This window comes from Bradyrhizobium sp. 62, from assembly GCF_023073035.1.
Taxonomy (GTDB): Bacteria; Pseudomonadota; Alphaproteobacteria; order Rhizobiales; family Xanthobacteraceae; genus Bradyrhizobium.
In genome coordinates this window covers 367513-422759 of record NZ_JADPIT010000015.1, presented here as the reverse complement: position 1 = coordinate 422759, position 55247 = coordinate 367513, and the positions used below count along the sequence as shown (strand labels likewise).

60 protein-coding genes (1 of these 60 running past the window's edge) are annotated in these 55247 nt (G+C 62.8%); 26 read left to right on the top strand and 34 right to left on the bottom strand.

Annotation, left to right across the window (positions count from 1 at the left end; all coding sequences use genetic code 11):
* The 7 genes in view from IVB47_RS12430 to IVB47_RS12400 are tightly spaced (at most 10 nt apart) and all read right to left on the bottom strand, a layout consistent with a single transcriptional unit that may run on beyond the window.
* Positions 1-1608: the 5' portion of a PglZ domain-containing protein gene (locus tag IVB47_RS12430; protein ID WP_247461865.1), read on the bottom strand. 957 nt of this gene lie to the left of the window's left edge; only the first 1608 of its 2565 coding nucleotides appear in the window; it begins with the start codon at positions 1606-1608; the stop codon falls past the left edge of the window.
* 2 nt (positions 1609-1610) lie between these two features.
* The gene (gene pglX / locus IVB47_RS12425; protein ID WP_247461863.1) at positions 1611-5771 is read right to left on the bottom strand and encodes a BREX-1 system adenine-specific DNA-methyltransferase PglX; all 4161 of its coding nucleotides are present in this window, start codon (positions 5769-5771) and stop codon (positions 1611-1613) included.
* Between the two features lie 10 nt (positions 5772-5781).
* On the bottom strand, positions 5782-9324 hold the full coding sequence (brxC, locus tag IVB47_RS12420) for a BREX system P-loop protein BrxC (protein ID WP_247461860.1): 3543 nt from the start codon (positions 9322-9324) through the stop codon (positions 5782-5784).
* 3 nt (positions 9325-9327) lie between these two features.
* On the bottom strand, positions 9328-9903 hold the full coding sequence (locus IVB47_RS12415) for a BREX protein BrxB domain-containing protein (RefSeq protein WP_247461857.1): 576 nt from the start codon (positions 9901-9903) through the stop codon (positions 9328-9330).
* Positions 9900-10670 (bottom strand): BrxA family protein, encoded by a 771-nt coding sequence (locus IVB47_RS12410; RefSeq protein ID WP_346730790.1) that lies wholly within the window; start codon positions 10668-10670, stop codon positions 9900-9902. The genes IVB47_RS12415 and IVB47_RS12410 overlap by 4 nt, the downstream gene beginning before the upstream one ends.
* Positions 10667-11245 (bottom strand): BrxE family protein, encoded by a 579-nt coding sequence (locus tag IVB47_RS12405; RefSeq protein WP_247461853.1) that lies wholly within the window; start codon positions 11243-11245, stop codon positions 10667-10669. The genes IVB47_RS12410 and IVB47_RS12405 overlap by 4 nt, the downstream gene beginning before the upstream one ends.
* An 8-nt stretch (positions 11246-11253) precedes the next feature.
* The gene (locus IVB47_RS12400; RefSeq protein ID WP_247461850.1) at positions 11254-11451 is read right to left on the bottom strand and encodes a hypothetical protein; all 198 of its coding nucleotides are present in this window, start codon (positions 11449-11451) and stop codon (positions 11254-11256) included.
* Between the two features lie 306 nt (positions 11452-11757).
* On the opposite strand from IVB47_RS12400, the gene IVB47_RS12395 reads away from it, so the two are divergent.
* The 12 genes from IVB47_RS12395 (at position 11758) to IVB47_RS12340 (ending at position 27381) form a co-directional block, all read left to right on the top strand.
* Positions 11758-12243, top strand: coding sequence for a hypothetical protein (locus IVB47_RS12395; protein WP_247461849.1), 486 nt, complete (start codon positions 11758-11760; stop codon positions 12241-12243).
* Between the two features lie 5 nt (positions 12244-12248).
* On the top strand, positions 12249-13064 hold the full coding sequence (locus tag IVB47_RS12390; RefSeq protein ID WP_247461847.1) for a metallophosphoesterase: 816 nt from the start codon (positions 12249-12251) through the stop codon (positions 13062-13064).
* Between the two features lie 89 nt (positions 13065-13153).
* Positions 13154-13744 carry a hypothetical protein gene (locus IVB47_RS12385; protein ID WP_247461845.1) on the top strand — a complete coding sequence of 197 codons (591 nt, stop codon included), beginning with the start codon at positions 13154-13156 and terminating at the stop codon, positions 13742-13744.
* Between the two features lie 95 nt (positions 13745-13839).
* A complete protein-coding gene (locus tag IVB47_RS12380; protein WP_247461843.1) occupies positions 13840-14106 on the top strand; it encodes a hypothetical protein in 267 nt (88 codons plus the stop codon).
* Positions 14107-14214: 108 nt separating this feature from the next.
* On the top strand, positions 14215-14406 hold the full coding sequence (locus IVB47_RS12375; protein ID WP_247461841.1) for a hypothetical protein: 192 nt from the start codon (positions 14215-14217) through the stop codon (positions 14404-14406).
* Positions 14407-14735: 329 nt separating this feature from the next.
* Positions 14736-15458 (top strand): hypothetical protein, encoded by a 723-nt coding sequence (locus IVB47_RS12370; protein ID WP_247461839.1) that lies wholly within the window; start codon positions 14736-14738, stop codon positions 15456-15458.
* A 7-nt stretch (positions 15459-15465) separates the two neighbouring features.
* Positions 15466-17826: a hypothetical protein gene (locus IVB47_RS12365; protein WP_247461836.1), complete on the top strand. Its 2361-nt coding sequence runs from the start codon at positions 15466-15468 to the stop codon at positions 17824-17826.
* 3 nt (positions 17827-17829) lie between these two features.
* The gene (locus IVB47_RS12360) at positions 17830-18972 is read left to right on the top strand and encodes an AAA family ATPase (RefSeq protein WP_247461834.1); all 1143 of its coding nucleotides are present in this window, start codon (positions 17830-17832) and stop codon (positions 18970-18972) included.
* Positions 18972-20804, top strand: coding sequence for a TniQ family protein (locus tag IVB47_RS12355; protein ID WP_247461832.1), 1833 nt, complete (start codon positions 18972-18974; stop codon positions 20802-20804). The genes IVB47_RS12360 and IVB47_RS12355 overlap by 1 nt, the downstream gene beginning before the upstream one ends.
* Before the next feature lie 160 nt (positions 20805-20964).
* Entirely contained in the window at positions 20965-24324 is a 3360-nt protein-coding gene (locus tag IVB47_RS12350; protein ID WP_247461830.1) for a DEAD/DEAH box helicase family protein, read from the top strand.
* 1267 nt (positions 24325-25591) lie between these two features.
* The gene (locus IVB47_RS12345) at positions 25592-26671 is read left to right on the top strand and encodes a DUF2971 domain-containing protein (RefSeq protein ID WP_247461828.1); all 1080 of its coding nucleotides are present in this window, start codon (positions 25592-25594) and stop codon (positions 26669-26671) included.
* 194 nt (positions 26672-26865) lie between these two features.
* Complete coding sequence (locus tag IVB47_RS12340; RefSeq protein WP_247461826.1) at positions 26866-27381, top strand: ParB N-terminal domain-containing protein; 516 nt, start codon at positions 26866-26868, stop codon at positions 27379-27381.
* A 191-nt stretch (positions 27382-27572) separates the two neighbouring features.
* On the opposite strand, the gene IVB47_RS12335 is transcribed toward IVB47_RS12340, so the two are convergent.
* Together IVB47_RS12335 and IVB47_RS12330 are read right to left on the bottom strand one after the other, a co-directional pair.
* Positions 27573-28136 carry a type 1 glutamine amidotransferase domain-containing protein gene (locus IVB47_RS12335; RefSeq protein WP_247461824.1) on the bottom strand — a complete coding sequence of 188 codons (564 nt, stop codon included), beginning with the start codon at positions 28134-28136 and terminating at the stop codon, positions 27573-27575.
* 107 nt (positions 28137-28243) lie between these two features.
* Positions 28244-28540 carry an HdeA/HdeB family chaperone gene (locus tag IVB47_RS12330; protein ID WP_247461822.1) on the bottom strand — a complete coding sequence of 99 codons (297 nt, stop codon included), beginning with the start codon at positions 28538-28540 and terminating at the stop codon, positions 28244-28246.
* Positions 28541-28760: 220 nt separating this feature from the next.
* Between IVB47_RS12330 and IVB47_RS12325 the strand changes: the two genes are divergently transcribed.
* Positions 28761-29840 carry a hypothetical protein gene (locus IVB47_RS12325; RefSeq protein ID WP_247461820.1) on the top strand — a complete coding sequence of 360 codons (1080 nt, stop codon included), beginning with the start codon at positions 28761-28763 and terminating at the stop codon, positions 29838-29840.
* A gap of 440 nt (positions 29841-30280) precedes the next feature.
* On the opposite strand, the gene IVB47_RS12320 is transcribed toward IVB47_RS12325, so the two are convergent.
* From IVB47_RS12320 to IVB47_RS12310, 3 genes are all read right to left on the bottom strand, one after another.
* Positions 30281-30499 (bottom strand): hypothetical protein, encoded by a 219-nt coding sequence (locus IVB47_RS12320; protein ID WP_247286259.1) that lies wholly within the window; start codon positions 30497-30499, stop codon positions 30281-30283.
* Positions 30493-30711 (bottom strand): hypothetical protein, encoded by a 219-nt coding sequence (locus tag IVB47_RS12315; protein WP_247286260.1) that lies wholly within the window; start codon positions 30709-30711, stop codon positions 30493-30495. The genes IVB47_RS12320 and IVB47_RS12315 overlap by 7 nt, the downstream gene beginning before the upstream one ends.
* A 314-nt stretch (positions 30712-31025) precedes the next feature.
* Positions 31026-32033, bottom strand: a complete 1008-nt coding sequence (locus IVB47_RS12310) for an acyl-CoA desaturase (RefSeq protein ID WP_247461818.1) — start codon at positions 32031-32033, stop codon at positions 31026-31028.
* Positions 32034-32299: 266 nt separating this feature from the next.
* On the opposite strand from IVB47_RS12310, the gene IVB47_RS12305 reads away from it, so the two are divergent.
* Complete coding sequence (locus tag IVB47_RS12305) at positions 32300-33034, top strand: transglycosylase SLT domain-containing protein (RefSeq protein WP_247461817.1); 735 nt, start codon at positions 32300-32302, stop codon at positions 33032-33034.
* A gap of 12 nt (positions 33035-33046) precedes the next feature.
* Here IVB47_RS12305 and IVB47_RS12300 read toward each other — a convergent pair whose 3' ends face one another.
* From IVB47_RS12300 to IVB47_RS12285, 4 genes are all read right to left on the bottom strand, one after another.
* Positions 33047-33451, bottom strand: coding sequence for a hypothetical protein (locus IVB47_RS12300; RefSeq protein ID WP_247461814.1), 405 nt, complete (start codon positions 33449-33451; stop codon positions 33047-33049).
* The gene (locus tag IVB47_RS12295; RefSeq protein ID WP_247461813.1) at positions 33448-33741 is read right to left on the bottom strand and encodes a hypothetical protein; all 294 of its coding nucleotides are present in this window, start codon (positions 33739-33741) and stop codon (positions 33448-33450) included. Before IVB47_RS12295 ends, IVB47_RS12300 begins: the two co-directional genes overlap by 4 nt.
* A 136-nt stretch (positions 33742-33877) precedes the next feature.
* Complete coding sequence (locus tag IVB47_RS12290; RefSeq protein ID WP_247461811.1) at positions 33878-34531, bottom strand: cell envelope biogenesis protein TolA; 654 nt, start codon at positions 34529-34531, stop codon at positions 33878-33880.
* Between the two features lie 248 nt (positions 34532-34779).
* Positions 34780-35316, bottom strand: a complete 537-nt coding sequence (locus tag IVB47_RS12285) for a helix-turn-helix domain-containing protein (protein WP_247461809.1) — start codon at positions 35314-35316, stop codon at positions 34780-34782.
* Between the two features lie 200 nt (positions 35317-35516).
* Between IVB47_RS12285 and IVB47_RS12280 the strand changes: the two genes are divergently transcribed.
* Both IVB47_RS12280 and IVB47_RS12275 read left to right on the top strand, forming a co-directional pair.
* Positions 35517-35867, top strand: a complete 351-nt coding sequence (locus tag IVB47_RS12280) for a zinc ribbon domain-containing protein YjdM (RefSeq protein ID WP_007591698.1) — start codon at positions 35517-35519, stop codon at positions 35865-35867.
* Between the two features lie 156 nt (positions 35868-36023).
* On the top strand, positions 36024-36209 hold the full coding sequence (locus tag IVB47_RS12275; protein WP_247461807.1) for a hypothetical protein: 186 nt from the start codon (positions 36024-36026) through the stop codon (positions 36207-36209).
* Between the two features lie 22 nt (positions 36210-36231).
* Here IVB47_RS12275 and IVB47_RS12270 read toward each other — a convergent pair whose 3' ends face one another.
* From IVB47_RS12270 to IVB47_RS12250, 5 genes are all read right to left on the bottom strand, one after another.
* Positions 36232-37152, bottom strand: coding sequence for a DMT family transporter (locus IVB47_RS12270; RefSeq protein ID WP_247461805.1), 921 nt, complete (start codon positions 37150-37152; stop codon positions 36232-36234).
* A 90-nt stretch (positions 37153-37242) separates the two neighbouring features.
* Positions 37243-37389, bottom strand: a complete 147-nt coding sequence (locus IVB47_RS12265) for a hypothetical protein (protein ID WP_167552239.1) — start codon at positions 37387-37389, stop codon at positions 37243-37245.
* A gap of 246 nt (positions 37390-37635) precedes the next feature.
* On the bottom strand, positions 37636-37890 hold the full coding sequence (locus IVB47_RS12260) for a hypothetical protein (protein WP_027569791.1): 255 nt from the start codon (positions 37888-37890) through the stop codon (positions 37636-37638).
* Positions 37891-38061: 171 nt separating this feature from the next.
* Entirely contained in the window at positions 38062-38265 is a 204-nt protein-coding gene (locus tag IVB47_RS12255) for a hypothetical protein (RefSeq protein WP_027569790.1), read from the bottom strand.
* A gap of 60 nt (positions 38266-38325) precedes the next feature.
* Positions 38326-38496, bottom strand: a complete 171-nt coding sequence (locus IVB47_RS12250; RefSeq protein WP_007609602.1) for a Flp family type IVb pilin — start codon at positions 38494-38496, stop codon at positions 38326-38328.
* Between the two features lie 333 nt (positions 38497-38829).
* On the opposite strand from IVB47_RS12250, the gene IVB47_RS12245 reads away from it, so the two are divergent.
* Positions 38830-40140 carry a hypothetical protein gene (locus IVB47_RS12245; protein WP_247461803.1) on the top strand — a complete coding sequence of 437 codons (1311 nt, stop codon included), beginning with the start codon at positions 38830-38832 and terminating at the stop codon, positions 40138-40140.
* A 10-nt stretch (positions 40141-40150) separates the two neighbouring features.
* Here IVB47_RS12245 and pdxY read toward each other — a convergent pair whose 3' ends face one another.
* The 3 genes from pdxY to IVB47_RS12230 form a co-directional block, all read right to left on the bottom strand.
* On the bottom strand, positions 40151-40963 hold the full coding sequence (pdxY, locus tag IVB47_RS12240) for a pyridoxal kinase (RefSeq protein WP_247461801.1): 813 nt from the start codon (positions 40961-40963) through the stop codon (positions 40151-40153).
* Between the two features lie 49 nt (positions 40964-41012).
* Complete coding sequence (locus tag IVB47_RS12235; protein WP_247461799.1) at positions 41013-41654, bottom strand: FMN-binding negative transcriptional regulator; 642 nt, start codon at positions 41652-41654, stop codon at positions 41013-41015.
* Positions 41655-41746: 92 nt separating this feature from the next.
* On the bottom strand, positions 41747-42391 hold the full coding sequence (locus IVB47_RS12230) for a TetR family transcriptional regulator (RefSeq protein WP_247461797.1): 645 nt from the start codon (positions 42389-42391) through the stop codon (positions 41747-41749).
* 97 nt (positions 42392-42488) lie between these two features.
* Between IVB47_RS12230 and IVB47_RS12225 the strand changes: the two genes are divergently transcribed.
* Together IVB47_RS12225 and IVB47_RS12220 are read left to right on the top strand one after the other, a co-directional pair.
* Positions 42489-43154: a class I SAM-dependent methyltransferase gene (locus IVB47_RS12225; RefSeq protein WP_247461796.1), complete on the top strand. Its 666-nt coding sequence runs from the start codon at positions 42489-42491 to the stop codon at positions 43152-43154.
* Between the two features lie 164 nt (positions 43155-43318).
* On the top strand, positions 43319-43663 hold the full coding sequence (locus tag IVB47_RS12220; protein ID WP_247461794.1) for a multidrug efflux SMR transporter: 345 nt from the start codon (positions 43319-43321) through the stop codon (positions 43661-43663).
* Between the two features lie 70 nt (positions 43664-43733).
* Here the strand turns inward: IVB47_RS12220 and IVB47_RS12215 are convergent, their stop codons facing one another.
* Together IVB47_RS12215 and IVB47_RS12210 are read right to left on the bottom strand one after the other, a co-directional pair.
* Positions 43734-44048, bottom strand: coding sequence for a hypothetical protein (locus IVB47_RS12215; RefSeq protein WP_027569782.1), 315 nt, complete (start codon positions 44046-44048; stop codon positions 43734-43736).
* Positions 44049-44133: 85 nt separating this feature from the next.
* Positions 44134-44340, bottom strand: a complete 207-nt coding sequence (locus IVB47_RS12210) for a hypothetical protein (protein WP_027569781.1) — start codon at positions 44338-44340, stop codon at positions 44134-44136.
* A gap of 108 nt (positions 44341-44448) precedes the next feature.
* Here IVB47_RS12210 and IVB47_RS12205 point away from each other — a divergent pair, with 108 nt between their 5' ends.
* The gene (locus IVB47_RS12205) at positions 44449-44727 is read left to right on the top strand and encodes a DUF3551 domain-containing protein (RefSeq protein ID WP_247461792.1); all 279 of its coding nucleotides are present in this window, start codon (positions 44449-44451) and stop codon (positions 44725-44727) included.
* Between the two features lie 19 nt (positions 44728-44746).
* Here the strand turns inward: IVB47_RS12205 and IVB47_RS12200 are convergent, their stop codons facing one another.
* The 3 genes from IVB47_RS12200 to IVB47_RS12190 form a co-directional block, all read right to left on the bottom strand.
* Positions 44747-45025, bottom strand: coding sequence for a hypothetical protein (locus IVB47_RS12200; RefSeq protein ID WP_027517641.1), 279 nt, complete (start codon positions 45023-45025; stop codon positions 44747-44749).
* A 174-nt stretch (positions 45026-45199) separates the two neighbouring features.
* A complete protein-coding gene (locus IVB47_RS12195) occupies positions 45200-46186 on the bottom strand; it encodes an SH3 domain-containing protein (RefSeq protein WP_247461790.1) in 987 nt (328 codons plus the stop codon).
* Positions 46187-46351: 165 nt separating this feature from the next.
* A complete protein-coding gene (locus tag IVB47_RS12190; RefSeq protein ID WP_247461789.1) occupies positions 46352-48274 on the bottom strand; it encodes an FAD-binding monooxygenase in 1923 nt (640 codons plus the stop codon).
* Between the two features lie 103 nt (positions 48275-48377).
* On the opposite strand from IVB47_RS12190, the gene IVB47_RS12185 reads away from it, so the two are divergent.
* Both IVB47_RS12185 and IVB47_RS12180 read left to right on the top strand, forming a co-directional pair.
* Entirely contained in the window at positions 48378-48842 is a 465-nt protein-coding gene (locus tag IVB47_RS12185; RefSeq protein ID WP_027569777.1) for a MarR family winged helix-turn-helix transcriptional regulator, read from the top strand.
* Between the two features lie 178 nt (positions 48843-49020).
* A complete protein-coding gene (locus IVB47_RS12180; protein ID WP_247286284.1) occupies positions 49021-49449 on the top strand; it encodes a hypothetical protein in 429 nt (142 codons plus the stop codon).
* 7 nt (positions 49450-49456) lie between these two features.
* On the opposite strand, the gene IVB47_RS12175 is transcribed toward IVB47_RS12180, so the two are convergent.
* On the bottom strand, positions 49457-50074 hold the full coding sequence (locus IVB47_RS12175; protein WP_247461787.1) for a L,D-transpeptidase: 618 nt from the start codon (positions 50072-50074) through the stop codon (positions 49457-49459).
* 355 nt (positions 50075-50429) lie between these two features.
* Between IVB47_RS12175 and IVB47_RS12170 the strand changes: the two genes are divergently transcribed.
* From IVB47_RS12170 to IVB47_RS12155, 4 genes are all read left to right on the top strand, one after another.
* Entirely contained in the window at positions 50430-51449 is a 1020-nt protein-coding gene (locus tag IVB47_RS12170) for a hypothetical protein (RefSeq protein ID WP_247463142.1), read from the top strand.
* Between the two features lie 379 nt (positions 51450-51828).
* On the top strand, positions 51829-52059 hold the full coding sequence (locus tag IVB47_RS12165) for a hypothetical protein (protein ID WP_007591727.1): 231 nt from the start codon (positions 51829-51831) through the stop codon (positions 52057-52059).
* A gap of 92 nt (positions 52060-52151) precedes the next feature.
* Positions 52152-52541 carry a hypothetical protein gene (locus IVB47_RS12160; RefSeq protein ID WP_027517634.1) on the top strand — a complete coding sequence of 130 codons (390 nt, stop codon included), beginning with the start codon at positions 52152-52154 and terminating at the stop codon, positions 52539-52541.
* 109 nt (positions 52542-52650) lie between these two features.
* Positions 52651-52902: a hypothetical protein gene (locus IVB47_RS12155; RefSeq protein ID WP_247434285.1), complete on the top strand. Its 252-nt coding sequence runs from the start codon at positions 52651-52653 to the stop codon at positions 52900-52902.
* Between the two features lie 13 nt (positions 52903-52915).
* Here the strand turns inward: IVB47_RS12155 and IVB47_RS12150 are convergent, their stop codons facing one another.
* From IVB47_RS12150 to minC, 4 genes are all read right to left on the bottom strand, one after another.
* Positions 52916-53101, bottom strand: a complete 186-nt coding sequence (locus IVB47_RS12150) for a hypothetical protein (RefSeq protein ID WP_027517632.1) — start codon at positions 53099-53101, stop codon at positions 52916-52918.
* Between the two features lie 174 nt (positions 53102-53275).
* Positions 53276-53557 carry a cell division topological specificity factor MinE gene (gene minE / locus IVB47_RS12145; protein ID WP_007591739.1) on the bottom strand — a complete coding sequence of 94 codons (282 nt, stop codon included), beginning with the start codon at positions 53555-53557 and terminating at the stop codon, positions 53276-53278.
* Positions 53554-54369, bottom strand: coding sequence for a septum site-determining protein MinD (gene minD, locus IVB47_RS12140; protein WP_007591740.1), 816 nt, complete (start codon positions 54367-54369; stop codon positions 53554-53556). The genes minE and minD overlap by 4 nt, the downstream gene beginning before the upstream one ends.
* 19 nt (positions 54370-54388) lie before the next feature.
* Positions 54389-55087 carry a septum site-determining protein MinC gene (gene minC / locus IVB47_RS12135; protein ID WP_027569772.1) on the bottom strand — a complete coding sequence of 233 codons (699 nt, stop codon included), beginning with the start codon at positions 55085-55087 and terminating at the stop codon, positions 54389-54391.
* Positions 55088-55247 lie beyond the last annotated feature (160 nt).

The following is a 55247-nucleotide window of genomic DNA, read 5'->3' as shown; positions in this document are numbered from 1 at the left end:
AAACTTCCCTTTCGAGGTGACGACGGAGAATGTGCCGGCGGCACCTGGCAACAAAGCCGCCATCCCGACCGGGGTGATGGACGGCAGCGCCGCGATCGCAGGGCGGATGACAACCTCGGTAGCCAGCGCCAGCCTCCCGACGAGCTCCTGGCCCATTTCGTAGCGCATCGCATCAACGAGCAAGTACGCGACCGGAACCGGGCGACTGGCGACGACGTCGGACCAGATGCGGGTCTGCTGAAGGACGCCTGGAACGGTCCAATCCGACTTCTGGAAGGCCTTCACGAAACCGTCGGTCATCCGGCGGACGGCGTTCTCGTAGACCGCGCGAATCTTCGCTACAGCGCGCTCTTCGATAGGATCCTCGACCGTCGCCAAGAAACCTTCGAGGCGCCTCTGGGCGTGATCAAGCAGGTACCAGCCGTGGCCGCCGGTTGAGACGTAGCGTTCGACCCAGAGTGAGGGGTTGCCGTTGGATTTCGCGATCGTCTCGCAGGCTGAGGCAGCAACCAGGCCTAGGTCGACCATGAGCCGGCAGACTGCCCATACGGTCTTTCGGCCGACGTCAAGATTGACCCAGAAGCTCTCCTCGCGAGATGCCATCAAGCCGCTCGCCTCGGCGAACTTTTCCTCAGCAATCAGATCGAAGCAGGTCGCAACGACGGCAGCTTCTTCGAATCGGAAGGTGTCGATCGCTCCGAGTTGGCGGCCGTCCACGGTATCAGCCGACAAGCCCAGTTCGGACTGGATGCCGTCGGCGAGGACCTCGAAAGCCTTAGGATGACGCTCGCGAAGGCGCTTAGCCACCTCCCGAGCGGCCTTTTGCTGGTCTGCGGTGCCGGGCTCCGGGACGTTCTTGAGCAAGGTCGCTGCGGGCCCGTTCCTGCCCTGGTCGCCCAGATCGAGACGAAACTCGTTCGCCAACACGTATCGGGCGCTGATCGAACGCATCCGGTCGATTGTCCCGTCAGCCGGCAACGTCAAGCCAAGTCGCGCCAGCGCAGCGGCCCGAAGCTCGCCAAGAGCTCCCTTCTTATCGAGCTCGCCGTCTTTATCGGTGTCTCCGATCCACGTGGTCAGAATGGCCAGCGTGTCAGACCCGCCGAAGATGCTCTTGAGAAGGGACGCGCCCTCGGTCCCCGTCTCGTCCTTCGTCATGCGCGCGAAGTCGGCGTACGTCAGGCTGTCCGATTTCAGCATTTCGTCAAGCGCCACATCGGTGAAGCGCTTCCGGAGGACAAGCCGAGCGAGCATTTTAAGTGCTGGGTGCTGGTAGACGGTTCCGGCCTTCTCGAGCTCCATCAGCAGGGAGCCTTTCGCGTCCCGGTCCAGACCCGGAATGTAGATCACCACGTCGTTCGGCTGGTCTTCACTCGTCAGATCCTCTACCGCGAGCCGAGCCTTGAGAAACGAACCATCGAATACATAGAGGAAGACCTTGCGCGGACCGCAGTTGACGGCGACGGGTCCACCGCCGATTTCCGGCGTATTGACAAGCTCAGCAAAGAACGGACGCAATTCCCCTCGCTTGTCGTACATGACGACAACCCGGCGCTCTTTGACGCGGTCGCTAATCTGGCCGGCGATGTATTGGTGGAGCGGATGCATTTTCAGGCTGCCGATTTACGAGTGCGTTTATGACCAGACGTTACGTCTGGCGCCTCAATCACGGCTTTTAGCGCGGCTTTGACGGTCGGCGACGTCCGCTGACGGATCAGGTCCGGGATCGACGTCTTTGGCTTATCGTACGGCCGCCACTTCCCATTCTCATCCTCGTACCAGAATACTTTTTCAAGCCCGTGGGCAACGGCGACACTCCGATCTACTGCACACTTCGGCAACACTCGCTCAGGCCAAAGACGCATGGAGAGATGAGACCAATCGTACCGGCCAGCGACGATCGCATCCCAGGTCGACCGAAGCTCCTTCTGCCACGTTCGATTCTGAGAAACTAAACGCCAGAGAGGCGCAAAGTTTATGATAACGCCATCTTTGAGATCCGGATTCCACAATGGCGCTACGCGATTGACATCTTCCAGGAGAGTTTTCAGCTCTTGGACAAATAGCTCCTGCTCCTCGATTTCCTTTCCGCGTGCGCCATTGGGACCTGCCTCAACACGCAGTTGATCGAGCTGCCGCTGCTCATGGGCGAGCTTTGGCGCAATGCAATCGTTCTGCACGACGTATAGAGTGTTGCTCGTTAGCTTGTGGATGTACAACCAGACTGCGTATCGACCGCTCGTGGTTGCGATCTGCCAATAGATTGGAGCTTTGCGTTTGTTAGCCGAGTAAACTTGAACGTGCGTCGGAAAGAACTCGTAGCGCAAATACGCGCGTAGATCGTTGGCGCCGAGTTCTGATCCATAGGCCGCGATCCGATCTACTCCATCCGGAGCGACACACAGTTCTTGAAGCCGCATAACTACGTCAGCAGGATGCCCTTTATCGTCGACCCCGACAACGCCATTCGTCGAATAGGTCAACAGATCATCGCCCATTGCGGCCGGCTGCGAACCCGCCGTCACGGCGGGCCACCGTCCCGCGACGACGCCGAAGGCAGCGCTCAGTACAGCATGGGCAACGCGCCTTTGTTCTTCTTCTGTATCTTCATTTCCCTCAAAAAACTGACTACTGCGAATCGGATCCCAAAACCCGGATTTCCTCGTGTCTGATATCGCGACCGGGATTTGTCCGATTTCGGAATCTAAATAGTCAATCACCTCCTTGGGCGCGCCTTGCGCGGGATAATAGGCCGCCAGGGCGGCGCGATCGACGGCGACGGCGCACGGTATCTGGCGTTCCCAATCATTCCTTAGTGCGCGATGAAGGTCGGCAATTGCACTGACTGGATTTTCTTCGTGCATCACCTGCAACCACGGGACCGAGTCAAACGACGAGCTCGTCTCGTGTGTGGACTCGATAACGTGGTGAAGTCGATGGGCTTCGCGTACGCGATCATCCAACTCCGGCTGCACGGTCAGCTCCGGCACAGGCATGGCCATCACCAACGATTCGTTATACTGGCGCGCCAAACCAGCACTCGCTCGCGCCAGCCCGACGCGTAGAAGGCCGCCAAAAATGCGAGAGTTCGTCATGCCCATTAAGATGCACCACGTGCGCTCTGCCACATCGCCCTCAGCGAAAATGCAGCAGCCCTTCGTATCGAACGCGGAGGGCACGGGTTGGATCGCAGGCGCAAATTCCCGGTGTGTACGCGACGAATATGTCAGGCCGGGCTTGCCGAAGAACTGAGTGTTCGTGATCTGCTTGGACCACGACCCGTACAGATGGGCGCTATACGCCTTTACCTCAGCGCCGTCATCTTCCCAATTCAAGAGGAGATCGCTATCGCTGAAGTAGGGGGAGAAGCCTCCTCCTTTAGAGTATCGCAGCCACCCTTTTGGGCCGCTGCACGGCACTTCCCAGCGCAGCCTCAAGAATCGGAAATTGTCTGACGTCCCAATTCCTTGCTTGGCAACAAATCCGCGTTGGGCAAGAGTTGGAAGCCCGGCGTAAAGAGAAACGAGCGACGTCGGCAGACGGTACGCAAACGTTGCGCCCGGTAATTTTGCCAGCCCGGCGCGCGGCATGCATCGCCACCCACGTGGCGGTGACGATTGGCCCTGCGCCTGCTGGATCTCTTTCAGATCGTCTTCACGGGACGCGCCACTCGCCTCACCGCACAGGACCTCAGACGTGGAACGTCCTATTACGACACATGCGCACTCAACGGCGGCATCGAGAACGCCCTCTCCTAGGTCAAGAAATAGAGTGGCGCCCCGCTGCTCACCTAGAAGCGATTCCCGCCTCCACCGCTCGAGTGAGGTAAGGAAAAAACCCGTACGCGACGCGAGGCATCCAACGAGCCCAGAAGGCGCAAGCTCAAGCGCCCTGTCGATAAATGCCGCATACAGTTCGGTTTTCGCATTTCCGTAGTTGGCAAAAGTGTACTTTTTCCCGTTAACGGGAGGATCGCCGAACGGCGGATTCATTAGCACAACATCATAGCGTCGGAAGAGCTGGTCTGCGAAAGCAAACCCCTGCGTTGTATCTTCCACAAAGAGCTGACTGCGAGCCGCCCCCAAGTTTGATGCTTCATCAGCGCACTCTGCCAAGGCCTGCAGAACGAGGCTCTCTGCCTTCGTCCAGAAATCCTGCTGGGGGCCGGAGACAACTTCAGGCAACTTCCCCTTCGCATGCTCGCCGATGCCGTACTCGGCGACGCGGAAGAGTGGCAGCCGATCGTCCCACTCGCTGCGACCCTTCTCGACCGCGCGAGCGAGGTCTTGTTCGAGCTTGAGCAACGTGCCCATCTCGCCCGCCAACTTCATGCCGTCCCACACCGTGGTGACGAGATTGGCCAGACTGTCCGCCATGGCCTTAGTAGCAGTCACTCTCTGTCCAAGAGGAATTTCGAGGGTACGTCGGAGCAGGACTTCAAGCCGATCCTCCTTCAGCCAGCCAAGGAAGTCGGTCAGGAGCTCCTTCTCGCCCGGCATCGGCTCGGCAATGACGATGTTGACGCGACGAATGACGGGGCGTTCGGAACGCGGAATGCCAAAATCTCGATACGCGCGCTGGGCTCGCATCCAAAGGGCGAGCTGTGCAATCTGGGCGCAACGAGCGTCAATGTCTACGCCGTGAAGATTGTGACGAAGGATCAGTCCCGGCAAGGCGCGGCGCAGATCTTCGAGCGTTGCGAAATCCTGTCGTAACGTCCTGCCGGTCGCTTCGCTGGCTGGTGACTTTGCGTCTGACCAGGCCTCCTCATAGATCGTCAGCAAAAGAACAAAGCAGTAGAGCAGGAAGTGACCCGACCCGCAGGCCGGATCTAGAATACGTATGTCCCGTGGATCCTTCTGCGGGCGATGCGGAAGGCGAATCTGACGTTGCCAGAGTTCATCTTGAGTCAAATCGTCCGGGATGGCATCCGGCAAATCGTAACCGCTCTCGTCGACGAAGGTCTCGCCCGGGCGCCGGATCATATACTTGCAGACTTGCGCGAGTGTCGTGTCTCCCTTGCGCATCTCGTCCCATAGGCGGCCCAGCGTATTGTCGGTCAAGAACTCGACGACGTACCTCGGCGTGAAGAACTGGTTTCGGATCGCGAGTTCGCGGGTGTTGCGTGGTGCCTGCGAGGCTACGCGCATCTGCCGACGCTCTTCGTCAGAGTTGAAGAACTGATAGATCCAGCCGATCGTCTCGTCTTCCGGCCAAACGTCGGCCAAGTCGGCGTGATTGAGGATCGCCAGCAGATCGTCGAAGGCGAGCTTGGTCGGCCAAAGCACCGAAGCCGAGTCACGCCGGTCGAACAGAACCTTCACCTCGGTCGAGAGCTCGTCGAAGATGCTCTCGATGTAGAGCCGATAGCCGGCGCCGTCGGCCGTCTTCAGCGCTGGCGCCAGGCCGCAGAATTCGATGAATCCGGTGGAATTGTCGCCCCGACTGACGCATTCCTGGACCAGATCGCGCGCCTCCAGCATTTTCAAGGCCGCGAACCGGTTCAGCGCCGTGAAGGCGGCATCCCGGACGTAGTCCGCAACGGCCTCCTCCGGCTTCATCCCGGCATTGCGCTTGTGCTCGATGGCGGCGACGATTTTGTCGCGCTGAAGCTGCTGACGACCGGTGAGATGCGCACCGCCCTTGCCGGCAACCCGACCATCAGGCCGCACGTCGAAAACGCCGTCCAGCTGCTCGGCAAAATCCTGCTCAAGGAGTCGCCGGGCCTTCTGGGTTGCGCGTTCGATTGCGTTTCTGGTCTCCTTGTCCATCAGCGAATGCTCACTTTACCATGACCTTCTTGCCCTCACCGATGAGGCGGGAGAACTCATCCCGGATGCCGCCCAGGGCCTGGTCAAGCTGCTCCTCGGTTTCGATGCCGCCGGAAAAGAACTGGCCCACCGAAACCGTGGCCAGGCGTTCGCCTTCCAGGACCTGATGCATCTTCGCCACGGCGGCGGCCAGCCGGCTTTCGCAGAGCTCGGTCTCGGACCTCAGGTGGCGGATGGTCTGGTTGTTCCAGTTCTTGTCCGCACATTGATGAAGGTGGCGCGAGATTTCGTCCCGCTGCGCCTCATCCAAACGCTCCCAACCGGGTTCCTTCGAGAGCGACTGGAGAGCGCCCAAGTAGGCCTTGACCCTTCCGTCGAGCGCCTCGTTGTACCGGCGCTTGTACTCGCCGTTGATCGCTGTCGCGGCTTGCGCGATGGGGCCCAGTTCACGGAAGAACGTTTCGCGCTTGAGCAGGTCCTCCAGCAGGCTGCCCTTCTCGACGAAGCCGGGATCAAGGTCCGGTTCCTCGACCAGGGTCGGCATGGTCGACACCGCGCCCCGGGCGTGTTCGATGTCCTTCAGCGCGGTATCGGTCAGGGCCTTCGCGAGGTCGGCTCCGCGCTGGATGGCGTCCTTGATGTTCTTGTGGGACGCGTTGAACGACAGAATGGCGTTCTCTTCATTGCCGCGGCGGATCCCGCGCATCTGGCTGACCGCGGCATCGATAAAGTCCACCCCGGGTAGCTTCGCGCTGCGCATCGTGCCCAGGACGCCGTCGAGAGCCTCTTCATGACGTTCGACCGCCTTCCTGATCTCGGCGGCAATCGGCGCTGCGGCAAGCTCCTTGACGTCGTCCCCGAACGTGTCGCGGTAGTTGTCACCGGCCTCGGCGATAACCTTGAAGTCGATACCCTTTTTGGGCCGGAAGCTCGCTGCGCGGAAGAGGTTGTTTCCGGAGAAGCACTCCTTGGCCGCGGTGCTGGTCGCCTGCTCGATCGCCTGCCCCTTGGACGTCACCTCGATCGCGCCGGCGCGCAGCAGGGCCAGCGTCAGAAGCCTGATGACGTCGAAATCCCATCCGAATGGAGGTTTCTGGAATTCGACTTCGAGGAACTTGCCGGTGGCCTGTTCGCCGTACGCCGCGCGCTCTGTGATCTTGGCCATGATGACCGACAGCGGTACGACGTCGGTCTTGAAGACGCGCTTGTTCTGTTCGTCCCGGAGAAGCTCAAGGTGCGTGAAGACATGCGGCAGGCCCGAGAGGTTTTCCGCGCTCAAGAGCGCGTCGATGCCCCTGGTGACGTCGGTCTTCTTGGCGGAGGCTTCCGAAAAGCGGTTGTAGACGTCGGGCAGAACCTGCTCGAGCACTGCCGATACCGCTTTTCCCACCTCCGACACCGTTCCGGACGGACTGCGATCGTTGCCGTTGAAGTATACTTTGCCGGCCAGGCACGCGGCCTTCAGGCGCCGCTGCAATTCCTGCAGGTGGTTCCGGTGACGCACCTTCTCTTCTGCGATCAGGGCCGTCTCGTCGGCGGTGGTCGCGCCGCGCGTCTTGCGCTTGATCATCTCGTCCGAGCGGAACGCCTCGCGCATCTCCCGCCGGACTTCGTCGTCAATCGTCACCGACCAGAAGACAGCCTTCGGCTCCAGCTGGCTCCGCGTCCGGAGGTTCTCGGCGTCCTTCTCCGCCTCCTTCGTGCTTTCGGCGAGTTCGACATGGAACATGATGTCGCCGCCAACCTCTTCGTTGCCGCCGACCATCAAGCCGGCCTTGAACACCTTGGCATCGCCAAGGGTGAACCCGGGCTGCGGCGCCCAGAAAGAGCTGGAAATAACGGAGGCGTAGATACGCTTCTCGTCCGCGCGCTTGGCCTCGATCGAGGAGCGGGTGAGATCCCAGTCGTCCTCCGCCGGCGTCGGGATGCGGTATCCGCCCTCGCCTTGCCTAACCATAAGCGCCTTCTCGAGTTCGGCGAGCGCCTCGCGGACTTCCGTCAACCTAGAGTCGGCGTCGACCCGGTCGATGAGCGTGGCGGCGATGTTCTCGGCGGTGCGGTGAACCGTCTTCGCGAACTGGAGCAGGCAAACCACCTTCGCCACGGCCTGGGCCAGCGGGGGCTTCACCTTATTGGGGATCGAAATGACCTTGGCACGGATGTCGGATGCGATATTGCCCTCGATGAGGTCATAGACCTGGTCGAGGCGGACAAGCGTGCCAATCGGCGCCTCGGACACCATCGTGGCCGGATTGATGAGCAGCTGCTGAGCCAGCTTGATGATGGTGCGGTTTGCACCACCGACGTGCTTGCTGGCGCCACCCTGCATGCGGAGGCCGGAAACGATGTCGATGATCAGTTCGATCTGGTACGGCAGGAGCGGGTAAAGGTCGACGAAGCGCTCGCGGGACAAGCCCGGGAAGGTGACGTCTGCGGTGATCTTCGAATTGAGATCGAGCCGGGCCCGGTTGTCGTCGAACAGCTTGCCAAGGACCGCCTCGGCCGAGGATTTCTTCTTCAGAACACGACGGCTCGTGACCTCAGAAATGTCTGACGGCTCCAGGTGGACCTGCAGCGGGAAGCGGTCCATCAGCTTGGGAAGCTCGATCCGGCGATCGTCGAGCCCGCTGACGACCTCGCTGAGGCGCTCCTGGGAGGTGACGGCGATCCAATACTTGCCTCGTCCCTTGATGCCGAGTTGCTGCACGATGGCCTGCAGGTCCAGCATCTTCTGGGTGTCGCGGGCAACGAACTGCCCCACCTCGTCGACGACGAAAATCAGCGAGTGGTCAGCCTTGCGGCGCTTCATGAGCTCAACGATGCGGTCCGCCAGCCGGCCGGCCGTGATGTCCATCTTCGGCCGGCCTTTCGACCAGGAGTCCGCCATCGGATAGGTCGCCGGATTGAGCTTGTGCAGGACCGCGCTCGCTTCGTTGAGCGCGAAGATGGTCATGTTCTTCTGCTTGTCCCATGCCTTCTTGTGCAGGGCCTCGAATGTCGCCGTAAACTCCTCGAACCGCCCCTCCGCCTCCAGGGCGATCTCGAGCTCGGCCAGGTCGAAATCCTTGGCGTAGCCGAGGCTTTCGAGGAACAGACGATACATGATCTCGGTCAGCATCATATTGCCCGACCTGATTCCGCGGTCGGTGGAGACGTCGAAGATGACCGTGTGGGTCGGGATCTTCTCGTTGATGGTGTTGAGGACGACGTTGAGCTTGGCGTCGTTGGTGCGGGCCGCGAACCGCTTTGCCGCCGGCGTTCCGAGGATATTCCTGTCTTCGATCGCCAGCCCCAGCACCTTGGCGAAGCTGGACTTGCCGGAACCGAAGAAGCCGGAGATCCAGATGGCGATCCCATCGTGCGGCTTCTGGGGCGTTTCCTGATATCGCTCCAGCACGCGGACGAAGTGCTTCTTGATCGCGTCGGTCACGACGTACTCGTCGATTTCCGAGGCGATGATGTCGGCAGAGGTCTGGTCGACCTTGATGACCTCCTCGATCTGTCGAGTGATGTCATTGTCGAACAGGGTTGCGATCTTGTTCACGGCGTTCATTCCTCAAAAGATCTTAGGACGATAGTTATGCTCGGCATCGAGCACGCCCATGAAACGGAGCCCGGACGCACCATCGAGGTCGCCCGGGTAAAACAGGATGGTCGGCACCAAGACCCGCCCCTTCAGCTGCTCGAGCAAAGAGAAGGTGCGGTAAACCGGGAACAGCGCTCCCGTTCGGTTGATCAGCACGACATCGGTGCGCGGGTCCGGATCGGCCGGCATCCGCTTCGCCACCAGGTCGACCAGGGGCGCATAGTCCTCGAGGATGTTCGTGATCGTCTGCACGGTCTCCTCGACGGTGCCGTTGCGCTCGGCCTCGAACCAATCCTCCATCGGGCGCATCGAGGCCATGGCCTCGTTGAGGCACTCCGCCAAGGAAATCTTGGTCACCCGCTTCGATTTCTGGACCAGGCGCGTCCGGAGCATCGTCAGTTCACGCCGCAGCGGATACTCCTGCTCCGGATCGTAGCGGAAGATCGCGTACGGCATGTCGTGGTAGGCGCTGAGTTTTTCCCTGGGATCGGGCAAGCCGAGGATCGGCTCCAAATCGTCACGGAGACGCCGTTCGAAATCGGTCATGCTGCGACCCTTTCGGCGCATTCGAGTGCGCTCTTGTAGGGCAAGCCGACCTGAACGATGTTGCCGGCGATCTCGTAGTTCAGCCGCCGGAACTGGTGAAGCCGCAGCAGAGCCAGATGGACGTCGGGCTGCGCCATAAAGGCCAGACGCCAAAGCTTGCTTCCCGGCATCTTCGACGAATTGCCCTCAAAGTCGGCGATCATGTGGGCATAGAACATCACCACGTCGTCGCTCATCGCGATGGACGCGAAGGTCTTCACGGGGCCGGAGCCAGTCAACATGCCAAGTTCGGCCGCCATCCGGAGAAGGTCACGGGCGCCGCGCAGTTTGGCGTAGTCGGAGAACGGCTTGGCCTTCGGGCCACGCGTCAGCGCGACCTTCTCGAAGAACGCGCGAACGTCCTCGGTCCGGATCTGATAGCGCCCCTTTTCATGCTCGGCGAACAGCCAGGCAATGGCGAAGTCGTGGAAGGGCTGTTCGGTAGCGCCGATCCAAAGACGCAGGCAGTCTCGCCAATCCGCCAACGACATCCCGCTTTTGGCGAGCGCGATCAGCGGCCGAAGGAACTCCAGGTGACGAAACCGCCGGAGCAGCGTCGATTCCACCTCGCGCTCCCACCCGGCAGTAGAGAACCTTCCGGAAAGCATCGCCTTCAGGTTCTGGCTTTCGGTGAGCTTGTCATCCCAGCCGGCGAAGACCTCGTAGGTCTCCTTCACGAGAACGCCCTTGCGGAGCAACCGCTGCGACCATTCGAGGGAGGGCTTCACGCGTCTGCCCTCCGCGCATACGGAACGACCAAGTTCCCTTGGCTGCCCGCAGCGAAGGAAAGGGCGAGCAGAACGACGGCGCGCCGCCTTTCGTCAAAGACGCCGGGGACGATGATCGAACGGCCGTCGCCGGCTTTCTTGATCTTGGCGCTGGCGGCGATCTCGTCATCGGTAACGAGCTCGAAATCTTTCAGCGCGGCCGGCACTTCGGTATGTCGCAAGCGAGCGACGCGCTCGAAAAAGGGCCGCCAACTCGCGGCGTCGTCGAGCCATCCCTCCCAGAGGACATCCAGACGCTCTTCGAGCGCGTCCGTGAGCCGCCAAAGCGTAACGATGCCGGGCGAATCGAAAATCTGGGCACACCGCAAACCGGCAATCGTGCAAACCGATCGCGCCTGCGCGAACTGGTGCGTTCGCGGAAGCCCGCGCCGCAGTACCGAGGCACCTTGGGGTCCGAGTTGACCGTCGGAATTCCACCAGCGCCCGCAGTCCATCTCGCCGAGGCGAGCGACGACGGTCCGCAGCTTCATCAGCCAGGCCAGATCGATGTCGTTGTAGGTGTCCGCCGCCGCCATGGCGTCCGCTACCGTTTCACGGCGCGGTGCCGCTCCAGCCACTCTTTGGCGGCCGTTTCTAGAACCTGGCTTGCGGTCGTGTCCAGCGACGCGGCGGCGACCTTGATGCCCCGGATGACCTCCGGATCCATCGACGATAGAAACTGTTTTTTGGTGCCGTCCGGGGGCTTTCTTCCCCTTTTTGCCGCCGGTTTCTTTTCCGCCATCACCCTTCCCGCGCGTTGTACGTCGCAAGGAATCGTCACACGGGTTGCGGGTCGCGGCAAGAGTCCGCCGCGGCGGCCTCTTCGCTTTCCCCGACAATCGGCGACCCTTGATCGATTTCACACGTAACATCCCACTGAAAGTTCGGCAATTTTGCCCCGGCAGACGTTCCTATCTATTGACCTATACGAAATAGGTCTATCTGGACTATTGACTTGAGTTAATGTTCCTGCTTTGTTCTGTTCATAACCTTTGTGGTGCTGGGGGTTGGTATGGCGTGCGTAGTGCGAGACTGGCGGACGGAATTCATGGCGGCGCACCCGCGCCTCTTCCACGGCGGCCATGGCTATCCCGAGTGCGGCGAAGGCTGGCGCGACCTCCTGCAGCGCTGCTGCGTCCGGATCGAGCACCTCCTCGACGAGGACGACCAGTTTCATTTTACTCAAATCAAGGAGAAGTACGGCAGCCTACGCGCTTACTGGACAGGGCGGCTATCTCCGGAAGCGAGCGCCCGCGTTGAGGAGGCGATTGACCTGGCCGAGGCCCGCAGCGCCTGCACCTGCGAGGTCTGTGGAGCGGCCGGTCGTCTTCATGACCGCGGCGGCTGGCTCGCAACCGCCTGCGCCGAGCACGCCGATGGCGACCCGGTGCCGGTCAGGCCGGGCTGCGAGAACCTCCACATTGTTCGGAAGATGGTCGAAGGCGGGACCCGCATCGTCTCTTGCCGCCGCTACGACCGCGAGGCGGACGCCTTCGTCGACGTTGATCCGGGCTCCTTGAGCATCGAGGAGTAGCCCGCATGCGTCTCTGGATCCTCAGCGACCTCCACCTCGAGTTGACCCAAGGCTGGGATCTGCCTTCGGGCTCCGACCGCCCAGAGTTCGACGTTTTGGTGATCGCCGGCGACCTCATTCCGAGGATGGAGCGCGGAGTGAGGTGGCTCGCCGAGAGGGTGCCGGATCGACCGGTCGTATACGTCGCCGGCAACCATGAATTTTACGGCGGGGACGAGCGCCGGGGCGTCGAAAAGGCGAAGGCAGCCGCTGCGGGCACTTCCGTCCACGTGCTCCAGAACGAGACCGTGCGCATCGGCTCCGTCACGTTCGCGGGAGCGACCCTTTGGGTCGATTTCGCGCTGCTGGGCGAGCAGCGCCGCGCAATGATAGTCGCCGGCGACCGGATGAATGATTTCCGGCATATCAGAACGAAGAGGTACAGCCAGCGTTTTCGGCCGCACCACGCCCTGGCCCGCCACACGGAATCCCGCAATTTCCTCGAGGCTGAACTCCGTAAAGAGCGCTCCGGGCCGTTGGTGATCGTGACCCACCATGCCCCGCACCGGGCCCAGCCCGACCCGTACCAGGCGCCCCCGTCGGACCTGTTGGAAGCGGCCTACCGCAGCGACCTGACGCACCTCATGGTGCCCGGGCCCGACGACGGACGCGGCGCGCTGCGACCCGCGGACCTCTGGATCTACGGCCACACACACACCTCGTTCCAGGATCTGGTCGGGACCTCGTTGCTGGTCAGCAATGCGAAGGGCTACGGCCCGAACGTCGGGCAGACCACTTGGGACAATCCGCGGTTCGACCCGCACTACGTCATCGAAATCTGAGGGAGGGCAGCCATGACCGACGCCGACGACCACTCGAAACACATCGATCCGCCGTGCCGCCCTGCCCTTCCTTCGGTTTCGAGTGTCTCATGTTCAAAAGAAATCCGGGCGCCATCGGCCCCGACCTATTCGTTTCGGCCAAGACCGCGACCGCCATCCCCGCGCGACATCCCGCGCTTCGGGAAGCGCTTGTTCAATCGTCCCTGGATCCGGCGGTCCGTTCGATCATCTACATCCCGTCGACGGTTGTTGCGTCCGAGCCGGTAGATCTCGACGCCGTCATCCTGCAGCGGGATGACGGCCGCTACCTGCTTGATGTCGTTCCGGCCCGGAAGATCCGCGACATCGAGGACGAAGGTCTCGCCCTGATCGCCTTTTCCGAACAAGGTCTCCTGACCCTGACCGTCACCGCCGAGGACCTGCGGCGGGAGCCCCGCTACGCCAACGCCCGCCTGGTCTGGTCCTACAACGGCATCCTCGTTCCGATCGGGCTGCGCATGGGCATCCTTCAGCTACTCGTCGACGACGGCCCGATGCAGCTCGGCCGCCTCCTGAAGGGCATCCGGACGGACCGCGATCCGACGCCGGCGGTGCTGGCGCTCGCCTGCGCCGATCTTCTCGAACTCGACCTTCTTTCTCGACCGCTCGGTCCGGCGACGATGGTGGGAGCCCGCTCATGAGCCGGACGCCCGGGTATCGCGCGCCCCGTCGCCGGCGGCGGAAATCGAAGCGGCCGGCTGAGGCCGACCGACATCAGCAACGAGGAGGCAACGGAATGCTCGTCATAACCGTCGATCTGATCCCCGGAGGAGTCGAGCCGCTGCGGCGATCCATCGGAACGGTCCAGATATCCAACATCTCCGACTTGGCAGACATCTCGAGCTATCACCTGCTGGCCATGGAGGCGGCCAACCCGCTGACCGGCACTGCGGCGCGCACCGGCGAGTGCATCCTGTTCGGTCACGACCGGCGCCAGTCCGTCTGGAAACTGATTGAGGCGGCTGCGGCCGCGATCGAAACCGCCGACTGGGAGCCACTATGACCGTTGTCCACAGGATTCGTGCGGGCGGCTGGCTGTGCGATCGCCGATCGAGCGACGGACCGGAAACACGTTGTCGTAGAGCAGTCCAAGGCAGCCGGAGGAGACCTAATGAGCGTGCAGGATTTCAAGGACTCGTCTGAATCGATTTTGCTCCCGCGGCCGCGTGGCGAAAATTCGTCGATCGGAGGAGATCAGGCGGACGGACAAATTTTCAAGGATTCGAATTTTCCCGAGCTGGTCCGACCAAGTCGAGGGCCGCCGCCGATCGCCGTTCGAGTCGGCCTGGCCGGCCAAATCTAACTGCAGGGACCGTCTTGCCAGTGGCGATCGCGCTCCGGTACCTCAAGATAAACCAAAACCCGCGTGCCGGGAAACCTGAAGGAGACCACCACTCAACGAAAAGGCGGCCAGCCGGAACTGACCGCCTTCGTTGGGGACGAGCAATCTTAGAAACCTCGGAAGAGGAACCCGAAAAAGCACGACCACCACAGAGCCGGCACCAGACCAGATCGGCGCCGGCAAGGCAACGGCTCTTCGGGCTTCTCTCCACAGATCCACGGAATTCACCGCCCAAGCGACGGACTCTCTTTCCGGCGGACGGCGAAGGTTTGCCCGGAGGCGCCTGCCCGATGACGATGACGCTGAAGCAGTACCTGAAGCCGAATACGGCGGTGCGACCCCCGGTTCCCTCGCCGGAATGGTGGACGCCGACCGGGCGCAGCCGCGGCAAGCGACACTTCAAGTTCGCCTCGAAGGCTTCGAGCCGAGGCGTCGCGATCATCGACGACACCGCGGTCGAAAGCGAAGCCCGGGCGGAACGCAAGGGCACGCTGGTGCTGCGGGCCAGGCCGGACACCCTGCGCGTAGTCGAGCAATCGCCCCAGGTCGAGTACGTCGACGCCAACGGCGTGGTGCATCCGCACACCTTCGACCTCACGGTGTTCCGGACCGACGGCAAGAAGATCGCGGTGGACTTCAAGCCGGCGGCGATGGTCAAGCGGTCGGGCATCCGGGAACTGCACGCAGTTCTCGTTCGCCAGATCTCGCCCCGTACCGCCGACCAGCTCCTGGTGCTGACCGAGCGCATGTACACGAGGGCCGATCTCTACAACGCCGAGCTGATGCACGCCATCGCCCGCGAGGATTTTCCCAAGGACGACGAGATCGTCCTGAAGCTGATCCGCCGCATGAAGGGCCCCGCTTCGATCGCCGATCTGGTCTCGCGTTCCAAGCTGGGGGGCTACGGCTTCAATGCCACGGTGCGCGCAATCGCCGCCGGCCACCTGCGCATGACCCAGCGCCGGCTCATCGACTATTCGGCAGTGGTGATACCGGCCGGAACCGAGGGCTGACCGTGCTATGGTGAAGGTCCGCAACATTCCCGGCCCCATCCACGGCGCCCTCGGACAGCCCGAGCGGATGCGCTTCGGGGACGACGACCGGATAATCCTGGCCGACGACATCGACTACCGGCCGTTCTTCACGAACGATGACGGCCACATTCTCCAAGCCAAGCACGATCTTAAGATCAAGCGCGAAATCTCGCACGCCGAGATGCGCGTCGAAGCATCCAAGGCGAGCTTCCGCCACGACCGCCACTACTACGCGACCGGCGCCATGAAGGCGCGGCTGCGGGCGGGCGTTGCCGACTTGAAGGAACTGCCGTTCGAGGAACGGCAGTCAATCATGTGGAAGGAAGATCTCATCCGCGAGTTCGAGCGGCTGGAAAACCTCTACCCCAAGACGGTCACCCGCGGCGCCCCCCTCAAGAAGGTTATCACTCGTCTGGACAAGATCATCCGGCTTCGCCACAGCCGGATCGCCGACAATGGCCGGCGCAGTTACGCGGGGCGGCTGAAGATGTTCTTCGACCCGCCCGGGCCGAAGGCTTTCCTCGAGTGGGTGAACGCGTACGTCGACGCGGATCGCGATCCGCTGGTGCTGCGTTCGCGCAAATACAAGAGCGGCAACTTCGACGAGCGGCTGGCCGAGGATCTCGTAACGATCGTCGCGAACTACGCCCGGCGCTTCGCCAGCCGTAACAAGCCCAGCGTCAACGGTCTGCGCTGCTCGATGAAGGCTGAGATCGAGAAAGTGATCAATCCGAAGCGCAAGAAGGAAGGCAAGCCCCCGTTGGGCATCCCGTCCTACGGGCGGCTCAAAAGGGAGATCGACGATATGGACTGGTTCGAGAAACTTGCGGGTCGCGAAGGCCCGGATGAGGCGCTGCGGCAGGCACGTGCCTACGGGGACGGCATCGTCGACGTGCTGCGGCCCTTGCAGCAGGTCGAGATCGACCACTGGAACGTCGGTCTCCGAACCATCTTGACCAAAACGGGCGTCTGGACCCGACTGAACCGCCCCTCCCGGCGGAAGCTTCAGAAGGTGCGCATGGTGCTCGGCGCCGCGATCTGCCGGCGGACGCACTGCGTGCTCGCAATGACCCTGTCGCGAACCGCCAGCGTCGAAAGCGCCGTCCGTCTGATCGAGATGGCGGTGTCGGACAAGAAGCGTTTCGCCGACGCCGCGAACTGCCAGACCCCCTACGACATCTACGGCATCATGGAGATGATCTTCTTCGACGGCGGTCCCGCCTTCAACAACAGCGAGATCCGCAGCGTCCTGCGCGATCTCAAGGTTGATTTCGAGATTCCGCCGGGCGGCCTGCCGCACTTCCGCGGCATGATCGAACGCCTGTTCCGCACGCTCGATCAGCGCGTCATCTCCTGGTTCGAAGGCCGGACTTTCAGCGATGTCGTCGCCAAAGGCGACTACGATCCCGACGCCCGCGCCGGCACGAGGGTCGAAGAGCTCGGGCAAGTCCTAGTGCGCTACGTCGTCGATCGCCACCACAACACGCCGCTCAAGGCACTCGGCGGCGAGACACCGCGCGAATGCTATCTGCGTCTCACCAAAAAGCACGGCGTACTGCCGCCGCCCGACAGCCACAAGCTGCGCAACGTGTTCGGCATCGACCTCAAGCGCGTCCTCACGTCCGGCGGCATCCGCTTCCTCAATATCCAGTACCGCTCGCGCGCGCTGCATGAGCACCGCGTCAAGGTCGGCGGCGTCGAAATGGAATGCCGCGTGCACCCGGCCAATCTCGGCGCGATCTCGGTCAAGATCGGGACGGCCTGGCTCACCGTGAAGGCGCCACCGGAGTTCGACGGCGTCGACGCCGAAACCTGGATCGCTGCGGAGGCTGCCATGCGCAAGAAGATGGCCCATACCGAGAAGACCATCACCGGCCCGATCATCAACGCCGCCATCATGGAGATCGAACGTACCTCCGAAATCGGACGCAAGCGCGCCCAGATCGACGACAGCCCGATCCGCCGCAAGGCCCTGCTGGCGGCCGAGATGCAGATGCGGATCTTCGCCGACTATCCCGACGAACTCGACGAAACGGCGCCTGAACCTTCGGTGGACGTCTACGAGAGCGCGATCCCGGTTGCTTCGGATCTTCCTCCTGTCCGCCGTCGACGAAAGGCGGCCAAACGGACGAAAGCTCGCCGGCGCGCCGGTGCGAAGCGGAAGCCGACCAAGTCCACCCGCGCGTCCTCCGCCCCCTCGCAGCGCCCCGCCGGTGGCAGAAAGCCGTCCAAGCCCGGCCGGACACCGACGCCCACCTCCAAGCGTTCCCCGACGCGCCAGGCCGGCCTCAAGCGTGCCCGGGGACGGCGTCCGGGCCTCAAGCGCGGCTGGACGGCCAAGGACTGATCCGTGGCTGGCACCAAAACGACTCCCGAGGAGATCCCGCTGCGGTCCGATCCCGCCAAGCGGTTGCGAGATCTCCTCGGGCCGAAGACGCGCAAGCACGTCGACCTCATGGAGAAGGTAAAGGCGCACTACGTGACGACGGACCGCGACGAGCGTCTCAAGACCGAAATCGAAGTCATGATCGAGAACGCAGTGCAGCGCCTTGATCCATCGCGACCCTACGGCGCCGACAATCGGCGCGAGGGCACCGCCGTCGCCATCGTCGCCGAAAGCGGCGCCGGCAAGACTTCCGCCATGCGGCACTATCTGAAGAACAACCCGTTCTTTCCGAATTACGGCAACCCGGATGGCGGATGCCCGCTGATCACCGTCGGCGTGAAATCGCCTTGCAACCTCCGCAACCTAGGCATGGGAACGCTTCGCGCCGCCGGTTATCTCGCCCGCACGGAGAAGCGCGAGAGCGAAGCTTGGCCGATGGCTGCCTACCAGATGCAGGATCAGGAGATCCTGTTCGTCGCCTACGAGGAGGCCCAGCGCATCATCCAGCAGGCGAACCGTACCGAGCGGGGTAAGGTCATCGAAACGCTGGCCGGCCTGATGACGGATACGGTCTGGCCGCTGCACCTGATCCTGTCCGGCCTACCCAGGCTGAAAGCCCTATTCCAGGACAGTTTTCTAGAAGACGCGAAGCCGGACTCCCCCGAGCGCAAGGCCCACATCACGCTGAAGCGCCGCACCCGCTTCGTCGAGTTCGCGCCCATCGACCTCAAGGCCGACCGGAAGGATATCGATAGCGGCATCGAGGAATACGCAAAGCTCGGCGGCGTTTCGCTCAAACTGCTCAAGGAAGGCGAGATGCGCGCTCGCCTAAGCCACGCGGCCGCATATCAGTTCGGCCTGTTCTGGGACCTTACCACGCTCGCCATCGACGCTTGCCTCCGCTCGGGTCGGAAGGAGGTTGAATTGGATGATTACGCCGACGGCTACGCCACCCGGACCATGGAGCCCGTCGAACTGAATCCCTTCGCGGTCGATCATTGGAACGCGATCGACACCTCCATCATCCAGCGCCACCCCGAAGACCAGATCGACACCAAGCCTCGCGGCAAAAGGAGCAAACCGGAACGCCGTCGGGGCGACGACTGATGCGGCTGCGTCTGAGCGTCTTCTTCCACGCGGACGAGACCCCGATGAGTTTCGTCTCTCGGCTCGCCGCCCGCAACGGCGCCGGCGCACGCACCTTCTGTCGTGACTTCAACCTGCGCTTCCAAGACGTCGTGGACGGCCAGGCCGAAACGCTGCGCCGGATCGCCGGCCTCGCCGGGATCGACCCCGCGCCGCTGCTCGCCAACGCCTTCGTCAAGACCGCGCCCCTGCAGTGGACGTTCCGCGGCCAGGTCCTGCACCGGACCGTGCTTCGCCGGGAGCGCATCGCCATCTGCCCGGCCTGCGCGCTGGCCGACGTCCGGGCAGCACCGGCCCTCCGCCCTCTCGTAGCCGCCCACGGACGGGCGATCTGGCTCCTGGACGTGGTCCGCACCTGCCCCGACCACCGGCGGCCTCTCGTCGTGGCCTCAGGGGGCCGGCCGTCGCGCCATCTGCACGACTTCTCCCACCATGCCGCCGCCATCCTGCCCCGCCTGGCGAAACTGGTGGCCGGACCGCAGCGGGATCCCAGCCCGCTCGAGATGTACGCCATCGCCCGCATCGAGGGGCGCACCGTCTCGCCGCTACTCGACCCGATGCCGCTGGCTGCCGCCGTGCGTCTGTGCGAAACGGCCGGCGCCGTCGCCCTGTTCGGCCCCAAGGTCGACCTCAAGCGGCTCTCCGAGCAGCATCGGCACTCCGCCGGCGGGCGCGGCTTCGAGGCGGTCGCGGCCGGGCCAGAGGCGCTGCGCGCCTTCATGGACGAAATTGTGAGCTCGGTCGGGCCTCGCGTCCGCCTCGACGGTCCCGGGGTCGCGTTTGGCCGCCTGTTCACCCTGCTGACGGTCACCCGCAGCCTGCGGGAATTCGACGGCGTACGCGACATCGCCCGCCAGCACATCGCGGAGAATTTCGCGCTGCCGCCCGGGCACCGTCTTCTCGGCAAGCCGATCGGGCGGCGCCGCCTCCACACCGTCCACACCCTCGCCAAGGAAACCGGCGTCCACCCCAGGACGCTGCGGAAGCACCTTCGCGCCGCCGGGCTCCTTACCGATGCCCAGATAGCGATGTCCGACCACAACGTCCGGATCGACGCCGGCCAAGCGATCGAGATCGCCGAGCAACTGGCCGGCACGCTCTCGCTGGCCGAAGCCATGGAGCACCTCAACGCGCCCCGCGCTCAGATGGACGTCCTGGTGAGGGCCGGCATCGTGGCGCCGCGCCAGCGCGTGACCGGCTTCGGCGCCCAAAACCGATACGCGGTTTCCGACCTCGACGGGTTTCTCGGTCGCCTCGCTGCGAAGGCCCGTCGTCACGCCGGCGACCGCGGCAAGCTCTGCACCATCCCGGAGGCGGCAAAGCGCTGCTGCTGCTCCGCCGCCGACATCGTCCGGCTCATCCTTGACGGCAAGCTGCGCACCACGAAGATCCGCACGCGCGGCTACATGGGTGTCCTGGTCGATCCCGGGGCCGTCCTGAAGGCCGTGCGCGGACCGGATCCCGGCGGGCTCCCGCTGCGCCAGGTCGGCAAGCTGCTAGGGACCCACGACGGCGCGGTCGCCTCGCTGATCGCTGCCGGTCACCTGGCCAGCTACCGCGGCGTCAACGCGGTCAACCGCTGCCCGCAGACGCTTGTGGCGCGCAAGGAGGTCAAGAAGTTCAAGGCCACGTACGTGTCGCTGCACGCGCTGGCGAAGAAGCGCAAACTCTTCATCGGCACCATGAAGACCAGGCTGGAGGTCGCCGGGGTCGCGCCTGCGTTCGATCCGAAGGAGGTCGGGGCGACCTTCTATCGACGGAATGAAGTTAGAGATGGCGGCCAGCTGGATTAATCTGGCACCCGGTCACCGATCAACGGCAGGTTGTTAACAGGAAATCAATCCCCTATCCTTGACTCCAAGCTAACGCTCTGAATCGATGCCAAAGCCGGCGCCAAGGTAAGAGATCAATGGATGATTAATGCTGAGCAGCAGGCCGAGGTCTTGGTGAAATATGAGCACGCGGAAGCCGCTTCCGAAACTTCGGTACTCAGACAAATTCCGACATTATCAGCTGGAAGCTATCAAGGAAGCCCGTAAGTACAGAGCCGACTTCGGCAAAGTCGCCGAGAAAAATCCTGAATACGGCGCATTTCTAGTCTGTCATCCAACCGCAACGGGTAAAACGGCGGTTATCGCCGGCCTCTCACAAGCGTGCCCTGAGATCGGCAATGTTCTCATTCTAACGACACGCGAGGCCGTTCGTGACCAACTCGTCCGCGAGCTCAGCGGCAGTATTTTCATCGAACCCGAAAAGTTCGGACTGAGCCATAATATCCAGCTCTCCAAAAACACCTACGTCGTAGACGAAAGCCGGAAGCTCGACGGCCAGACCGGCAGCCTATATCGAACGACCCAAAAGCTTCTCTATAACGACGACTTGCGCGAATTTTACAAGAAACAGTTTGAGCGGATCGTCACCGCTCCGGACGACGACTTCTTGAGCGAGCTCGCCAAAAACCGTTCAATTGTCGTGATGACCGTTCAGATGCTTATCGGTCTCGATCCCCTCGGACCTGTTTACACGGCTTTGCGGGATCATATCGAATTAGTCTTGTTCGACGAGGGGCATTACGAACCGGCCGCCAAATACAGCGCCGGGGTTCGCGGCCTTCGCAAACCCGTCGTTCTGCTTTCCGCGACGCCTTTCCGAAACGACCTGAAGCCGTTCCAAATCGACGCCAGCAACATTCACATCTACAGGTTCGCGGAAGCTGTCGATGAAGAGTTTATCCGGGACGTCGAGGTGGTGCAGCGTGTGCCTGCCCCCGATGCCGAAACATTCTGCGCGGACATCATCGATTTTGCCAATACGGAATTCGGACCCGATCGTTCGCGCTGGCCTCGCATAATAATTCACTGCGAAGAAGTGGGCAGCATTGCGCGCCTTGGGGAAAAGTTCATCGCCAACGGCTTTAAGGATCAAGTGGTTGCGATACACGAACGCTTCCTACCAACAGGGGTCGGTCACCTGCCATGGCAACATCGATCCGTGCCGCCACCCCGGACGACTGACGCCCAGATTTGGATACACCAATACAAACTCATTGAAGGTATCGACGACCACCGGTTCCGCGTTTTGGCCTTCTTCGATCCACTCAGGAACGTGCGATCCGTTGTTCAGCAGATCGGCCGCGTAATTCGCCTTACCCCCGGAGAACCGCCGAAACTCGCCTTCGTTCTCGACCACTTCAAAGGCCGAATACAACGATCGTGGCATCTGTTTTTGGCTTACGACAAAGCCATTAGCGCAGAATACCTCACCAAAACGATGTCGAGATACTATCTCGACAAGTTCAAAGAGGCTCAACTCCCGATTGACTACATTCAGAAGAAATTCCGGCGGCCGTTGGACCTCAAGAACGTCAGGGCCCCAGACGACGAGATCTTGTTCGATCGTCGTGTCACGCTAAAGCGCCTCACCCGAGACGACAGCCTGGCATCACTCTCCGAAGAGCTCGAAGAGGCGTTGACAATTGATGATTGTGAATTCGAAAGGTATCCCTTTGGCGACGAAGCGGCCCTTTACGTCTACGCCAAGGTGGCGAGCCCCGAGTTCCTGAACAACCTGTTCTTCGCGGAAGTCAGGCATGGAGCTCGCCTGTTGTTGCTCCTCCCGAAGCACGGGATCCTGGCAATTGCCAGCACTGGCTCGGGCGCCGGCACCGATGGATTGGGGCACTTGGAGTCAATCGGGCCCGCAAAGCTAGAGCGCTTGCTTGTACCAGGCAGCATAGGCCGCGTCTCCAGTGTCTCCTCACAAAACACAAATCTTGGAAATCGCGTTGTTCGCAGCCGTACTATCTCCGCGCCCTCCATTGTCGATGTACCGCCAATTCTGGATGAGCACGGGCACCTTGTATCGACCGTAAGTGGATATAATGGAACGGTCCCACGCATCGTCGACGATTTTGATTATCAAGAGACGTTTGACGACGAAATGAACATCGTGGGCACGGCGCCAATTTCCACTGCCTCTTCAGCTCCCGGCTCGCCAACTCTAATCAGACGCTACATCGGGATGGCGAATGGCAGGGTGTCCGAACAAGGGCCCCCGCTACGCCTCAACAAGTTCCGGGAATGGGTAGAATCGCTGGCCGATCAAACTAGCTCGCGCTCCCGAAACGATGGAGTGTACAAACGATATGCAGCCATTTCTTCGTCGGTCGTTCAAGAAGGGGCGGCAAAAAACCTCCTTCTCGATATCTTCGATCTCACTGATCAGTACAAGCACGACATCACCAAAGAACCCTTGCATAGCGATGATCTGTGTGTCGATCGGGACAGCAAGCGCGTCGGCAACGACGGAAATCCAACCTCGTTTTTCACCGTTAAGATCAACGAGGTAGCTTATCCAGTCGAGGTTACCTTTAACCGGTCCTCACAGCGATACAAGCTTGAGTCGTCATCTCTGGACACCGCATTCGTCAGTTCTGGCGCAAAGAAGCGGCCTCTTTGTCGTGCGCTGAATGATGCGCAATCCTTCAGCGTCATTCCCGACGACACCAGGGTAATCTACGTCCACGGACGATTTTACGCGCCCGGCCTAAAGTATGGCAAACGCTTCTCGCAAGAGGGCTTCTTTGTCGGTCACTGCCTCTATCCTGCAGACACCTTCAAGCGAATAGCATCGGAAAAAGGAGCGTCTGTCTCAAAGGACGGCGAGGATTACGACACTGCAAGCCTGTTTTCCCTCATCGACGGCTGGAAAAACGGATTCGACACTGGGAAGCTAAAACTTTCGTCTCCGTGGGTGAGCTTATTCAATCCCGAACAAGTCAAATTCGATCCAGATATGTTCGTGTGCGACGATATGAACAAGGAGACCGCTGACTTCATCTTGGCTGATCGTTCATACCGCCGCGTCGTTTTGGTACACGCAAAGGCTTCGAAGTCGTTCCGCAAATATTCCGCCTCCGCGGTGCAGGAGGTGTGCGCCCAGGCCCAGAAAAATATGGCGTTGTTTTCTACATACTCGCTCCGGAGGCCCGAAAATTTCAAACGGTGGGGTGATGCTCACAAATTTAAGGGCGACGACAACGTTTCTCTATCTGTCCGTCGCCGCATCCGTAAACCAATCGCCGGAGACGCGGCTGATATTTGGGACAGTCTGTCTGCACTTCTGCAAAACCCTCTCACGACACGCGAAGTTTGGTTGGTTCTTGGCAATATGCTGTCTGCGGAGACCTTCTACAAAGGTTTGCAGAGCGAAGATCCGGAATCTGAGACGCTCCAGCTAAATCACCTTCTGCAGACAACGATTGCTGCCGCAGGAAGCGTAGGAGCAAAGACGCGTATCTTTTGCGCTCCATAGATGCCTGAAGGTGTTCAGCCCGCCACGTCCTCGGCCGCCGGCATGTCGTCTTCGGTGATCCGAGTCTGTCCCGGACGTCGAAAGCCGCTACTCCGGTTCGCTTGCCACCGCAGCGTCCTTCCGGAGCACCGCGAGCGCGCCCTGCGGCACGACCAGGTCGGCTGCCTGCCTCTCGAATTTCGCACGATCCGTGCCCGCAAACTCCGCCACCCATGGCGTGGCGTACGGTTGGTACGAACACCAGCATGAACTGCGCCTGGACGGCTCGTCCTGGCCCAGGCGGTCCGCAACGGGGCGACCGCGCCGGCGGCCTCTGCGATCGCGGCCGGCCGCGACGACTCGTTCTCGATCCCCTCCCAGATACTCTTCTCGATTAAGTCGAGCAGGTCGAAGATGAGGGCTGCGGGCCGCCCGCCACCGGCGGGGTCGGCCCCCTCGGCGCCGGCCCGGCGGCCCGCCTGACGACCCAAATCGCGCCCGCGCGCTCGCGGCCGCCGACGCCGCCGAAGCGAGGTGGGTCGCGAGCTTGCTGGTGGCGCCAGCGACGCGTCTGAGATCGCGGGCCCACTATCGGATGAATCGCGGACGTGCCTCTCGGGAGTGCCCTCCGGAAATGCCCTATTTGCGGGCTTCGCAAAAAATGATCGCGGGCTTTCTATCGTGTGAACCAGAGTAAAGGGATAGGCGCACAGAACTGCGGCCCCAAACGAAACTGCCTTCGCAAAGCAGCCATTCGAATGGATAAGTCGCATCCCGAGACCCGACCCGCCGCTAAAGTCTGGTAGATTCGAGCTTCCAGAGATATAGCGGCGCCCCTCGGGGCGGCTCGGGGCTACCGATGACGATTCTAGAACGTCAGAGGTGGGCCGATGAACCCGTGAACGACGGCTTATTCGTTCGATGGGACGTGAGACGCAACCCTAACGGATTGCGCCGGCGTGATCCGAGGGCTTCCAATGCGAAAACCTCAGATCATCATCGAAGTCAGGGTGAATGTTGCGCTGTGCCTCTTCGGAGTCGCAGCGATCATCAAAGCCCTGATGTAAAGATAGGGGCAGAAGTCCATACGTGGACTTCTGCTTCTTTATTTTGAGTTTCTTTTGACATCTGACGGGCGAAGCGACACTTGCGCTGTCGCAAAGAAGGCGATCAGCTTCGCAAGCGGCACTATCTGCCCCAACGGCTGCGGGCGCCTCCCATTCGACTGACGCCAAGGGTTGCATCATACTCTCATTCGACTCAATGGTTGCGTCAACTGCGGGGAAGAATGCGCAAGAATAGAAAAAAGCCTGCAAGCTCAGATCGCTCGGCTCATCAAGAGCCCCCTCTAAACAAAGCCGGTTTCGAGCAGCCGCCGCAGCGAACGCGAGACGACAATTTCTCGCTTTTTCACTACACCACGGCTTCAGGCCTGATTGGCATCATTGAGACAAAATCTCTTTGGGCCACACACGCAAGCTTTCTTAACGATACGACGGAATGCCAACTGCTCAGTCGCCTTTTGACACCGCAAATTGAGGCTGACTTCAGAAGGCTCGTTCCCAAGTTGATGGAATGCGATGCCTTTCGGCCAGAGATTCAACACGCCTTGCGCGGCGACGCATTGACTACCGAGGCGGAGAAGGCAACCTCAGCTATCCTAAGGGCTGTTGATCGTACCTCACCGATCCACATTACCTCTTTCTGCCGGCACGCCGTGGGTGCGCCGGAGTGTGATCACGGGCTGCTAAGTCAGTGGCGCGGCTACGCCAAAGGAGGCTTTGCAATCGAATTTGATGAAAGCCAACTGGACGACTTAATTCTGGAGGAAACAAACGCCCACTCGTATCAAGGCCTCATAACCAGGCAAGTCGAGTACCACGATCATCGGAAGGCCGCCAAAATCGACCGATTCGAAGGCTTGGCTGCAGCCACGTTACGAGTAGGCTTTCGGGAGAACACTCCAAATCTAGCTACGCGGCCGGAAGTCAGCCAGCTTCTTGGAGACCGTGATCTTGAATCGTATATCCGAGCGTTTGTCGAAGCGGTACCGTTTTTGAAGAGTCCCCGCTTCGCCGAAGAGAATGAATACCGCATCGTTGCGCTCCCAACGCGATCGGCGAAACTCGTCGCCAGCATCAACGACAAGCGACCGTGGAAGGAAATCTCTTTTCGCGAGGGATGGGGCGGCACCATGGTCCCGTTCATACGGTTATTCAAGGATCTCAAAAATCCTCTTCCCATCAAAAAGATCATTGTCGGCCCACATCGCGATCAAGAAAATCAAATGCTTGCGGCGAAAATATTGTTGGAGAAACATGGGTTCGATGTTCAGGTCGTTAAAGCTGACACGGCTCTCAGATTCTAACCCGCAGTATGTGTTGAGCCTGCGAAACCCATCAATCTAAATTCCGAGCCTTGGTGACTGCGCTCCGATCACGCACGCCGTTCCCGCAATCCAGCATTATCTCCGAATTGCCTTTGCGGTCGAGCCCTTCCCTCCTAAACTCCTGACATCACCGGCATGGGTTCCGACGGGCCCGGTAGAAGCGGAGTCGAGTTATGCCCCAACCGGAAAGCTTTCCGATCGAGAAGATCTTCGTTCCCACGAAGCAGAAGAAAGCCATCAAGCCCGAGATCGTCGGGGAGATCGCGGAAAGCATGCTGGACATCGGACAACAGGCCCCCATTTCCGTTCGGCTCGACGGAGACCGCCTCGTTCTGATCGATGGACTGCATCGGCTCGAAGCCTGCAAGGCGCTGGGCGAGACGACCATTCTCGGTGTCCTGGTCCCGGCCGAGCTTGCTCAACACAAGCCAGGGCTCGCCGAGCGACCCGAAGTCGAGGCAGAGCGACTCAAGATGGCGCGATTGAAGCAGTTGCGCCTGGAGAAGGAAGCCGCGGAGGCATCGATGCCTGCCTTGAGGAGCGTCCACGCAACGGAAGCGCCGCGCACCCGTTCGACCAAAGGCACCCGTGACAATCCAAAGGCATCACCGGGCCGGACCGAGAAATCCAGACCGAAAACATTGTCGGACTGGATCACGCAGCAAAAGGGCAGCGGCAGCCGCTATTGATTGCTGGCTCCAGAATTCTGGCGCGTAAGGTGGGTTAGCGAAGCGTAACCCACCTCTTTTGTTTTCTCCGGCAAGTCGTGGGGGGGGGACGCCTTCGGCTAACCCACCCTACGAGCTACGAGCCAATTTCATTTCGATAGCGCCACGTGAACCGGGGTTGGATGGCATCGCCTCGCGCACCGCCAACACCCTTACGCCGCGTTGCTGCGCTGGGTGTGGCGGCCTTCCTTCACCTCTTCGATGATCTTGGCGCTGAAGGCCTTGAGGTCACCGGGGTTGCGCGAGGTGATGATGCCCTGGTCGACGACGACCTCGGAATCCTCCCACTTCGCCCCGGCATTGGCGATGTCGGTCTTGATCGATTTGTAGGACGTCATCCTGCGGCCCTGCGCGATGCCGGTCTCGACCAGCAGCCAGGGCGCATGGCAGACCGCGGCAACGACCTTCTTGGCATCGAAGATGCTCTTGATGAAGGCCAGCGCCTTGGGCTCGACGCGCAGGAGGTCAGGGTTGATCTGGCCGCCGGGCAACACCAGCGCGTCATAATCGCCGGCCTTGGCCTGATCGAGGGTCTTGTCGACCTTGACGGGGCGGCCCCAGTCCTTCTCGTCCCAGCCCTTGATCTCGCCGGGCTGCAGCGAAATGATCTCGACGGTCGCTCCGGCCGCCTTGAGGGTATCACGCGGCACTTCGAGCTCCGATTGCTCGAAGCCGTTGGTCGCAAGAATCGCAATCTTTTTCCCGGACAGTTCCATCCGTGTCTCCGTTGATCGTGGGGTGATGCTCATCAATCGAATGATTTTGCATTTGGTTCCCAAGCCCAACATTACGGTAAGAGCTCGTCGGGTGGGCGAGCGAGGCGCTACTTCGTATTGGCCTCGACCGCATCCAGCAGCGGCATCTCGCGATGCGACTCGCAGAAGCGCGAGAGCTTGTTGCCGTTCTTGTTCAGCGCTTGCGTGTCCACAACGGGATTGTTGCGGCGGCCGGCGTAGAACCCGGCGAGCCAGACGTTCACGGTCTGCATGTGGGTAATGCGCTGGGTGATGTACTGGTCGCAGCTGATCTTGGAAACATCGACCAGCACCTGGGCCTTGGCCGGCACGACCAGCAGCAGGGCGGCGAAGGCACCAAGGACGATCACTCTTGTCTGAACCATGTTTTCCTTCCGATGAATGCCTGCACGCTGGAGGCGGTCGGGCGCTGCCTGCTTGATCCAGATCAAGGGGCGCCACGTTGCATACCCCGCGCCCGGTCCCACCCCGGGCCCGCCATAATTTCTCCTTCGCACGCGCGTTGTGTGGGACAGCGGCGGGACTTATCGTTCCGATTGAACTGCCGCACTCCCATTGACGCCCGACTGGATCGAGAGCGCATCGGTGCCCGAGACGAACGACCCCAAACCTGACGACCACAAGGCAGACGCGCCCAAGCCGGACGCCGCCAAGCCTGATGCCCCCAAGCCGGACGTGGGGCGCGCCGATGGCGGGCTGGCGCGGGCCTACGACCGGATCAAGAGCGCGGAGCAAGACCTTGCGCGGCTGGACCGGCTGGTTTCCGGAATGGAACACAGCAGCGAAGGCCCGCGGGTCTCGCGAGTAAGCGCTGGTGTGGAAGCTGTCGAGACTCCCAAGGACAAGGCTCCCTACGACAACACCCCCAAGGCCGCGGCGCCGGCGCCGGATAGCAGGGTTCGTAATCAAGGCCTGATGGGAGATCGCCCCATGCTGCGCGCTCTGATCGGCCTCGTGCTGGCAATCGGCATTCTCGGTGTCGCCTTCGCTTCGCAATATCGCGATGAGGCCAGGTCGATCAGCAGGTCGATCATGGCGCGATGGGCTCCGCCGGTCGCGAAGGCGCCTCCGCAAGCCTCCGCTGTCGAAAGTCCGGCGCCACCGCGGGCCGTGCAACTGGCTGCCGCGGATGAGCCCGGCACGGTGCCAGCGCCGCCGGTCGCCAAGGACACGGAGAGCGCTGCAGGATTTGACGCTTCAAGACCCGACGCCTCGAGATCCGACGCCTCAAGAACCGGCGCCACAACGCCTGACTCGTCGTCGTCTGATCTCGCGCAATCGCTCAAGACCATCAGCAGCGAGCTCGCGAACATCAACGGAAAGCTCGAGCAACTGAAAAGCCGCAGCGAGCAGACGCTGCGCGAGCAGGCCGACACCATTCAGCAGCTCAAGGCGGCGCAGGAGAAGGATGCGGCGGCCAATGCGCGCCTCGCCGCACAGGTCCAGACGCTGCAAAAGGAGCTGACGACTTCACCCGCATCCGCACCTGCATCCGCGCCTGCATCCACGAAACCCGCCCCGCGCAGCATGATCAACAACGATGCCGCTGCGCCTGCACGGCCGCACGCGCAAGCGGCCGCACCTCGGCGGCCCAGGCCGTCGCGAGGGCCCTGGATGCCCCCGCCCTATATGGTCGATCCCTATTACGGCGATCCGGATTGGTGAGCCCGCTGGGCGAATGAGCCGACTTTACGGAGCCGCCGATCGCAGGCGGCCCCGGATGTTGAGTCGGTTTGCGTTTAGCGCCAGCCGCGATGACGGCCCCTGCTCCAGCCATAGTGATGACCGTGGCCGCCACGTCCCATGTGACCGTGGCCGTGTCCATGACCGCCGCGCGCGAGAATCACCGGACTGTCGGAGCCAGCGACCAGCGTCTCCGCCGCAACCCGGGGCATGGCAGAAGCGGATAGTGTCGACATTGCCGCGATTGCGCACGCGGCAACGCCGATCAACAAATGACGTATCATGTTGGGGATTCTCCAGGAGCCGCGTGATCGCGGCTGCAGATGTGAATGCTTCCGCGGCCCCAGAGTTCCATCGAAGCATCAGGGCGCGGCAATCAACGCGAGCATTTCTGCGCCGGCACGCAAGCTAGCGGACCGGCATCAGTCACGCGGCGAGATCTGAAGCTCCATCAACGCCATGCGCTCCAGGACAGCGGGGTCTCGCTCGCCCTCCTTCGCCGTGCGAAGGATTGTTTCCGCGATCGACCGGACATGCGCAGAGCTGACCGGGGCCGGCAGTGACGCCACCGCCGTGTCCAGCGCGGTCTTCATGACGCCGATGGTTTCAGGCGTAAAAGATGCATTCGAAAAGTCTAACATGCTGAATCCGATCTGGAGGTCATCACGAGCGTCGCTTGGTTCGAATGGCTGCTGATATGCGCGATCCGATCGACCAGGGCCGCTAGATGTCGCGGCAATGGGTCGTGCTCGCCGCCAAGTTTGATCCGCAGGCGGTCGCCTATTTCATTGCAGATCGCCAGGCTGGAGCCGCGGTCGATCTGAATGGCATTGCGAACATCGGGGCTGTTCATGAAGGTTTCCGGTTGATACGCACGGAGGACGCTTCGCGCCGAGCCCCTCTCACAAGGCGACTGCGGTCTTGTTCAGGCGAGGATCGGAGGTTCGATCTCGCTACGCTCGGGGATCACAGGCTCAACGGCTCCCTTGGGCCAGAGTTCCCTCCGAACACAACTTATGTTTGGATTTCGCCGATGGCGTCCGATAGATGCGGTTTGTCCCGCGCCTCACGCACAAAGGCCGTAGGATGGGTAGAGCACTTGCGAAACCCATCGCGTCATCATGGCAATTGATGGGCTTCGCTTCCGCTTGACCCATCCTACCTGCTTCAGACCATCGCTTCGGTATCTGCCACTGGACGCTTTCCGTCCTCCGAGTCTCCAGAGCGAACAGCCCTGCTTCCCGCCGCGAAAATGTCGTGCACCAATCCGAGCTTCCCCAGCCCGAGAATGATCAGGCCGTTGATATCGATCTCGTACCAGGCGTGCGAAATGTAGGCGTCGCGCGGAAACCGGTGATGGTTGTTGTGGAGGCCTTCACCGAAGGTGAGGATCGTGGTCACGAACTCGTTGGTGGTGCCGTCGTCGAGATCGAAGCGGCGGTAGCCGTAGCGGCCGTCGCTGTGGCAGACCGAATTGACCATCGAGGTGGCCATGGTCATGAGGTAGCTGCGGAACAGGCCGGAGAACAGGATGCAGCCGGTCATCGTGTGCACGCCGCCGAAGGCGTAGCCGATCGCGCCCGGAATGATCACCGCCGAGAGCGCGTACCAGTACCAGCGTGTCCTGGTGAAGAACATCGCGATCGGATCGGCCAGGATATCCTTGGCGTAGTATCCGGCATCGGTGGTGGCCTGGTCCCACACCCAGCCGCCTTGCGCATGCATCATCCCCTTGGCGAATGTGACATAGGGGTTGCCGTCGCCGTCATAGTAAGGGCTGTGGACGTCGCCGGGCTTGTCGGAGTGAAGATGATGCCGGCGATGATTGCTCACCCATTTCAGGATCGAGCCCTGCACCGCCATCGTGGCGATGGCCGCGAACAACGTCCGCATCACCGGACCGCAGCGGAAGCTGCGGTGGACGAAGTAGCGATGCATGAAGCCGATCCCGACCGTGGACAGCGCGAACGTGCCGGCGAAGACCGAAACCTCCACCCAGCCGACGCCTTGCCAGAACGCCCAGACCAGCGCCGCGATCGAACCGCCGATCATGATGACGAAGGAGATGTAGGAGTCGCGAAACTTGGCCTCGACCACCGGCCCTTCGACCAGCACGCCCGGCGGCATTTTCCGCTCCGCGCCTTCCGCCGACACCACGCTTTCGATTACGGTCATTCCAGCCGATCCATTCACACAAAATTAACCCTGTTGCGGCGCACAGTACAACCTCGGGTTATTTCCATCAAGGATGCGAACTGCCGTGGGAGTACGGACCGGCGGCTTGAAAGGACGCGACCAGAGCGAAAAGAAGCCGGATTTCAAGGCCTGGTGGCAGCGTTAACCAGGTGCAAAGCCTCCGCAATGCACTCCCAGAAGACCGATGCCAGGACGAAGCAAGCCCCTCCTCTCGCCTTCGCAAGCTCAGGCGACGCGCACGATGGATGCGAAAGACCTTCGCGCGCGCACCGCGGATAATCCGGATCGCGGGTGGCGTGGCGATGCTGCTGGCGGTCGTCGTGCTCGTGAACATCGCCTATCAAACAATGCGCAAGCCGACCGAGCTGTTCGTCCTTGTCGGCCACGCGTTCGACAAGGATCCACCGGAGACCTGGCGGCAATACGGGCCGCTATTCCGCAAGCATGCCACCGCGACGATCACGCCCGAATTGCTGGCCGCGCTGGCGCAGGTCGAGACATCGGGCAATCCGCTCGCGCGCACCTACTGGCGCTGGCGATGGAGTTCTAATCCGCTCGCGATCTACCGGCCCGCCTCCAGCGCCGTCGGCCTCTTCCAGATGCTGGACGCAGCCTATGCCGACGCCGCGCGGTTCTGCGTTCGTGGCAACGCGGTCACGGAGGCCGGCTGCGGCTCTCCCTTCCTCTATATCCGCGCAATCCCGAGCCACGCCATCGAGCTGGCATCGGTCTATCTCGATCGCAATGTCGCCGATGTGCTCACCCGTGCGGGCGATGTGAAGGCGAGTGCGCGCGAGCGGCAGGATCTCGCCGCCTTCATCCATCTCTGCGGCGCCGGCCCCGCCACGGCCTACGCGCGCCGCAAGTTCCAGATGAGCGCCGACGAGCGCTGCGGCGATCACCTCGTCGCGAGCTATGTCGCCAGGGTCAACGCGATGAAGCGGCAGTTTGTGCGGCTTGCGGCGGATGACGGCGGTTAGGAACGTCGCCCTTCACCACCAATACGGCCACCGCCAGCCCTCGTAGCGGACATACGACGACACCAGCGGCGGGCCATAGGGATCGACCCGGTCGTCTTCAGGGCGGTAACGATAGCGTGGAACGATATTGTAATCCCACGGCGTCGGCCGGAGCACCGGAACATCCACCCTCAGCCGTTGTTCATCCACCACGCGAGCCTTCCGCGTCCGGGCTTCGGCATCCGATATCCCGAGATTGCCCAGCACCAGGGCGGTTCCGAGCGCACACGCGACAGTCATGATCTTCATGCGTTGGTCTCCTTGCCGCCAGAGTGCAAAAGGACGCCAGGCAAGGCAAGCGAATTTGCGATCAAGCTTTGCCGGAATGACCGACGCCGGCCGCTCCGCCTTTTCGGCGCAGCGCTGACCGACCATCATGCGCCGGGCTTGCCATCCAACAGCGCGAGCGCTCGCGGCACCTGATCGCGGTCCGCAACCAGCACATATTCCTGCCGCGCCAGGCTGGCGCCGCTCGCGATCACGATCGATTGCTTCGGGCACAGGCCGAAGCATCCGGTCACGATCAGCTTGCCCGGCTTGGTGCCGTCGCGCTTGTTCGCCTTCAGTTCGGATTTCAGCGCACGCCTGACGTCGCGGCCGTCGTCGCTGCGCTTGAGGCACTTGCGGCAAACCAGGACAGGCGCCGCGCGGCGCGAGCGCACGATCATTGGGCTTGCAGAATTGGGGCTTTTAGAAATCGACGGCTTTTCAGACATGGCAACCTATGTGGGACATCAGTCCATATAGGCATGGAACCGCGACCTCGCCGCCAAGGACGACGACGCGGCGCGCATGGCCGGGCATTTACTCCCGCGCGCGACGCACAGCCTCCGCCAGCTTCATCCTCTGCTTGTCCCACCGGCTCTGCTCCGCTTCGGCGCGTTCGTCGAGTGCAGCGCGCTCGGCTTCAATCGCCTCCGCCCGCGATTCGTGCTCCCGCCTCGCTTCGTCCAATGCGGCCTGCGCAGTTGCGACCGCCTTGTCGCGACGCGCGCGCTCTTTGGCGCGGGCGGCCTCCTCCTTGCGGCGCTCGGCTTCCCGCCGCTTCTCTTCCTTCTCGAACGCCGCGGCGGCCTTGCGCGCCTGTTGAGCGTCGATCTTGCGGGCTGGTTGCTTTGCAGCCTTTGAAGGACTCTTTTTCGGTTTGGACTTCGCCTTGGACTTGGCCTTGCGCTTCGGCGTGGCCTCGTCGTCAGCGAGATCGGTCGGCAACTCGGAATGCTCGGTGAACGCCCCGTCCGATCCGACCGGACGCCGGAGCACCACGCCCGGCTTCTCCATCGTCGCCGCGACGATGTCGGGATCGTCGGTCTCCTTCGCGGCGCCCTGATGAAACAGATTGGACCTGGCGCCCCAGGCGTCCAGCGCCGCCTTCATCGAGGGCGCGGCGATCGCCTGGTCGTAGAAGCCGAGCGAGGTCTGGTAGGCCTTCAGTTTTCTTTTTGGTGTCTTCGGCATGTCGCTCCGCAGCTGGCGAGCCACCAGCTTCCAGCGGCGCCATCATGCCATACTGCCCCTGTTTTGCCCGACGAGTCAAATTCGATTCGGTATCACCGAAGTCGGTGCGAGGCCCGTAGCCCGCTGCGCTCCATCCGTGCTACGGCTCAACACCACCGCTTTTTCGGATTTTCAACACGCTGAAATCCCTCGGGATTTCTACTGTGCATGGGGTTGTTTTCGACGTTTTTGTTTTGAGGCGGCGCCGCCTACGCCGCGTCCACGTCCTCGGGCGCCGGTCCTGCGACGAGCCCATCGAGACCGACCATCAGCAGATCGGCGATGTGCATCAGCTGGTACAGCGGAATGTCCGCGATGCCCTGCTCGGCCAGCGAGACGAAGGCCGGCGTGGCGCCGATGAGTTCGGCGAGCTGGCCTTGCGTGTAGCCGCGTTTTTCGCGCGCAGCCCTGAGGCGCGCACCGATCCCAAGCCGGTGGCGGGACTGCTCGTCCGCGGTCATCATCACGGCCTGCTCGTCCGCGCTCGCATAGCCGTCCGCGAATGCGCTGCCGATCAGCCGGCCCTTGCGCCAGGCGACGCGGCAGTCCTTGCGCAGTCCGCTGCTGAAGACCAGCGTGAACTGCTCGGCGACCCAGAGCGAGGCGTTGAGGCCGAGGCGCGCGCCGGTGCCCGAGACATCGCGGATCGTGCAGGGCGCGCTGATGATCTTGCCGGTGCCGTTGTCGAATTCGACAATGCCGGTGCGCAGCGTGTGATGTCTGACTGCGGCGCGATGCTCGCTCATGACCAGAACACTCCCTTCCGCTGCGACGTCGAACCGACGCAGCCACAAATTCCGGACCTCGATACCGCAGAATTTTTCCCGAACTCCTAAATTTCCAGGGGTTCGACCAGGACTGAAAGCCATGGTAAAGGATTTGCTCCCAATCCATCTTTTCCGGCGGAAAGCGTGCGGCGCGCCCGTGACGGGCGACGAGGCAAACGATGACCGACGCGATGAAATGTCCGACCTGCAACTCCGAGCACGCCTATCAGGATCGCGGCCTCTGGGTCTGCCCGGAATGCGGCCATGAATGGAGCGGCACGGCGGAGGCCGCCGCGGACGCCGCGCAGGAGGCCGGCGTGCGCGATGCCAACGGCAATGCGCTCGCTGATGGCGACAGCGTCATCGTGATGAAGGATCTCAAGGTCAAGGGCTCCTCCTCCGTCGTCAAGGGCGGCACCAAGGTCCGCAACATCCGCCTGCAGGACGCGACCGACGGCCACAACATCGCCTGCAAGATCGACGGCATCGGCGCGATGAATTTGAAATCGGAGTTCGTGAGGAAAGCGTAAGCCGAGGCGGCCGCATGTCGCAATGTTCAGAAGTGGACATACGTTGCTGCGCCGGACCGCTACCCATGAGCCGACATCCGTACGAACAAGACTTGGGAGGCCGCTCTGCGAGGACCGCCAACAAGCGACGCGACCAAACCAAACCCGACCGATGACATGTTCGACAATCTGAGCGATCAGGCCGTCTTGCGATTGTACGAAAACATCCGGCATCAGGTTGTCGCCGACAAGGCTCTCGGAGGCAGGTATCGGCTGCTCGGCAAATCCGCCAGCGAGCGCGCCGAGCGGCTCGGGCGGGAGCTGACCGGCCGCAGGATCAAGTTCACCGCCATCGAATGGTAAGCGCCGTGCGGAGGCTTGCGGTCTATTGCTGCCTCTGCGCCAGATAGAATCCGCACAGCACCGTCACCAATCCCGCCGTCTGCAATAGTGTCGGCGGCTCGCCGAGCAGGAGCCAGCCGGTGAGCACCGTCAGCGCCGGCACGCAGGCGGGGACAACGGCGGCGCGGGCAACGCCGAGGCGTTGGACCGAGACGGCGAACAGATAAAGCGCAGCCGGACCCGCAAGCACGCCCTGCGCCAGCGCCTGGATGGCGTTCTCACCGACACCGATCGCCGCGATCCGCGCGAGGCCGCCGGTCATGAGGTAGATCGGCAGCAGCAGCAGCGACAGCACGTTGATGACGAGCGCGGCCGACACGGCGGAGACACGCCAGTGGCGCACCAGCGCGCCGAAACCTGCGAACATCAATCCGGTCAGCACGAAGGTGAGATCGCCCAGCACGCCATCGACGCCGATATGACCGATCGATTCCGCGCCGATCACGCCGAGCCCGGCGACGATGACGAGGGCGCCAGCGATGCGCGACGCGGAGACATGCTCTTTCAGAAACAAGGCCGCGAGCAGCAGGCCGCCGAGCGTCGCGCAGGAGGGCTGGATCACGCTGCCATGGCCGAGCGGCACGAACAGAAAACCGGTGTAGGAGATCAGCGACATCACGGGGCCGCCGAGCACCATCAGCGCAAGGCCCCTGCCCCAGCCGATGCCGCAGAGATCGGAGATTCCGCCGCGTATCACCAGCGGCAGGAACGCGATGCCGGACCAGACATAGCGATGCACGAGCAGATCGACCGGCGTGAAGCCGACCTTGAGCCCGTGCCGCGTGCCGGCAAAGCCGAGCGCCCAGAACACCGCCGCGGCAAGGCCGCAGAGCACGCCGACAAGCGCCGGCGCCTGATCGTTCTTTTGAGTGAGAGCGTCAGCGCCGCTCGTCCGCTGATCCATGGGACAAAGCGGTACGCCGACAGAGGCCATGGCTCAACCCATGTGCCTGCAAGGCTGGCACGCAAGCGAGAGACGCCAGCGCGCCTTCTCTCAGAAAAACCCGGGGCTGAGATCGAGCCCATAGGTCAGGCTGAGCACGAACACGAACAGCGCGGCGGCTGCGAACAAGGCGAGATGCCTGAGAATGAACGCGCGCGGCGAGACGCTTGCAACAACGGCTTTCTGTGCAACGGGCATGACTACTCCATTATGAAAATGATTCTTGGCTGCTCAATAAGCGGCGCCCGCATCAAGCGCCGCGATCTGCAAAGCAACTATTAAAGAGATCACACTCGCTTTGAACGGCCGTACACAACCGCACGTGATCATGACTCGCTGCGCCAAAAAAAGACCGCGCTCCCGAAAGGGAACGCGGTCCAGGCAGGCTCGGAGAAAACGAGCCTGCATCACGTTGGCTTGATGTTGGCTTGTGGCGTCCCCAGATCAGCGGGCGCTGCCCGTCGTGACGTCAGCCGTCTTCACCTTGCGCGGCGACAGAACGCGGGTCTGGTGGACCGAAGCGACAGTAGTGGGCGCCGAGGCCTGCTGCTCGACATGCGCTGCACCGAGCACGCGCACCTGCATCGGGGAGACCGGAAAGCCGTTGACCTCATAAGTCGGCAGCTCGGCGGCGAAAGCCGCGGTGCTGCCCGCGATCGTCAGAATGGCGGCGGCGATCGACAGAGTCTTCTTGTTCATGGGTGATGCTCCTGATGGAAGGTTCGGAGCACATCTAAGCTCATTTTGCTGCGTTGCGACATGCGTTGCTGCATTGCAACAACGCGCCCGGTGCATAGCAATATGTTTAATGCGCACAAGGCTTTGGCCGAATCACCGCCGACTGCGACATGACACTTTTATGAGCGGCGGTCAGCCGCCGAGCACGTGTCCCCAGCCGTCGAAGACGTAGGTCTTCCAGATCACGGTTCCGTCCTGTCCCGGCTGGCTGGCACGCCTGAAATCGTCAGCCTGCTCAGCGGTCCACGTGATGATCGTATCGGAGAGCTGGTCGTGCAGGATGGCGGGCTCGGAAGGATCGAAGGCGTCCATGGGACGAAGCGACGAATGCGTCATGGCCGCCTAACGCGCCAGCCGGCCCAAGGTTGCGAAGCGCCGGGCGCCGCACCGCACAGCTTATTTCAGCGCTGTCGCCAGCGATTGCAGCTTTGCGACGAGGTTGGTGCCGAGGGCGTAGATGATCTCGATGATCGCGAGCGCGATGCCGGCTGCGATTAGGCCGTATTCGATCGCGGTAGCGCCGGATTCATCGGCAGCGAATTCGGCCCATTTGCATTTCAGTTTCATGTGCGTGTCCTTCCCAACTCTGCCGGAATCGCCGACGCGGGAGACTTGCACAGCCACAATCCAAGATTGAGTAAATTCAGTCGCCTCAAGTTGATGACAATGAATGCCGCATTTGCGGGCCCTTTCGACTACGGCCCCCTGAAACCACAATGGAACCTGCGTTGCCCGCGCGCAACACCCGCTCGAAAAGCCCCATTTCGCCGAATTGCGCCATTGCGCCGCCACACCGTCCTCCGAACAATCGACGCGTAGCGTGCCTTTTCGTGCAAGACTGTTTGGTCAAGACTGTTCGGAGAAGACGAGGTTCGACAGAACCGTTTGGAGGCAGGGATCATGAATGATCGGCGGTCTCTTCTGGTGGCGGTCTCCTGCCCCTCGGCGGTTCTCGCCGGCTGGCTGGCGCTCTCTTTGTCCGCCTATGCCCCTGCCCTTATCGAGAACAGCGGCGCGAATGCTTCCGCCGTCTCGCGCGCGAAGGATCTCAGCCGGCTTGACCTCGCGGACATCCCGCACGCTGCGGCCATCGAGGACGGCGTTGCCCTGACCGCCGACATCGCGGCCGCCGTCGCTGCGACACCGTCGATCGTAACCACTGAAACGGCAGCGCCCGAGGCGCCAGCTCCGGCCATCAAGCTCGCCTCGGCCGACCCGTTGCTGATCTTGCCGACCGAAGCGCCGCTCGTGCCGCAGATTTCGCCTGAGCCGACTCCAGTCGCCAGCGAGGTGGCTCCGGCTCCCGCGCCGGAGCCCGTGATCAAACTCGCCTCGGCCGATCCCACCGAGATCGCGACGACGGACGCACTGTCGCCCGCGACGATCGCGACCGGCCCTGCGCCTGCCGCGAGCAAGGCCTCGCCGTCTGCGGACACGACCGCGGTGCTCGACGAATGCTACGTCATCGAAGCCTGCATCGACCGTTATCTCTGGGCGCTCTACCAGCGCACGCCCAAGGAAGACTCGGTCAAGGTCGAGGATCGGCGCGCTGTCACCGTCAAGCGCAAGGGCAAGATGGTGACCGTGATGCGCAGCTTCACGAAACTGGTCGACGAGGACTTTGGCTGGAAGGATCCGAAGGCGGCCGACCGCGCCGGCATGTCGATGATGGACTACGTCATCGGCGGCATGGACAAGAGTTTCAAGAAAAAGCTGTTTCGCACGTTGCTCGCGGCTGAGGCTGCCGGGCTTTCGCCGGGCATCACCAGCGCGTTCCGGGACGACTATCGCCAGTCGATCGCGAGCGGCCTGAAGGCTGCCTCGGACCGCTCCTATCACGGCGGCAGCACGCGCGGCGGCTACGGCCACGGCATGGCGGCCGACATCGTCAGCACCAAGGGCGACAACCGCGCGCAACGCTGGGTCTCGACCGAGGTGCTGTGGAAGTGGGTCGATGCCAATGGCAAGGCGCTCGGTATCGGCCGACCCTATCTCGGCCGCGATCCCCCGCATGTCGGCCCGGTCGACGGTACGGAATATGTCTCGCGCCGAGGCACGTCGGACCGTAAGGAAGCCAGCGTCAAGCCGAGGAAGGCGCGGGCCGTGGCAAGCGCAAAGCCGCCAAAGGCGAAGGCACAGGCGACGCGCGAGCAGAAGGTTCCGGCAAAGCCGCAGAAATCAGCGCAATCGGCCGCGAAACGCGCGACCTGAGTATCACACCTTATCGTCCCGGCGTCGGCAGCGGTACGAGCTGCATCTCGACGGTGCCCGCCTCCTGAGTCCGCACCAGCACTGCAAAGATGGTTTCGACCGCGAGCCGTACCGCCGCCTCGGTCGCTGTGCCCTTGGCCAGATGCGCCGCGATCAGGCCCGTGAGAAGATCGCCGGTGCCTGAGGGGCGGATCGGCAGGCGCGGCGTCGCAAAGCGCGACAACTGACCGTCGGCGCACAGAATCGTTTCCACCTGCCCTTCCGCCGTATCAGTGAGCGTGCAACCGGTGGCGACCACGTCGATGCGGCCGGTCCCGGCCAGCGCCGCGCACGCCGCGCGCAGACCCTGCGCATCTGTGATGTCGAGGCCTGCGAGCAGCCCGAGCTCGAACTGGTTCGGCGTGGTCAGATTGGCGGCCGGCAGCAGCCGGTGCCGGACCACGTCCAGGATGCCGTCGGCGACGTAGACGCGGCCATCGTCGCCGATCACGGGATCGCAGAGATAGACCAGTTTTGAATTGCGGGTCAGCGCCCGCTCGACGAAATCGGCAATGACAGCGGCATTGCCGGACGAACCGAGATAGCCGGTGACGAGGACCGCGGCCTCGTCGACGAGATCGCGCTCCTCGACGCCTCTCAGCAGATCTGCAACGAGCTCGGTCTCCAGCACCCGCCCGCGCAGGGTCGGATAGCGCGGATGGTTCGACAGCAGCGTGGTCGGCACCGCGGCGACATTCACGCCTTCCGCCTGCATGGCATAGGCGGCGGCGCTGTTGCCGACATGGCCGTGGACCACCTGGCTTTGAATGGAGATGACGAGCATGAAAGAGGTCCGTAGGAGTAATCGTCAAGCGAGACAAGGGTCGCCCAGATCACGAATAATCATATCCAAGCCCCGGCCGCAGCGCTTGCATCTTCCGCGCCAGCCGCCGATGCCCGCTCTCCTCCGACCGCGCCAGCCGGCCGGCGACCGCGACGTGATCCGCATCGCTCTTGTGCTGGTTGAGCTTGGCCTGCCCCTCGACGGTATCCACCACGAGATCGATGACGCGAATGGTGGCCAACATGGTCTCGCGCTTGTCCGGCTCCATCTGCGCCAGGTCCCAGGGCGCCTTCGGCAGCCGCGCTTCGGCGACCGCGAGTAGCGCATCGCCGTGCCCGCGGTTCTCGTCGAGCCCGCGCAGATGCGCCACGCCCGACAGGTGCACGGCCTCGTACAGCCAGGTCGAGACGTTGTCGCGCGAAGAATACCAGTCGTTGGAGATGTAGGCATCGTCGCCGGCAACGATCAGCAGAAAGGGCCGCGCGCCATCGGCGAGCGGAACGAGCGGATTCCTGGCGGTGAGATGGATCTGGACGATCGTGCGCCCGTCGCGCTGCTCCAACACGAAGGGCACGTGCGAGGCGCGCGGACCGCGCTCATCCGCCGCGACGATCATGCCGAAGCCGCGCTGGGTTGCGAATTCCAGCGCTTGCTGCTCCTCGATGCGGAATTGGGGGCGGAGGACATGCATGGCGGGGCGCTCGTTAGCGGGCTGGAGGACAAATCGAGGCTAACTCATGATCCGGTCAGATCAGAAGCGATATTGGCCCGCAAACGCGGATATCAGGAATGATCTCGCCGCCGCGCGAGCTCATCGATATAGGCGCAGAACATGTCGGCCATTGCGTCGGCATGATGCGCGATCTCCGCCTCGTTGCGCGGTGTCTCCGAGAACTGCTTGCCGACCTCGCTCAGCGTCGTCTTGATCAGCTCGCCGGCAAGCTCCCGCGTCGCATCCGGCGCCTTGGGCAGGGCCTCCCTCATGAAGGCCGCGACGATGCCTTTACCGGCGGCCCGCGCGTCGTGTGCTTCGGGCGCATCGCGATAGAGCGGCGCGGCGTCGCTGAGGGCCGTGCGGATTGCAGCCTCCTCGCACTCGGAGCGAATGAAGGCGGGGACCAGCGCGCGCAGCCGCACCAGTGGCGGCTTCGCCCGGTCCGCCAGGATGCCGCGCAGGAGCTCGCTCGTGCGCCGCCACTCGTCGCTCTGGAGGCGGAACAGGATCGCCGCCTTGTTCGGAAAATATTGATAGAGCGACCCGACGCTCACCCCGGCTCGCTCGGCCACCCGCGCCGTCGTGAAGCGCTGCGCCCCCTCCTTTGCCAGGACCTGAACAGCCGCGTCCAGAATGGCCGCCACCAGCTCGTTCGAGCGGGCCTGCTGCGGCTGTTTTCGGGAGGAAACTGAACGGCTTCGGCGATCGGCCATGGGGCCCTCGGGCAATGCGAATAGCGAATGCGACGAATTAGTCGTATTTCAATTCTCACGCAAGCACTCGCCTCTCGGCGACATCTGGAGAGTACACATGACCACCCCGACCATCACATCACTTGCGCCACTGCTCGATCGTCTGTTCGACCAGGACGGAGCGGCGCGCGGCGCGATGCGAACCGCCTTCGCCGATGTGACCGACGCCGACCGCGCACGGATGATGCGGAGCAAGACCGCTTACCGCGACCTCTACGGGCGGCTGAAGGACGCACCGCTCGCGGTCTCCCGCGAGACCGGTCACCTGCTTTACATGCTCGCACGCAGCTCCCGCGCCAAAGCGATCGTCGAGTTCGGCACCTCGTTCGGCATCTCGACCCTGCACCTTGCCGCGGGCTTGCGCGACAATGGCGGCGGCCGCCTCATCACCAGCGAATTCGAACCGTCCAAGGCGGCCCGGGCGCGCGAGAACCTCGCGGCCGGCGGGCTGCTGGATCTCGTCGAAATCCGCGAAGGCGACGCGCTGAAGACGCTTCAAGTCGATCTGCCTGATACGATCGATCTCGTGCTACTCGACGGCGCCAAGGCGCTCTACCCCGATGTCCTGGATCTGGTCGAAGGCCATCTCCGGCCAGGCGCGATCATCGTCGCCGACAACGCCGACGACAGCCCTGACTATCTGGCGCGCATGCGGATGCCCGGAAGCGCCTACATGTCCACGGCCTTTGCCGAGGACGTCGAACTCTCCGTGCGGATCAACTAACGCCACGACCAATGAGCCGCCGCGCAAACCATCGCGCGGCGGTTTCGTGCGGCGCTCCTTCGTGTCGCAGGCTCGTCACTGACACGTGATAGCTGGACCCGGGCAAACGTCATATTCCCCGTACCGTGCGGTATCTTTCTTTGCACAATACGCCCGAGCCCGTGATGACTTACGCCTTCAATGCCTACGCAGCGCTTGCCCTCGCTATCGTCCTCGAGGTCACGGCGTCCGCCTTCCTCCAGCAATCCGTGCAGTTCACGCGGCTGTGGCCGACACTGGCGATGGTGCTGTTCTATGTCGCCTCGTTCTACGCGCTGTCGGTCGCGATCCGGGTCATCCCCCTGAGCATCGCCTATGCGATCTGGGGCGGGGTCGGCATCATCCTGACTGCAACGATCTCCTTCGTGCTGTTTCGCCAGATGCTCGACGCTGCGGCCTTCGTCGGCATCGCGCTGATCGTGTCCGGAGTGGTGGTCATCAACCTGTTCTCGGCGACCACGGTGCATTGATGCCGGCAAGCACGGTGTTCACCGGCAAGGCCTTCGGCTTCGCGACGCCCTGCCGGCAGCCGACCCACGCCTACTGGCTTTGCGACGGCTTGGGCGCACGCGGCCCGGATCGCTTCGCGCCAGGCTTGGCCGCAGCTCGCGGCGGCGCCGTGTCGACCGATTCCAGATAGGCGGCAAGCGCCTTGGCTGTGTCCGAACTGGTTGCGTAATGGTCCTTCAGGAACCAGGACAGCGTCAGGTTGAAGCGCCCCTTGGCAAGACCGCGCGGGCTGCGATGGCAGGTCGCGCACCCATCGGCGAAAAGCTTTTGCGGCGACTTGCCGGCATCGAGATTTTGCGCCACGGCAACCGTCGCCGTCAGAACGGCGGCCGCCGCAAGAGTCATCGTTGGAAGAGTCATAGGGGGCGCGATCACGCCACGCCCCAATCGAAATGGCGAAATCAATGTCTTGCCCGGCCCCGTCTTGCGGTCAGGCCGCCAATAGCTGATCGAACTCGGGTGGCGCGTAGGCCTTGCCGTCCTGGTCGGTGATAACGACCTTCCACCCCTCGCTTGCCCAAACCTTTGCCTTCGCCACGATGAGCAAACGGCTCTCGCGGGCAAAACTGCACTTCTCATTGTCGCGTTCTGCGATCATCTTGTAGGCCAATGCGCATCCCCTTAGCGTTGCCTGCACCCGCTCTCGTCGTGGCAGCGGGCTTTGGCGGCAATTCGCCGGGAGCGTGGCAATTTGGTGCCATCCGCGGCAGCATTGTGCCTGGTTCCGATTACGAAGGAGCTTTTCGTGCGCCGCATCATGAATGCGATCCTGCTTGTCATGGGCTGCCTTGGTGCGGGCCTGCTTGGCGCGGCGCCCACAGCGGCTCAGACCTACGATCCGCGCCATCCTGTCTGCATCGAGATCTACACCATCGACGGCCGCAGCATCGATTGCAGCTTTGCGACGATCGCGCAGTGCGCCGCGACCGCCTCCGGGCAATCCGCCCAGTGCTACGCCAATCCCTATGCCACGCAGAGCCGGCAGCTGAGCCCGGTTCCGTCGCCGCCGCGACGAAGCCGATAGCATCAGGTCTGCGCTCCGATCAGTGGACGCGAATGATGTGGGGGCGGCCAAGATCGATCAGCCCCTGCACCGCGGAGAGGCGGTCGTCGAGGGCTGCGATGGTCAGCAACAGATTGTTGCGGCGTTCGTCGAGAAGGCCCATCTCGGCGCCGGAGAGTTTGGTGCTCGATCGCTCCTTGTGAATCACCTCGAGAGATTGGCGCAATCCGGCAATCAGGCCAGACAGCTGCTTGGCTTCCTTGGTCATCGACCGCTTCGCGACATTATGGCGGCGCGTCTCCGCCTGGTTCTGTCTCATCGTCGTCATCCTCCCGTGCCCCGCTGCCCCGAGTGGAATGCTTACAGCTTTGAGTAGACATATTACGATCGATGAAATCTGCCCGCGAAGAAGCTTCTCAAATTGTATGGGCAGGGAACCCGCTCCGGCCCCAGCAGAAAGCCCGGCGCGAGGGCCGGGCTTTCGTTAGCAACTCTAGTGCTTCTGGTGTCCGCCACCGGGACCGCCGGCCGGCGCACCGCCGCCGTGCGGCGCGGCGTTGATGTGAGGAGCGCCGCCGCCACCCCCATGAGGCATCGCAGGCGCAGCCGCGCGCGGCGCCGGCATTTGGGCATGAGCGTTCATCGGCGAGCCGTGGCTGACGTTGGGCTGGGCCACATGCGGCATCGCGGGCCGGCTTGCGGGAGCTGCTGAGACACGCGGCGCCTCATGCGGGCGCGCCATCGGCTGCGCACGCACAGCCGCGCGGTGTGCGGCCTGCTCGTGCATGATGCGGGCTTGTGCATCGCGCGGATTGCGGCCCTGAAGATTGGTCCGCTCATGCGCGATGCGGTCGCTTCGTCCCGCACGGCTCCGGTCCGTCGTCACCGCAGTCCCGTGCCTGGCCATCGCGGCGTCGTGTCGTGAAGTTATGGCATTACGGCCGGAGACCGCAGCCGCGCCCTTCATATTTTCCTTGGCATTCGCACCGCTGCGCCCGAGTGCAACCGCCGCATCGCGCGTTGCCGCGCGGCCGATCCGGGCCGCGCGCGGATCGATCGTCATCCGCGTCGCTTCGCGCTGATGCGAGGTCCAGTAGCTATTCCAGTGGGCATGGCGCCGATACCAGGGCCGCCCCTCATAATAGCTCGACCAGTACGAGGTCAGCACGAAGGGGACGATCGGCACGTCGATCTCGTCGACATAGTCGGGGAGATAGACGTAGTGATTGCGGTAGAGATACTCGAGATATTGCGACGACACCCAGCCACGGTCATCCGAGAAGCTCACGTCGCACCAGGCTTTGCCGCGCAGGCAACCATGGATATCGACGCGGGCGCCCTCGGGGATGCGATCGACCAGGGGAAAGCCCGAACCCGGCCCGGCGCGCAGGCCGGTCGAGACGGTGACCATACCCGGAGCGGCCAGCGCGGCCGTCGGGGCGAGCAGCAATGCGGCTAACAACACGCTTCGGAATTTCATGGCGTAGTCCTCCTCTTTCGAGTCGGAACGCGCAAGCGGAACGGGCGTTCCGCGAACGAAGGTCTCATCCGTCGAAAGATCGAGACTAGTGCCGCGCGCGGTTCAATATTCATTCGCCGTTCATCGACATCGCGCGCACGCGCGAGTGTGTGCGCCGCCGTCCCGTCAGTTCACTTGCTGCATAAAACCGTCGAAGTACGCAGCAAGCGCAGCAAAATGATCGAGCGGCAGCACGGTCGCGACATACTGATCCGGCCTCACCACGACCATGCAGCCGGCCTTACGATCGATACCGCGCATCGCGAAAACGTCTTGGCCATTCTTGAGGTCCGGACAGAACATTTTCTCGTAGTCGATGAGGCCGTACCGGCCCTTGCGCGGAAGCAACAGCGCGGGCATCGCATCGACGGCGAGCTCGCGATGATCCTGCTGGAAGACCGCCCGCAGGTCGATCACGCCGTCGATGTCGGCGGCCACGGGCGTATAACGCCGGACCGGGGACTCCCGCGCCTCGGAGAGAAAATTGCACAATGCGCGTATAGCCGAGCCGGCTGTTGCCGGATCCTCAGCGCCGGAGAAAGCGTATATGCGAAAGCGGCCATCCGCGGACGCTGCGTGACCGAGATGCACCGGCTTGGCATCCGCAAGCCGGATCACGGGTGCGGAATGAAAGCGCGTGCCGATGACGAGGCCTTGCGCGAGCTGCTGGTGGGACGTCGCTCCGGTCAGAACCGACGGGCGGTAATGCGTCGCCGTGCCCGCGGTGTAGCGACCGTGCCTGACGAAATAGTCCTGCGTCCTGGCGGCATCGGCGCCGCCGGCCTTGGCGGCGGACGCAAGAATCCCAGCCCATTCGCGGTCGAAATCGATCAGCTCTTTCGCAACGGCCTGGCGCTCGGCCGAATAGGAATGCAGCAGGCTTGGCGCAGACTGCTTCCGCAAAACGGCAGCGAGCTTCCAGCCGAGATTGAAGGCGTCTTGCATCGAGACGTTCATGCCCTGCCCCGCCTTCGGGCTGTGGGTGTGGCAGGCATCGCCGGCGATGAAGATCCGCGGCAGACGCTTAGCGATCTCGGTCCCCGGCACGTCGTCGAACTTGTCGGTCAGTCGCTGGCCGATCTCGTAGACCGACCACCACGCGATCTCCTTCACATCCAGCGTGTGCGGCTTGAGGATCCGCTGCGCCTTCGCGATCACGTCATCGGCGGTGATGTTGCGATTGGCGACGCGCTCGCCGATGTCGAGCTTGGCGAGCTCGACATAGAGGCGGACCATGTAACCGCCCTCGCGCGGAATGATCAGCAGGCTGCCGTCCTTCGCCGACTGGATCAGGGCCTTGAAGCGGATGTCCGGAAAATCGGTCACCGCCAGCACGTCCATCACGCCCCAGGCATGATTGGCGGAATCGCCGAGCAACTCGCGGCCGATCGATTTGCGCACTGTGCTGCGGGCGCCGTCGCAGCCGACGACGTAGCGCGCCTTGATCGTCTCTATCTTGCCCTCGTTCTCGGCATCGAGCCGTTCGAGCCGCGCCGTCACGGCATGGTCGGCGGGACCCGCGGCCGGATCGACCTGAAGGTCGAGCAGGCGCCGGCTGTAATGGGGCTCGAGGCTGGCGGGCGCTTTGCGCATGACGTCGAGAAAACCGTCATGAATGCGCGCCTGGTTGAGAATGACGTGCGGGAATTCCGACAAGCCGTCCTCGACGTCCTGCACCCGGCCGCTGCGGACGATATGTTCTGGCAGCCGCTCGTCCGGCTTCCAGAATGTCGTCTCGTTCACCCAACAGGCTTCCTTGAGGACGCGCTCGCTGAATCCGAAGGCGTGAAACATCTCCATGGTGCGGCATGCGATGCCGTCGGCCTGCCCGACCAGCAAGCGGTCCGGCTTCTGCTCGACGATGCAGGTCTTGATGTCATCAAACTGCGCAAGCTGGGCCGCAAGCGTCAGGCCCGCAGGACCACAGCCGACGATGAGGACATCGACCTCTTCAGGCACGGCGCCCGTTGCGCCAGAAGGCTGAATGCGCGCGGCGGGATCTGCGATTTCAGGGTCGCCCGGCTGAAATCCATTGAGATGGAATTGCATGAGCACCTCTCCCGCCGATGTTCTGTTTGGATATTGCTCAGTATGCTGACTATCAGTATACTTGTCAATGATCCCGGCCGTCCTACCCCAACGGAGAAATTCGGTGAAAGACAACAACGACATGCCCGGACATCTGGCGCGCCGTTTCCAGCAGATCGCGGTCGCGGTGTTTCTGGCCGAGGTCGAGGATGCCGGCTTCGACCTCACGCCGGTGCAATACGCCGCGCTCGCGACCATCAAGGCCAATCCGGGGCTCGACCAGGTGACGCTCGCAGGATTGATTGCCTACGACCGCACCACCATCACCGGCGTGATCGACCGCCTCGTGCAGAAGGGGCTCGCGGAGCGCCGCGCCTCGCGCCGCGACCGTCGTGCCCGCGAGCTCGAGATCACCGACGAAGGCCGCCGCACCCTGCGCAAGATCACGCCGGCCGTCGAATCCGCGCAACGCATCATGTTGCGTGGCCTCAGCGCGAAGGAAGGTGAGGATCTGATGCGGCTGTTGCACAAGGCCATCGCCGCCGGCAACGAGCTCAGCCGCGCCCCGTTGCGCGAGGTGCAGGCATAGAGCGTTTTCGAGCGAAGGGGCACCGCTTCGCGTCAAGAAAACGCGCCACGACAGAAAGCCCCGTAATTCTACCCCTCATTGTCGCAGTATCGCGAAACCAGGAACTAACCTTCGGCTGTTACGGTCGGCGGCATTCGGCGTTTAACGCGCGATTAACTTTGCCGGTCTGGAGTTTCGGATGTTCAGGTTCCTCATTGCGGCGGCGGCGATCGCGCTCTCGGCCGCTCCGGCGCTCGCGAATGGCCATGGCGGCGGCGATGCCCCTCCTCCGCCGAAGCCCGCGACCTCACCGGCGAAAGTGATCCTGACCAAGCAGGGCCCCACGCTCGTCGACCTCAACGGCATGACGCTCTACTATTACGAGCGCGATACCACCGGCAAGACATCGAACTGCAACGGAAAATGCGTCGAGAGCTGGATTCCGCTCTCCGCAACAGCCGATGCCAAGGCGATCGGCGATTTCACCGTGATCAACCGCAACGACGGCAGCAAGATGTGGGCATATCGCTATCGTCCGCTCTACACCTCGCCGGCCGACAAGGCGCCGGGCGAGGCCAACGGCAATGCCACGACGCTGCAATGGCGCATCGCCCGTCCCGAGAACTAGGGCGACCTCACCCGCGCCAGCTGGGCCGCGCCTCGACCTGCGCGTTCTGTCCGGGCGGCAGCACCACGACCATTGAATTGAGCTTCACCCGGTCATAGAGATCGATCACGTCCTCGTTGCGCATCCGGATGCATCCGGACGAGATCGCCTGCCCGATATATTCCGGCTGGTTGGTGCCGTGGATGCGGTAGAGCGTGTCCTTGTTGCCGGCATAGAGATAGATGCCCCGCGCGCCGAGCGGATTGGCGGGACCGCCGGGCACGCGCGCCGGATAGGGTCCGAGCCGCGCCTGGATGTCCGCCGTCGGAACCCAGTCCGGCCATTCCGCCAGACGACCGACCCGCGCGACCCCGGAGAACGCCATGGCTTCCTCGCCGACCGCAACGCCGTAGCGGATCGCCTTGCCTTCGGGCAGCACGAAATAGAGATAGCGCGCATCGGTATCGACCAGGATCGTGCCCGGCTGCTCCTTGCGCGGATAATCGACGATATGACGGAGATATTGCGCGGGCACGTTCGCCTGCGCGTACGGCGTATGCGCCAGCAACTGCCGGTCGCGCGGCGTCATGCTCGCATCTGTCGATGGCGAAAGCGTTGTCTGCATGCAGCCGCCCAACGGAAGCATGGCAAGGACGAATAGAACGAATAAGGATCTTGGCACCGCCGGCCCCGATAGCGATAGCAGCACCCCCAGCAACACCAGATGCTGCCAAAATCGTGCTGAAAACAAGGCATTGCGGAACAATTGCGCGTGTTTGATCAACCAGGTTCCATCACCACAAACGGCGCAAGAGCGTCGCACAGTCTCCATCCCCTCGCCTTGCTTTGGTCAAACCCGGCTGGACTCGTGCGTCATGTGCTTGGGCCTCGGGGAATTGGATGGGCTCACCTCACGGATCTGCTCGCGCGAATGCGGACGGCCAACACTTCAACTACTCAACAACTGGGCTTCAAAACACCCAGGCTTCAAAGGAGCTGCGATGCTCGCGACGCTGAACTCTCGGCAAATCGTCGATGAGATCGTGAAGGACACGGTCACGAACAACGACCCGCACGACGCCGTGCAGATTTCGCCTGACGTTGTGCTGGCCTCGCGCCCTCTCAGCGTCGCGCCCGCGCTCGCGCCTGAGATTACGGCCCGTCCGGAGCCCAAGATAGATCCGGCGTTCACGCTGAAGTCCAGAACGAATCCGGAGCCGAAGTTCAGTCCCCTCGTGGAGCCGCAGGCGGCAGCGCCCTCGGTCGACACCGCCGTGCGCGTCGCGGCCAGTGATGGTCTCAGCCGGCAGAAGCGCTCCTCAGCCGGCAAATGGCTGCGCGGCGCGTTCGTCACGATGCTGTTTGCGGGCGGAAGCGCGGCCGCCACTGTCGCCTGGGAGAAACATGGCGACACCGCAAGACAGATGCTCGCCGAATGGACCCCGGCATTGTCGTCGCTGCTGCCGTCGACCTCGCACTCGGCACCGGTCGCCGCCGCACAAGCCGCGGCGCCTGCGGACCAGGCTGCAACGGATCAAGCCGCCACGGATCAAGCAACCGATCAATCTGCGGCTCCGCCCGCAACCCAGCTTGCAGCAGCGGTGCCCGCGGCAGCACAATCCGATCCTGTACAATCGGTGCAGTCGATGACGCGCGATCTCGCCGCGATGGCGCAACAGATCGAGCAGCTCAAGGCCAACATCGCCGAGTTGAAGGCCGGGCAGGAGCAGATGGCACGCGAGATGGCGAAGCCGCCCGCGCAGAAGCCGGTGGCCGATGCCAAGCCGCGCATCGATCCGCGCGCGCAAATGTCCGCGCTGCCGCCGCGACCCGCGGCGCCGCCGGTTCGCAAGCCCAAGCCGGTCGTGTCGCACACCTACATGCCGGCTTATTCGCCCGCGCCGCTCGCTCCGCCGCCGCCTTCGCAGGCTGCCGCAGTCCCACCGCCAGCTGCCATGACGACGCAAGCCGTTGCCGACGACGACGGACCTGTCGTACGCCCGCCAATGCCGCTGCGCTGAACGATCGTCACGCGATGACACGAAAGCGTCGCGCCAGCGATGCTGTCCGAGTCGATATGATGCGTTGACTCCGGATGACTACGGGACGCGGCGCTTCGATCGTTCTCGATCAAGAGAAAAGGCCGTCGGGATTTATGCCGGCGGCCTTCTCTTGCAGCTGCCGGTTCCCGGAGCCCGGTTCTGCTGCAATTCCATGCCTCATGATCACGCCGACATATTTAATAAAATCTTAACACGCTTGAATGCTGCACATCATTTCTGCGCCATAAGCACAGAGATTGCGCGCGCCGTTCATTCGATAAACATCGACTCAGTGGTACCATCGGTCATGTGTTGAAACGTCCACCCGAAGCTCAATTCGTCACACCGGGGAATTCGGATGCCCTACTATTCCTTCGATCTCGTGGTTGGTGAAGAGTTCAAGAACCAGGGCGGCATCATCCTCGAAGACATCGAGGTCGCCTCCGATCGCGCCGTTCAACTGGCCACCGAGCTGTCGCAGGTGAAGCCCGAGCTGCAAAGCAAGGGTTGCGCTGTGCGCGTCACCGACCGCGATCACAAAGAGGTCTATCGCACGCCGCTCGATCCGGTGCCGGCCTGGCGGCGCTAGCCCGCGGGCCGTCTTCGCAGCCGCACGCTATCCCCATTGCGGACCGGCGCGGCAGCCGCTAGCCTTCCCGAAAATTCGGGGAGGTACCAAGGATGCGCACTGGTTTTCTGATGACGGCCCTGTTGCTGCTGGCGGCGCCGGCCCAAGCGGCCGACCATCCACGTTCGACCTATGTCACGTTGGTCTTGCAGGCCTTCGCCGCCAAGGTCGAATGTCCCGGCACCGACGTCGTCTACCAGGATCTGGTGCAGAAGGCGGAGCAGATGCAGCTGCCCGAAGGCACCACCGAGAAGGTCCGCAAGGCAATCGCGTGGATGCACACCGGCGGCAAATTGGGCGAGAAGCAGGACGACGATCTGATGGCCGAGGTCGCGGTGGCCACCCAGGCGACCGACCTCAACCAACGCCGCCTCGGCATGCCCAGCTGGTGCGAGGCCCAGAAGACCAACCTCGCCGGCCTGATCCGCAGCAAGGGCGGCTAGCGTTGTCGCGCGGCGTTAAGCACGCCGCGCCGGAACTTTTGCTTCGGCCAATAATCGTCACAATCCTCGCCAGCATGCGGCTCTCTTCGAATTCGAACAGGGGAGCCCCATGCGGATCAACCATGTCCTTCTCGCCGTGGCGTTTGCCGTCGCCACGATCCTGACTGCGCCCGTGCTGGCGAAGAATTCCGACGCCCAGAAGGGTGAGGACAAATCGACCTCGCCGTCATCGTGCAGCGCTTATCAGCAGGCGCCGGACGGCTCGTGGGAGCCGCTGCCTTGCAAGGAAACGGGCGAGCGCTCCCAGCCGCAGACGCAGCATCGTACGTCGCCGCAGGGAGCCGACCGCGGGGAGCGTTGAACGCGCGGGAGTGTCAGCTCTGGTGCGGACCGCGAATGATCTTCATCGCGTCGGCGAGGTGACGCCACTCTTTGGCTTCATCGGCCTCGCCGCGGCCCTCGCAAGCCCTGGCCTGTTCCGCGGCCTTCGCGATCGCCGCGAAACCGTGCTGTTCCAACATCTGGCGCGCGACGGTGTGGACCTGGACCTCGGTCATCATGGGCGTTCTCCCGTTTGACGAAACCGCGGTGCATCGCGCCGCCGCGGGTTGTTCACAACGATTGAGCCCCGGACCTCGTTCCGTAGCGTTCACTCGACGCGCAAAAGGCGGCCCGCTATGCCCAGCGGACCGCCTTCTCACCCACCCCAAATTCAAAGCGTCGCGGCCGAAATCCTACCCGGCCGCCGCGCGCTTGCGCTCGAAATCGTTGGGCACCTCGATATCGACCTCGAGGGTCGAGACCTCGTCGCCGCGATCGAGCCGGACGATGACCTTGGTCGGGTCCAGCGTGACGTGCCTGGAGACGACCGCGAGAATTTCCTCACGCAGCACACCGAGCAGATCGGGCTGGCCGCGCAGTCCGCGTTCATGGGCAAGCAGGATCTGCAACCGTTCGCGCGCGACGGGTGCAGAGGCCTTGTTGCCGCGGAGAAGCCGAAGCAAACCCATGCTCATGCGGCCCTCCTTCGCAGCAGGCGGTCCATGAAGCCCTTGCGCTCGGTCGGCACCTGCATCGGCACGGTGTCGCCGCACAGCCGCCGCGCCGCGTCGATATAGGCCCGCGCCGGAGCACCTTCCGCGTTCGACAGCGTCACCGGCGTGCCGACATTGGAGGCGCGCAGCACGTCCTGGCTCTCCGGGATGATGCCGAGCAAGGGCGTTGCGAGGATCTCGAGGATGTCCTCGATGGTTAGCATCTCGCCGCGCGCGGCGCGCGAGGGATCATAGCGGGTGATGAGAATGTGCTTCTCGACCCGCTCGCCCTTCTCGGCCCGCACCGTCTTGGAATCGAGCATGCCGATGATGCGATCGGAATCGCGCACCGAGGAGACTTCCGGATTGGTGACGATCACGGCCTCGTCGGCAAAGCGCATCGCCATGGAGGCGCCGCGCTCGATGCCGGCAGGGCTGTCGCAGATCACCCAGTCGAAACGGCTGCGCAGATCGTCGATGACCTTGCCCACGCCCTCTTCGGTCAGCGCGTCCTTGTCGCGGGTTTGCGAGGCCGGCAGCAGCCAGAGGTTCTCCAGCCGCTTGTCCTTGATCAGCGCCTGCGGCAGCTTTGCGACGCCCTGCACCACGTTGATGAGGTCGAACACGACGCGGCGTTCGGCGCCCATCACGAGGTCGAGGTTGCGCAAGCCGACGTCGAAATCGACGACCACGACCTTTTCGCCGCGTTGCGCGAGCGCAGCTCCCAGCGCGGCGGTCGTCGTGGTCTTGCCGACGCCCCCCTTGCCTGACGTCACGACCAGTACCTTGGCCATCTCTCAAATCTCCTTCTGGTCAGTTCAGCGCAGTAATTCGCATGGTGTTGCCCTGGAGCCAGGCCTGAGCCGGCTTGCCGCGCAGGGCCGCGTCGATATCGTCGGCGGTCTGGTAAAAACCATCGATTGCAAGCAGTTCTGCCTCGATCTTCTGACAATAGATGCGTGCGCTCGTGTGGCCGTTCACGCCCGCCATGGCACGGCCGCGCAGCGCGCCGTAGATGTGAATGGAGCCGCCGGCAACGACCTCGGCGCCGGAGCCGACAGAACCCAAAATGGTGACGTCGCCTTCGGGAAAGATCACGGTCTGGCCGGAGCGCACGGGGCTTTCGAGCAGCAGCGAAGTCGGCTTGGTCTCGACCTTTGCCTCAACCTTCTTGGGCGCACTCGGCTCGACCACGCAGCTCCGCCCGCCCGACAGCAGCGGCGGCATCATGGGGGTCAGCCGGCCCTCCTCCACGCCCTCGATCCCGAGCACGCGGATGTTGCGGTCCTGAAGGCTGGTGAGCAGATGGCCGATGCCGGACTGACTGAGATCGACCGAGGACAGGTCGATCACCACGGGGCGGCCGGCGAAGAAGCCCGGCGAGCGCGCGATGGTGGTGTCGATCTCCTGCAGCCAGTCCTGGATGGGAACCGTCGGCACGAACACGAAGGCCACATAGGAGCGCCCGCGCAGGCGAACCATTTGGCGTTGAGGTTTTACTGCAGCCTCCATAGCGGCCGACTCGTTCCCTGTTATTGAATGGTTAACGATGCCGCCGATATGGTTAATGGCCGGTTAATTTCTCCGTGGGGTTACGTGGGATGTTGGTGGGCCGCGATGAGCCGGCGGGCATTGGGCGAGCGTCAGGCAGACGCTCTCGCCCAACGCGCTG

Bases quoted from the DNA above. Each gene is read 5' to 3' on its own strand.
- IVB47_RS12275 (WP_247461807.1), top strand. From the start codon at position 36,024: ATGTTCGACAATCTGAGCGATCAGGCCGTCTTGCGATTGTACGAAAAC.
- minC (WP_027569772.1), bottom strand. From the start codon at position 55,087: ATGGAGGCTGCAGTAAAACCTCAACGCCAAATGGTTCGCCTGCGCGGG.
- IVB47_RS12415 (WP_247461857.1), bottom strand. From the start codon at position 9,903: ATGACCGATTTCGAACGGCGTCTCCGTGACGATTTGGAGCCGATCCTC.
- IVB47_RS12300 (WP_247461814.1), bottom strand. From the start codon at position 33,451: ATGATGGTCGGTCAGCGCTGCGCCGAAAAGGCGGAGCGGCCGGCGTCG.
- IVB47_RS12345 (WP_247461828.1), top strand. From the start codon at position 25,592: ATGCGCAAGAATAGAAAAAAGCCTGCAAGCTCAGATCGCTCGGCTCAT.
- IVB47_RS12160 (WP_027517634.1), top strand. From the start codon at position 52,152: ATGCGCACTGGTTTTCTGATGACGGCCCTGTTGCTGCTGGCGGCGCCG.
- IVB47_RS12320 (WP_247286259.1), bottom strand. From the start codon at position 30,499: ATGTTAGACTTTTCGAATGCATCTTTTACGCCTGAAACCATCGGCGTC.
- IVB47_RS12230 (WP_247461797.1), bottom strand. From the start codon at position 42,391: ATGGCCGATCGCCGAAGCCGTTCAGTTTCCTCCCGAAAACAGCCGCAG.
- IVB47_RS12315 (WP_247286260.1), bottom strand. From the start codon at position 30,711: ATGAACAGCCCCGATGTTCGCAATGCCATTCAGATCGACCGCGGCTCC.
- IVB47_RS12390 (WP_247461847.1), top strand. From the start codon at position 12,249: ATGCGTCTCTGGATCCTCAGCGACCTCCACCTCGAGTTGACCCAAGGC.
- pglX (WP_247461863.1), bottom strand. From the start codon at position 5,771: ATGGACAAGGAGACCAGAAACGCAATCGAACGCGCAACCCAGAAGGCC.
- IVB47_RS12150 (WP_027517632.1), bottom strand. From the start codon at position 53,101: ATGATGACCGAGGTCCAGGTCCACACCGTCGCGCGCCAGATGTTGGAA.
- IVB47_RS12290 (WP_247461811.1), bottom strand. From the start codon at position 34,531: ATGCCGAAGACACCAAAAAGAAAACTGAAGGCCTACCAGACCTCGCTC.
- IVB47_RS12170 (WP_247463142.1), top strand. From the start codon at position 50,430: ATGCTCGCGACGCTGAACTCTCGGCAAATCGTCGATGAGATCGTGAAG.
- minD (WP_007591740.1), bottom strand. From the start codon at position 54,369: ATGGCCAAGGTACTGGTCGTGACGTCAGGCAAGGGGGGCGTCGGCAAG.
- IVB47_RS12285 (WP_247461809.1), bottom strand. From the start codon at position 35,316: ATGAGCGAGCATCGCGCCGCAGTCAGACATCACACGCTGCGCACCGGC.
- IVB47_RS12280 (WP_007591698.1), top strand. From the start codon at position 35,517: ATGACCGACGCGATGAAATGTCCGACCTGCAACTCCGAGCACGCCTAT.
- IVB47_RS12340 (WP_247461826.1), top strand. From the start codon at position 26,866: ATGCCCCAACCGGAAAGCTTTCCGATCGAGAAGATCTTCGTTCCCACG.
- IVB47_RS12220 (WP_247461794.1), top strand. From the start codon at position 43,319: ATGACTTACGCCTTCAATGCCTACGCAGCGCTTGCCCTCGCTATCGTC.
- IVB47_RS12375 (WP_247461841.1), top strand. From the start codon at position 14,215: ATGAGCGTGCAGGATTTCAAGGACTCGTCTGAATCGATTTTGCTCCCG.
- IVB47_RS12180 (WP_247286284.1), top strand. From the start codon at position 49,021: ATGTTCAGGTTCCTCATTGCGGCGGCGGCGATCGCGCTCTCGGCCGCT.
- IVB47_RS12270 (WP_247461805.1), bottom strand. From the start codon at position 37,152: ATGGATCAGCGGACGAGCGGCGCTGACGCTCTCACTCAAAAGAACGAT.
- IVB47_RS12405 (WP_247461853.1), bottom strand. From the start codon at position 11,245: ATGGCGGCGGCGGACACCTACAACGACATCGATCTGGCCTGGCTGATG.
- IVB47_RS12155 (WP_247434285.1), top strand. From the start codon at position 52,651: ATGCGGATCAACCATGTCCTTCTCGCCGTGGCGTTTGCCGTCGCCACG.
- IVB47_RS12255 (WP_027569790.1), bottom strand. From the start codon at position 38,265: ATGACGCATTCGTCGCTTCGTCCCATGGACGCCTTCGATCCTTCCGAG.
- IVB47_RS12400 (WP_247461850.1), bottom strand. From the start codon at position 11,451: ATGGCGGAAAAGAAACCGGCGGCAAAAAGGGGAAGAAAGCCCCCGGAC.
- IVB47_RS12350 (WP_247461830.1), top strand. From the start codon at position 20,965: ATGAGCACGCGGAAGCCGCTTCCGAAACTTCGGTACTCAGACAAATTC.
- minE (WP_007591739.1), bottom strand. From the start codon at position 53,557: ATGAGCATGGGTTTGCTTCGGCTTCTCCGCGGCAACAAGGCCTCTGCA.
- IVB47_RS12265 (WP_167552239.1), bottom strand. From the start codon at position 37,389: ATGCCCGTTGCACAGAAAGCCGTTGTTGCAAGCGTCTCGCCGCGCGCG.
- IVB47_RS12365 (WP_247461836.1), top strand. From the start codon at position 15,466: ATGGTGAAGGTCCGCAACATTCCCGGCCCCATCCACGGCGCCCTCGGA.
- IVB47_RS12330 (WP_247461822.1), bottom strand. From the start codon at position 28,540: ATGGTTCAGACAAGAGTGATCGTCCTTGGTGCCTTCGCCGCCCTGCTG.
- brxC (WP_247461860.1), bottom strand. From the start codon at position 9,324: ATGAACGCCGTGAACAAGATCGCAACCCTGTTCGACAATGACATCACT.
- IVB47_RS12305 (WP_247461817.1), top strand. From the start codon at position 32,300: ATGCGAAAGACCTTCGCGCGCGCACCGCGGATAATCCGGATCGCGGGT.
- IVB47_RS12235 (WP_247461799.1), bottom strand. From the start codon at position 41,654: ATGCATGTCCTCCGCCCCCAATTCCGCATCGAGGAGCAGCAAGCGCTG.
- IVB47_RS12245 (WP_247461803.1), top strand. From the start codon at position 38,830: ATGAATGATCGGCGGTCTCTTCTGGTGGCGGTCTCCTGCCCCTCGGCG.
- IVB47_RS12195 (WP_247461790.1), bottom strand. From the start codon at position 46,186: ATGAAATTCCGAAGCGTGTTGTTAGCCGCATTGCTGCTCGCCCCGACG.
- IVB47_RS12260 (WP_027569791.1), bottom strand. From the start codon at position 37,890: ATGAACAAGAAGACTCTGTCGATCGCCGCCGCCATTCTGACGATCGCG.
- IVB47_RS12355 (WP_247461832.1), top strand. From the start codon at position 18,972: ATGCGGCTGCGTCTGAGCGTCTTCTTCCACGCGGACGAGACCCCGATG.
- IVB47_RS12395 (WP_247461849.1), top strand. From the start codon at position 11,758: ATGGCGGCGCACCCGCGCCTCTTCCACGGCGGCCATGGCTATCCCGAG.
- IVB47_RS12200 (WP_027517641.1), bottom strand. From the start codon at position 45,025: ATGAGACAGAACCAGGCGGAGACGCGCCGCCATAATGTCGCGAAGCGG.
- IVB47_RS12175 (WP_247461787.1), bottom strand. From the start codon at position 50,074: ATGCTTCCGTTGGGCGGCTGCATGCAGACAACGCTTTCGCCATCGACA.
- IVB47_RS12225 (WP_247461796.1), top strand. From the start codon at position 42,489: ATGACCACCCCGACCATCACATCACTTGCGCCACTGCTCGATCGTCTG.
- IVB47_RS12250 (WP_007609602.1), bottom strand. From the start codon at position 38,496: ATGAAACTGAAATGCAAATGGGCCGAATTCGCTGCCGATGAATCCGGC.
- pdxY (WP_247461801.1), bottom strand. From the start codon at position 40,963: ATGCTCGTCATCTCCATTCAAAGCCAGGTGGTCCACGGCCATGTCGGC.
- IVB47_RS12310 (WP_247461818.1), bottom strand. From the start codon at position 32,033: ATGACCGTAATCGAAAGCGTGGTGTCGGCGGAAGGCGCGGAGCGGAAA.
- IVB47_RS12380 (WP_247461843.1), top strand. From the start codon at position 13,840: ATGCTCGTCATAACCGTCGATCTGATCCCCGGAGGAGTCGAGCCGCTG.
- IVB47_RS12215 (WP_027569782.1), bottom strand. From the start codon at position 44,048: ATGACTCTTGCGGCGGCCGCCGTTCTGACGGCGACGGTTGCCGTGGCG.
- IVB47_RS12370 (WP_247461839.1), top strand. From the start codon at position 14,736: ATGACGATGACGCTGAAGCAGTACCTGAAGCCGAATACGGCGGTGCGA.
- IVB47_RS12190 (WP_247461789.1), bottom strand. From the start codon at position 48,274: ATGCAATTCCATCTCAATGGATTTCAGCCGGGCGACCCTGAAATCGCA.
- IVB47_RS12385 (WP_247461845.1), top strand. From the start codon at position 13,154: ATGTTCAAAAGAAATCCGGGCGCCATCGGCCCCGACCTATTCGTTTCG.
- IVB47_RS12295 (WP_247461813.1), bottom strand. From the start codon at position 33,741: ATGATCGTGCGCTCGCGCCGCGCGGCGCCTGTCCTGGTTTGCCGCAAG.
- IVB47_RS12165 (WP_007591727.1), top strand. From the start codon at position 51,829: ATGCCCTACTATTCCTTCGATCTCGTGGTTGGTGAAGAGTTCAAGAAC.
- IVB47_RS12335 (WP_247461824.1), bottom strand. From the start codon at position 28,136: ATGGAACTGTCCGGGAAAAAGATTGCGATTCTTGCGACCAACGGCTTC.